The sequence below is a fragment of the Streptosporangium sp. NPDC020072 genome (assembly GCF_040631445.1).
In the GTDB taxonomy this organism is placed as follows: domain Bacteria; phylum Actinomycetota; class Actinomycetes; order Streptosporangiales; family Streptosporangiaceae; genus Streptosporangium.
On the sequence record NZ_JBEYAB010000005.1, the window covers coordinates 457,001 to 514,671 of the forward strand.

Genomic DNA, 57,671 nt, shown 5'->3' on the forward strand with positions numbered 1-57,671 from the left:
GGACATCTTCTTGCGGTCGGGGTCGAGGATCCATCCGGAGATCGCGATGTCGCGCCAGGGCAGGGTGCCCTCCTCCAGGTGCGCCCTGACCACGGTCGAGAACAGCCAGGTGCGGATGATCTCGTGGGCCTGCGGGCGCAGGTCCATCGGGAAGACCCGCGCGAACAGGTCCTCGTCGCGCTCCCAGCCGCCCGCGATCTGCGGGGTGAGTGAGGAGGTCGCCCAGGTGTCCATGACGTCCGGGTCGCCGGCGAAGCCGCCCGGCCTGCCACGCTGCTCCTCGGTGTATCCGGGCGGCGCGTCGGAGGCGGGGTCCATCGGCAGCGCCGACTCCGGCGGCACGATCGGCGAGGAGAGGTCGGGCTCCCCCGTCTCGTCCAGCGGGTACCACAGCGGGATCGGCACGCCGAAGAAGCGCTGCCTGGAGATCAGCCAGTCACCGGACAGGCCCTCGACCCAGTTGTCGTAGCGGACCTTCATGTGCGGCGGATGCCAGGACAGCTCCTCGCCACGGGCCAGCAGCGCCTTCCTGAGGGTCTGGTCCCGCCCGCCGTTGCGGATGTACCACTGCCGGGTGGTGACGATCTCCAGCGGCCGGTCACCCTTCTCGTAGAACTTCACCGGGCGGTTGACCGGCCTGGGCTCGCCCTCCATGTCGCCCCGGGCGCGCAGCAGCTCGACGATCCGCTCGCGGGCGCCGTGCACGGTCCTGCCCGCCAGCTCGCCGTACGGCTCGGCGGGCACGCCGGGAGGTGCCTCGGGCAGCATCCTGCCGTCCCTGCCGACGACGGCCCGGGTCGGCAGGTCCAGCTCGCGCCACCAGACGACGTCGGTGACGTCGCCGAAGGTGCAGATCATGGCGATGCCCGAACCCTTGTCCGGTTCGGCAAGGCGGTGGGCGAGCACCGGCACCTCGACACCGAACAGCGGCGTGGTGACCGTGGTCCCGAACAGCGGACGGTAGCGCTCGTCGTCGGGGTGGGCGACCAGCGCGACGCAGGCGGGCAGCAGCTCGGGCCGGGTCGTCTCGACCCAGACCCGCTCCCCCGCCCCTCCGGCCGGGGTGAAGGCGACACGGTGGAAGGCCCCGGGCCACGGCCTGTCCTCAAGCTCGGCCTGGGCGACGGCCGTACGGAAGGTCACATCCCACAGGGTGGGGGCCTGGGACAGGTAGGCCTCGCCGCGGGCGAGGTTGCGCAGGAAGGCGCGCTGGGAGGCGGCGCGCGCCAGGCCGTCGACGGTCGCGTAGGTCAGCGACCAGTCGACCGAGAGGCCGAGCCTGCGCCAGAGCTCCTCGAAGACCTTCTCGTCCTCGATGGTGAGCCGTTCGCACAGCTCGATGAAGTTGCCGCGGGAGACGGGGATCTGGCGTTTGGCGTCCGGCTTGGCCGGGGGCTGGAAGGCGGGGTCGTAGGGGACGGACGGGTCGCAGCGCACACCGAAGTGGTTCTGCACCCTGCGCTCGGTCGGCAGGCCGTTGTCGTCCCACCCCATGGGATAGAAGACCTCCCGCCCGCGCATGCGCTGGAAGCGGGCGATCGTGTCGGTGTGGGTGTAGGAGAAGACGTGTCCGACGTGCAGGGACCCGGAGACGGTCGGCGGCGGGGTGTCGATGGAGTAGATCTCCGGCCGGGTACGCGTCCTGTCGAAGCGATAGGTGCCCTCGGCCTCCCAGCGGGCCGACCATACGGCTTCCAGCCCGTCGAGAGAAGGCTTCTCGGGCATGGGCGCATGGCGCGGTCGCTGTGGTGTCATGCCTCCCTATGGTATGGCGTCTGGTATGGCGTCGTGTGCCCTCGTGACGGAGGAGACTAGTGTTCTCGTGCGAAGCGAAAACAGCGGGGAGGGGGCCACATGGCCGACAAGTCCGAGAAGCAGGATCTGGCGTGGCGGGTCATCGGCGGCCTCGCGGGGCTGGCGACCGCCTGGGCCGCGCGGAAGGTCATCGGGTTCGCCTGGGAGAAGACCACCGGCAAGAAGCCGCCCGCGGACAACGAGTCGCTGGACATCAGCATGGGTGAGGCGATCGGTTACGCCGTGGTGATGGGGGTCGGCATGCAGGTGGCGCAGATCGTGGTCGCCCGCACCGCCAGGAAGCGCTACGACGCGTGGAAGTCCCTGCGGGGGGCGGCCAAGGAGATCTCGCTCTGACCCGGCCGTGCCCCGCCGCCCGCCGGTCAGGCGGGGACGGGGCGCGGCGCCGTGCGTTCCGGGTCAGGATTCGAGCGAGGCGAGGAACTCCTTGGCCCAGCGATCCACGTCGTAGGTCGCGACCCTCCTGCGCAGTGAGCGCATCCGGCGTGACAGGTCGTGCGGCGTGGCCCGCATCGCGGCGAGCATCGTCCGTTTGAGGCCGTCCACGTCGTAGGGGTTGACCATGAACGCCTGCCGCAGTTCGTCGGCCGCCCCGGCGAACTCGCTGAGCACCAGGGCCCCGCGCAGGTCGTTGCGGCAGGCGATGTACTCCTTGGCGACGAGGTTCATGCCGTCGCGCAGCGGGGTGACCACCATCACGTCGGCCGCCAGGTAGAGCGCGGCCAGCTCCTCCCGGCCGTAGGACTGGTGCATGTACTGCACCGGCTGCTGGCCGAGTTCGCCCTGCTCTCCGTTGATCCGGCCGACCTGGAGCTCGATCGAGTCGCGCAGGCGCATGTACTCCTCGACCCGCTCCCGGCTGGGGGTCGCGATCTGCACGAAGGCCGCCTCCCCCGGTTTGATCGAACCCTCGGACAGGAGTTCGCCGAAGGCCTTCAGGCGCTGGCCGATGCCCTTGGTGTAGTCGAGCCGGTCGACGCCGAGCAGCAGGCACTCGGGGTCGCCGAGCTCGGCGCGGATCTCCTTGGCCCGCTCGGTGATGTGCGGTTCGCGCACCAGCGAGTCGAGCTCCCCGAAGTCGACCGAGATGGGGAAGGCCGCGGCCCGCACCACCCGGTCCTCGACGTAGATCTCGTTCTTGTGGTGCTGGAGGCCGAGCAGCCGGCGGCACAGCCGGATGAAGTTCGACGCGCCGCCGGGGCGCTGGAAGCCGACCATGTCGGCGCCGAGGAGCCCCTCGACGATCTCCCTTCGCCAGGGCAGCTGGGAGAACAACTCGACCGGTGGGAACGGGATGTGCAGGAAGAACCCGATGCGCAGGTCTGGACGGAGTCTGCGGAGCAGGGCCGGGACCAGCTGCAGCTGGTAGTCCTGGATCCACACGACCGCGTTCTCGGCCGCCTCCTCCGCGGCGGCCCTGGCGAAACGCTCGTTGACCGTCCGGTAGGCCTCCCACATGACGCGGGAGTAGACCGGGGGTGCCACCACGTCGTGGTAGAGGGGCCACAGGGTGGTGTTAGAGAAGCCCTCGTAGTAGAGCTCGACCTCCGACTCCGACAGCGGCACGGGGATGAGGTGCATGCCGTCGTGTTCGAAGGGGTCGAGATACTCACCGGGGGCGCCGTGCCAGCCGATCCACGCGCCCTCACGTCGCTGAAGGACGGGAGCGATCGCGGTGACCAGGCCGCCGGGGCTGCGCCGCCACATGTCGTCACCCACACGGTCGACGGGGAGGCGGTTTGCGACGATCAGAAACGAGCTGCGGCCCTGCACAAAATCCTCCAGGTAGTCGGACTACTCCTAACAACTACCCAATTCAGGCGTTTCTATGACTTACCGGGTGGAAGCGCCCCACTAATTCTTAGATCACTCCTGACCGCCTCCGCGAGCCTTCTTGTGGCGGCGCGGTTGAGGGCCCCACCTGCGACGGCGCCCGTGAGGAAGGGGCCGAGGGTGGTCAGATGGCGGCCGAGGGTGCGCAGCAGCCTGTTGCGCAGCGCCGCCTTGGCCGCCGCGCCGAGCGCGATGCCGACCGTGGCGGGCGACAGCGGATCGACGCCGCGCTGCCTGGACCAGGCGGCCACGAAGACCATCGCACGCTGGGCCCCTGTTCCCGGCACCCGTACCCCGTAAACCTCGTGGAGCTCGGCGAGCAGCTTGACCTCGATCGCGGCGACCACCAGGGTCTCGGCGACGAGCTGGGCGGGGGCGGACAGCAGCAGGGGCGGGGTGACGAACTCGGCCGCGGCCAGCGCGCCGCCGATGGCGCCGACCGTCATGGTCGCCTTGGCGGCCGTCCGCACGAGATCGTCGGCGAGGGCCTCGGAGGTCAGGCCGTGGTGGTGCTCGGAGAGGGTGGCCAGATCTCGGATGGGAATGCGAGGGGCGACGGCGGTGAACACCTCGGCCAGCCAGCGGCCCCGGCCGACCCCCGTCGCCTTGGCCCTCCTCGACCCTCTGGCCAGAAGTGTGGTCAGGCGGCCGAGCAGCCGTCGCCGCTCGGTGCCCGCGAGCCCTTCCGGCTCGATGAGTTTTCCGACGAGCTCGGCCATCTCCTGGTCGTTCGCCCCGTCGGCCGTTCTCTCGACCGTGCTCCCGGCGCCCCCGGCGCCCTCGGCCGGGCCCGGCCGGTGCTCCCGCGTGCCCGCGGGCTCGGTTCGCCCGTTCGCCGCGCGGTCCTCGTTCGCGGGTGCGCCGGCCGACTCCCCGGCGATGGAGTCGCCCGGCTTCGCACCGGTCTGTTTGTTCTCTGACGTCATGTCGCGGAACCTCCTCAGGGCTGTCCCGGCGTCCTTCCCGTCGTCGGGAGGACGACCTCGGACGGCCGTCGGAATATCGTCAGGCCGCGCACTCCTTGCAGATCTGCTGGCCGTTCCTCTCGGTGGCGAGCTGACTGCGGTGGTGCACGAGGAAGCACCGCGCGCAGGTGAACTCGTCGGCCTGGCGAGGAATCACCCTGAGCGAGAGCTCCTCGTTGGACAAGTCCGCGCCCGGCAGTTCAAGCGACTCGGCGAGGTCCGTCTCGTCGATGTCGATACTGCCCGAGGACTTGTCGGTACGGCGGGCCTGCAGTTCCTGAAGACTGTCCTCGCCGAGGTCGTCGTCAGTCTTGCGTGGGCTGTCGTAGTCGGTAGCCATCGGTCTGCTCCATCCCCCTCATCTATCTATCTGCGCTTGTGATCCGTTTGCGCTCGTTCGCGCGTGTGTAACGCTTGAGAGGCCCAACTTGTGCCCGATCCGCCAGATAGATTCCTGCTTCGGTACCCCGTCGGAATGGCCGATGAACCTCCCCACACGTGAGGGACCTCCCACCAATGGGCGTGGTTAGCCAAATATGGCGTAAACCACAACATTGGCGGCATGCACCACCGTGTTCGACGGCACATCCAACCACATGTACGGCGTGAACGAGACGCCCCCCGCCGGATCAGCGCGACTGAAGTCTCACCGTCACCACGAGGCCTCCTCCGTCCCTGGGAACGGCGGCCACGTTGCCCCCGTGAGCACGCACGACCGCGCGAACGATGGACAGCCCGAGCCCGGCCCCCTTTGAGGAGTCGATCCGTTCGGCGTTGAGCCTCCGGAACGGCTCGAACAGACTGTTCACCTCGTAGGCGGGCACGTGCGGTCCCGTGTTGGCCACCTGAACGACGAGGGCCCCCTCAACAATTCCCGTGCGCACCCACACGCGTCCCTCTTCGGGGAGATTGTGCTTGATGGCGTTCTCGACCAGGTTGGAGACGCAGCGTTCCAGGAGCACCGGATCGCCGACCGTCTCGGCGCTCTGCAGCTCGGTGGTCACGACGACCCCGGCCTCCTTGGCGCGCGGGACGAGCTGCTCGACCGCGGTCTCCGCGACGTCCTTCACGTCCACCGGCTTGCGCACGCTCAGCTCCCGCTCGCTGCGCGCCAGCAGCAGCAGCCCCTCGATGAGCCGCTCGTTGCGCGCGTTGACCTCAAGCAGCGTACGGCCGAGCGCCTTGAGGTCCTCCGAGGCCTGCGGGTCGCCCAGCGCGATCTCCAGGACGGTCCGGTTGATGGTCAGGGGGGTGCGCAGCTCGTGCGAGGCGTTGGCCACGAACCTCCGCTGGGTGTCGAAGGCCACGTTGAGCCTGGTCAGCATCGCGTCGAAGGTGTCGGCCAGCTCCTTGAGCTCGTCGTCGGGGCCTTCGAGGTCGATCCGCTCGTGGGCGAGGGTGCTGTCGGAGAGCCTGCGCGCGGTCGTGGTCATCTGCTGGATCGGTCTGAGCGCCCGGTCGGCGACGAGATAGCCGATGATGATCGCCAGGATGCCGACCCCGGCCAGCGCGGGAACCGACCTGGTCAGCAGGGCCTTGCGCGCCCCGGTGACCGCCAGGTGCAGGTTGGAGTTCCACCACTGCTGGACCTGGACCGCGAGGTCCTGGGGCATGTCGTCGGTGACCGCCCTCGGCCACGCCGACTCGATCGCCCAGCCGACCATCATGTAGATGACGAACAGCAGCAGAACCCCGGCGATGAAGAACAGCACGCCGTAGGTGATGGTCAGGCGCCAGCGGATGCTGATCCTGCTGACCGTCGTGTGCAGCCGTTCCAGCGGGGTCGGCGAGAGCGAGGTGTCACCGGGCGGGGGCGGCCCGTCCCAGGCGGGCGGCCCGGTCGGCGGGGGCGCCTGGACGCGGACCGGCGTCACGGTGGCCTGGCGCCCGCCGTTCCTCGCGCTCCGCTCGGAGTGCGGACTGATCATGGGGTGGGTCGGCACCCCCTGCCCCGCCTCCTCGGCGGGGCCGTCCGCGAAGCGGCCCTTCCCTGCGCCCTCGCCCGCGCTCACAGCTTGTATCCCACCCCGGGCACCGTCTCGATCACCTGAGGCTCACCCAGTTTCTTCCTCAGGGTCATCATCGTGACGCGCACCACGTTGGTGAAGGGGTCGATGTTCTCGTCCCACGCCTTGTCGAGCAGGTCCTCCTGGCTGACGACCGCGCCCTCGGCGCGCATCAGCTCCTCAAGGACCGCGAACTCCTTCTTGGTGAGGGCGATCTCCTCGCCGTCCCTGGTGACCAGCCGCTTGCCCGGGTCGAGACGGACCCCGGAGCGCTCCAAAACGGGAGGCAGCGCCGGGGCGGAGCGGCGGCCGAGCGCCCGCACCCGCGCGACGAGCTCGACGAAGGCGAACGGCTTGGCGAGGTAGTCGTCGGCGCCGAGCCCCAGCCCCTCCACCCTGTCGTCGACGTCGCCTGAGGCGGTGAGCATCAGGATCCGCGACGCGGTCCTGTCGGCGACCAGGCGGCGGCAGACCTCGTCGCCGTGGACCTTGGGCAGGTCCCGGTCCAGGACGATCACGTCGTAGTCGACGTAGCCGGTCCGTTCGAGCGCGCCGGCGCCGTCGTAGGCGACGTCGACGGCCATGGCCTCGCGCCGGAGCCCGGTGGCGATCGCGTCGGCGAGCACCCGCTCGTCCTCAACCACAAGCACGCGCACGACCTCTGCTACCTCCCGTGAAAGATCCGCGAAACCCGCGGCAGCGACTTTTCATTGTCGCCATACCCCGCGTAAGACGGGGGTAAGGCCGGTCTCACCATACGAACAATCCGTGATGTAAGACACATATAGGTTTAGCCATCCCATCGGCGTGGGTAGAGCTCAAAACCCAGTCCCCCGCCAGCCCAATCCTTCAGCCCCCGTGAGAAAGAAGGTGAGATGGGCGAGTTCACCACCACGATCGAACACCGCCTCGACCAGGCTTACAAAAACCTGCAGGAAGCCAGGTCCGCGGGCGACCACTACCTCGCCGACACCTTCACCGCCGAGATCGAGGATCTCCGCCGTCTGGCAACGGACAACGGCGTCGTCCCCGTCCAGCGCTGAGCGAACAGGCCCCCCGACGCCCTGCCCGGGGGGCCTGTTCGTGCTCCGGAGGTGTCCCGGGCCCGTCAATCGTCGCGTTCCGGGTCCAGCGGTGCCAGCAGATCGTGCAGTTCCTCGAAGAGACCGGGCGCCGCGCAGATCGTCAGGTCCGGGTTGGGCCGTCTGCCCCCCAGACCGCCGATCCTGGCCCCCGCCTCCGCCGCGATGAGGCCGCCCGCCGCGTGGTCCCAGTACTGCGGGCCGCGCTCGTAGTAGCCGTCGACCCGCCCGGCGGCGACCGAGCACAGGTCCGAGGCGGCCGAGCCGCCCCTGCGGATGTCGCGCACCCGCGGCAGCACGTGGGCGAGTACCCGCGCCTGGACCGCGCGCCGTCCGGCCCCGTAGCCGAACCCGGTGGCGATCAGGGCCCGGTCGAGTGACACGCCCGTGGTGCAGCGCAGCCGTTCCCCGGCCAGCCAGGCTCCCTCGCCTTTGACCGCGGTGAACACCTCTCCCCTGGGCACGACGTTGACCACCCCGGCGACGACCTCACCGTCCACCTCGACGCCGACGCTCACCGCCCACTCGGGCAGGCCGTACATGAAGTTGACGGTTCCGTCGATCGGGTCGACGATCCAGCGGACCCGGCCCTCGCCGGTCGAGCCGCCCTCCTCACCGAGGATCGCGTCGCCCGGCCTGGTCCGCCTGATCCGGTCGCGGATCAACTCCTCGGCGGCCTGGTCGAGCGCGGTCACCACGTCCGTCGGACTGGACTTGGTCGCCAGGACCTCGGGCCTGGCGGGCCGCTTGGCCAGGAGCATCTCCCCCGCCTCCCTGGAGATCTCCTCGGCCAGCCGGGCGAGAAGCCGCGCGTCCTCCCCGGCCGGCGGCCCGCCGCGCGTCACGACAGCGACTCCGGTCGCTTCCACTCCCTGCCGAGGACGTGCTGGGCGAGGAAGGCGAGCACGGTCTCGTACCAGACCACGGCGTTGCCCGGTTTGAGCACCCAGTGGTTCTCGTCGGGGAAGTACAGGAACTTCGACTCGACCTCCGAGCGCCGCAGGTCCCACCACAGGCGCAGGGCCTCACCGATCGGCACCCGGTAGTCCTTGTCGCCGTGGACGACCAGCATGGGCGTGGAGATCCGCTCCAGCGACAGGTGCGGCGACAGGTCCCGGTACGGCTGCCCGCCCGGGGGCCCGAACTCGCGCTGGAAGTAGACGGCGGCGTCGGTCGTGCCGATGAACTGCTCCAGGTTCCACAGCGAGGCGTGGGTGACGATCGCCTTGAACCGGTCGGTGTGCCCGGCGATCCAGTTGGCCATGTAACCGCCGAACGAACCGCCCATCGCGGCGGTCCGCGAGGCGTCGAGTTCGGGCAGTTCGAGCGCGGCGTCGGTGATCGCCATCAGGTCGGCGTACGTGCGCGGCCCCCAGTCGGCCCAGCCCCGCCGGATCGCCTCAAGGCCGTAACCGGTGGACAGGCACGGGTCGGGCAGCAGCACCGCGTAGCCGTTCTGCGCCATGATCCACGGGTTCCACCGCCACGACCAGTCGTTCCAGCTCGACAGCGGGCCGCCGTGTATCCACAGCAGGAGGGGCGCCGGGCTCTGCGCCGAGGCGCCCTCGGGCAGCACCAGCCAGGCCCTGACGGTCTCGCCGTCGTCGGTGGTCGCGCTGACCTCGGTCAGGGTCCCGGGAAGTTCGAGACGGGGGGCCGGGGAGGGCAGCGTCCCGACCGTGCCGTCCACGGTGACGTGGACCGGGACGGCCGGGCTGTCCACGGCGCCGCGCAGCGCGTAGACCGAGCCGTCGGGCGCGGCCTGGAGCGACAGGTAGGCGCCGTCGTCGGCGGTGAGCCGTACCGCCTCGGAGCCGTCGGCGGGGACGCGGAAGATCGGGCGGCGCCCCTGATGGTCGGCGGCCAGGTACAGCGTCCGGGAGTCGGGCGCCCACACGAAGTCGACCGGCCACAGAAGGTGGCTCTCGAAGCGGCCCGCGACGTGCCCCTCCCCGGTGGCCATGTCCACGATCCACAGGACGCACTCCACGGGCACGTCCGCCGAGCCCCGTACCTCGCGCACGCACGCGACCAGGCGCCCGTCCGGCGAGACGACGGGTTCCGCGAGGTCGTGGCCGTCCTGCTCGGCCAGGACCCTGCGGGTGCCGTCCGCCACGTCGATCGCCACCAGATGGGAGCCGAGTTCTCCGCCGGGCAGGGGGACCGTCCAGCTCGTCACGACGGTCGCGCCGTCCGGGGTGAGGTCCCACGAGGCGAGGGCCAGGCTCTTGCCCGGCTGCGGGGTGAGGTCCATGGTCCCGGTCAGCCGCTCCTGCCCGAGCGCCCCGGCGAACAGCCTGACCTCACCCGGCCCGAGGTCGTGGTCCCAGTGGCGCACCAGCAGGTCCTCGTGCAGGATCGCGCTCACCCCGTTGTCCTTGCGCGCCTTGCGCCGCTCCGCCTCGGTCGCCTCGTCTCCGGGCAGCACGTCGGAGCCGAAGACCACGTTCCCGCCCGCGGTGGCGAACCCCGCCACACCGCCGGGCCGCGAGGCGACCTGCCTCGCCTCTCCTCCCGCGCGCGGCAGCAGCCAGAGCGCGGGGACCCCCTCCTCGGTCTCCTTGACCGTCGGGTCGGGGCGGCGGGAGCAGAAGAGCAGATCGCCGCCGGCCGTGAACTCCGCTCCTGTCTCGCCTTTCACCGACCGGGTCAACCGGTACGGCTCACGCCCGTCGAGAGGGATCTCCCACAGGGACGTGCCGTAGGACTTTCCGTCGGGGTTGAGTGCCTGGACCACGCTCACCAGGCGAGTCCCGTCGGGGGAAAGCCGCAGGGAAGTCACCCGGGGTACACCGACATAATCGCGGATGTCGCTAAATGGGGTCACGCTTGGAACCTACCCTGCGCCTCTTCTTCGATCACTCCCGCCGGGAGGCCACTTTCCATACCACTCGGCTCCCCCCGGCGCGATGATGCGCGGCGATGCGGGAGGATTCCCCGCCATGCGGTTTGATGAGAGTCATGGGGACTTACGACGCGCTGCTCGTCGTCTCGTTCGGAGGGCCTGAGAAGCCCGGCGACGTCATGCCGTTCCTGGAGAACGTGGTGCGGGGCCGGGGAGTCCCGCGTGAGCGGCTGCTGGAGGTCGAGGCGCACTACCAGCGCTTCGGGGGGCGCAGCCCGATCAACCAGCAGTGCCGCGACCTGATCGCCGCCGTCGAGCCGACCGTCGACGTGCCGGTCTACTGGGGCAACCGCAACTGGCATCCCTACCTTGAGGACACGCTGCGGCGGATGGCCGCCGACGGTGTGCGCAGGGCCGCCGCCTTCGTCACCTCGGCCTACGCCTCCTACTCCGCGTGCAGGCAGTACCTCGACGACATCGCCCTGGCCAGGGCGGCGGTCGAGGGCGCCCCCGAGGTCGTCAAGCTCAGGCACTACTTCGACCACCCGGGGTTCGTCGCGGCGATGGTCGACCACACCCGCCAGGCCCTCGATCGACTGCCCGCCGAGCACCGGGACGCCGCGCGCCTGGTCTTCACCGCGCACAGCGTCCCCGTCTCGATGGCCAGGACGGCCGGGCCCGGCGGCGGGCAGTACGAGGCACAGCTACGCCGGGCCGCCGCCGCGGTCGTCGCCGGGCTGGGCGGCGAGCGGGAGTGGGACCTGGTCTGGCAGAGCCGCAGCGGCCCCGCGCACGTGCCGTGGCTGGAGCCCGACGTCTGCGACCACCTGCAGAAGGTCGACGCCCAGGCGGTCGTCCTGGTGCCGATCGGTTTCGTCTCCGACCACATGGAGGTCGTCTACGACCTCGACGTCGAGGCCGCCCAGACGGCCGCCGGGCTCGGTCTCCCGCTGGCCAGGGCGGCGACCGCGGGCACCCATGCCCGGTTCGTCGCGATGGTCGGCGAACTGCTCGCCGAGCCCGAGCCCGTCCCGTGCGCGGCCACCTGCTGCCCGGCCCCGCCCCGCCGTCACGGGTAGGCGCGGGCGTAGGCCTGGGCCACGGACAGGACCTTGTTGACGTAGGCCGTGGAGTGGTTGTAGAACCACACGGCCTTGGCCAGCTTCTTGCCGCCCTGTCCTGCGCCGTTCGCGCACAGGTAGTTGGCCGCGCCGGGCACGGCGTCGTAGGGACTCCAGATGTCGGCTACGCCGTCGCCGTCCCCGTCCACGCCGTAGGCCTTCCAGGTGGCGGGCATGAACTGCATCGGGCCGAGGGCTCCGGCCGAGGAGGGGCCGTTGTTGCGCCCGTGTGAGCTCTCCACCTGGCCGATGGCCGCCAGCACCGTCCACGAGAGACCGGGGCAGACGGTGGCCGCCTTGCGGTACAGCTCCAGATAGCTGCCCGGCCGCCCGACCGTGGCCCTGTTGCCGGTAGGCGCCCGTTCCCGCACCTGCTCGGCCTTCACCTCTGTCTTCCTGGCCGTACGGCTCCCGCCGACGACGACCACCTGGGCGCCGGAGCCGAGGAGCTTGCGCACCCCGGCGTCCATCGCGGCGACAGCCTTCTCCGGGCCGTTGACCAGCAGCGCCACCCCGGGCAGCAGGCCGAGCCGCCGTCCCGTCTCGGCGCCGACCAGGCCGTCGACCCCGGGCAGGCCGAAGGACGCCGAGGCGGCGACCCGCAGCGCCGGTCCGGAGTCCACCTGGTACCTGGCGCCGAGGACCAGCCCGAGCCGCCGGACCGCGGCGCTGTCGGCGATGAGCTCCCCTCTGTTCAGCGCCTCCCAGACCCTCGGCTGGTCGGCCACGGCCTTGGGCGCCCAGGCGCGGAAACGGGCCGGTTCGACCGCGAGCAGGTTGAGCGCGGTGCCGGAGACCCGTACCGCTCCCCCGTCGAAGGAGTCGACCTTCTGGACGTGCCCGAGCCGGGCGATGTCCTGTTTGGTGCGTTCGGGAAGCGTCGACTGGGAGACCACGAACAGCCGGGGCGGGGTGAGGGTGATCCCCGGCCCGCCGGTCGCCGCGACCACCGGGGCCGGGGTGGCGGGGGGCGGGCTCGCCTGGGTGAGGTCGGCCTGCGGGGCGAGCCTGGCCAGGTCCCGCACGGTCGTGTCCCGCCGGAGGTCGGGGGACGCCTTACGGACCTGTGCCGGGGAGTCGGCCGGGCTCAGGACGAGGAAGATCGCGCCTGTGGTGACCGCGAGGGCGGTCACGGCGAGTATCGCGACCAATACCCCCAACCTGGGATGATGTGACACTGCCCTCACGTTAGCCCAAGCACCACCGGTTCGCTCTGTTGCGCGAAAAATGAGTTGCCGTGTGATGGTTTGGTTAGAAATGGTCGATACGATCGACGACGAAAATGGGGAAAGGGGCAGTCCGTGGTCGGGCCGTACCGGAGATTGTTCAACAGGCCCGGCGTGAAGGGGTTCGTCATCGCGGGCTTCTTCGGACGGATGCCCATGTCGATGCTGGGCATCGGCATCGTGCTCCTCGTCGAGGCCCTCACCGACTCCTACGCCATGGCGGGAGCGGTCGCGGCCACCGTCAGCGTCACCTTCGCCGTCGCCGCACCCCTGTCGGGCCGCCTGGTCGACAGGTACGGCCAGGCGAGGATAGCCGTCCCCCTGGTGCTGACCCACGGCGTCTCACTGAGCGGCCTGATGCTCTGCGGCGGGCTGGGCGCGCCCGCGTGGACCCTGTTCGTCACCGGCGCCCTGGCGGGCGCCAGCGCCCTGTCCCTCGGCTCACTGGTACGGGCCCGCTGGTCCCACCTGCTGGGCCGCTCGGACGAGCTGCACGTGGCCTTCTCCTTCGAGTCGATCGCGGACGAGGTCATCTTCGTGGCCGGTCCCGCGCTGGTGACCGCGCTGGCCACCTCGGTCAGCCCGTACGCCGGACTGATCGTCGCCCTGGTCTCCACGGTGATCGGCACCGTCGCCTTCGCCATGCAGCGCGGCACCGAACCCCCGATCATCCCCAAGGGGGAGAGTTCGAGGAGCCCGATCACCATTCCCGGCGTCGCGCTGCTCTCGTGCGTCTTCCTGGCGGTCGGCTCGGTCTTCGGCTCGGTCGACCTGATCACCGTGGCCTTCGCCGAGGAGCACGGCGCCAAGGCCGCGGCCGGGCTGCTGCTGTCGGTCATCGCCACGGGAAGCCTGCTGTCCGGCCTCTGGTACGGCGCGCGGCGCTGGAAGTCCTCGATGCGCAGCCGGTTCGTCACCACCCTCGGGATCTTCGCCCTGGGCGTCTCCCCCTTCGCCCTGATCGAGCACGTCGGGGTGATGGCGCCGTTCATGTTCCTGGCCGGGCTGGCCGTCTCCCCGACGCTCATCACGGGATACTCGCTGATCGAGCGGCTGGTCCCGGCCCGCCTGCTCACCGAGGGCATGGCGTGGCTGTCCACCGCGGTCGGCTTCGGCGTGGCGCTCGGCTCGTGGGCCGCCGGACGGCTGACCGACCTCTACGGCTCCTCCAGCGCCTACATCTTCCCGCTCGGCTGCGCCCTGCTGGCCGTGGCCGTCGGCGTGGGCGGCTTCGCCTGGCTGCGGCCCCCTGTTCTCCAGGAGCAATCGTGAGTATGGTTCATGTCTCCTGGCGGGACGGAGCCGTGCCCGCGGCGTGAGCCGGGCACGCCACGCGACATCCCCGGCCGAGGAGCGACCATGAGCCGGACCCCCGCCGCCTTCCGCAACTGGGCGGGCAACCAGTCCGCCGTCCCCGCCGAGGTCCACGCGCCCTCCTCAGCCGAGGAGGTCGCCCTGGCCGTACGGCGGGCGGCCGAGACGGGGCGGCGGGTGCGCATGGTCGGCACCGGGCACTCCTTCACCGGCGTCGCGCTGACCGACGGCCTGCTCCTTCGGCCCGAACGGCTGACCGGCGTCCTGCAGACCGGCGAGGGCTGGGTGCGGGCGGCTGCGGGGACCCCGCTCAGCGTGTTCAACGAGGAACTCGCCCGCAGGGGCCTGGCGCTGGCGAACATGGGCGACATCACCGCCCAGACCCTGGCCGGAGCCGTACAGACCGGCACCCACGGCACCGGCGGCAGGATCGCCGGTCTGGCCGACCAGGTGATCGCACTGGACCTGGTGCTCGCCGACGGCGAGAGCGTCACCGTCTCCCGCGAGGGCACCGCCGAGATCCGTGACGGGGTCACCGAGCGGGACCTCTTCGACGCCGCCAGGGTCGGCCTGGGCGCACTCGGGGTGGTGACCGCGCTGACCTTCGCGGTCGAGCCCTCGTTCCTGTTGCACAGCGTCAGGCAGCCGATGCGGCTGAGCGAGATCCTCGGCTCGCTCGACAAGATCACCGCGGACAACGAGCACCTCGACTTCTTCTGGCTGCCGCACACCGACACCTGCCTGACCAAGCGCAACAACCGCCACCCCGGCCCGGCCAGGCCGCAGAGCGCCCTGAGGCACTGGCTGGACGACGTCTTCCTGGAGAACACGGTGTTCGGCGCGCTGTGCGGGCTCGGCGCGCGCCTGCCCGCCGCCATCCCCGGCATCAACGCGCTGTCGGCCTCGGCGCTGTCGGCCTCCGAGCGCGTGGACACCTCCTACGAGGTCTTCGCGACCGTACGGCGGGTGCGTTTCCTGGAGATGGAGTACGCCGTCCCGCGCGAGCACCTCGCCCAGGCCCTCAGGGAGACCCGTGACCTGATCGATCGCCGGGGCTGGCGGATCACCTTCCCGATCGAGGTTCGGGTCACCCCGCCGAGCGACGCCTGGCTGTCCACCGCCTACGGCCGCGACTCGGCCTACGTCGCCTGCCACGTCTACCGGCCGACCCCGAACCCGGACTACTTCGAGGGCGTCGAGGAGATCATGGTCCGGCTCGGCGGCCGACCGCACTGGGGCAAACTCCACACCCGCGACGCGGCCTACCTGTCCACGGTCTATCCGCGTTTCGCGGACTTCCTGCGGCTGCGGGACCTGCTCGATCCGGGACGGGTGTTCTCCAACGACTATCTGGACACCGTCCTGGGCTGACCGGCGCGTCCCGCGATCCAGGGAACTCCCCGGGCCGGCCTCCCTGCGTGCGACCTCCCCTGGAGGGTCACGTGCCGGCGTCCTGTCGCCTCGACGGCGGATGCCGGAGCGGATTCGCAGACGCCCACGTCGCCCGGCTCCGAGGGCGTCCGCCGGAGACGACCGTCACCCGGGCCGATCGCCCCGAACCGGGGGCTCTTGCACCAAGTTCGCGACGGCGCCCTGGGTTATTGGGGAGAATCCGTCGGGGACTCCGAATGCACTGCTCCACAACGGTGCCCGATAAGCAGGTAAATGGAGCAAATGTGACCGGCGTCACATCGCTGCGAGCCCCATCCAGGAAGGCGATGTTCGGACATGCCGGGTACGGTGCTGGCAGGCAACCGGCACACGCGAGAGACTCAAGGGTCCGGGGGAAGATTGAGCACGACGACGAAGGGACTCGCATGCAGGAGCTCCGTCTCGTCGCGGTGAGTGAGGACGGGACCTACCTTGTGCTGGCCACGGCCGGCCGGGGGACCCGGTTCACGCTGCCCGTCGACGACCGGCTCCGCGCTGCCGTCCGCGGCAACTTCTCCCGTCTCGGCCAGTACGAGATCGAAGTGGAGAGTCCGTTGCGCCCCAAGGAGATCCAGGCCCGGATACGCGCAGGAGAGACCGCCGAGGAGATCGCCGCCACGGCGGGCATCCCGGTCGAGCGCGTGCGGTGGTTCGAGGGCCCCGTGCTCCAGGAACGTGAGTACATGGCCCAGCAGGCGCAACGCTGCGCCGTACGGCTTCCTGGGGACTCCGCTCCCGGCCCCACCCTCGGTGAACTGGTCGCCGAACGGCTGACCCGTCGCGGCGTGCCCGCCGACGAGATCGACTGGGACTCCGCGAAGCGGGACGACAACCTGTGGCGGATCAAGCTCGGTTTCGTGTGGAACGGTCACAGCCGCAGGGCGGAATGGATCTTCGACCCGCGGCGGCGTCACATCACCCCGCACGACGACGAGGCCATGCGCCTGTCGTCGGGCGACCAGGCCGAGCCGGCCGAGGACAGCACGGTCACCCCGTTCGTGCCCCGGGTCGCCAAGCTCGCGCCGGTGCCCCCGCTGGCGCCCGAGCCGCTGGGCCAGCCTCCGGTCTCCTTCCCCTCGGTCCTGCGCCAGGAGCAGTCGCCCTCCGACGACTCGCCCCAGCCGCCGGAGGCGCCCGCGCCCCAGGAACGCTCCGCTCCGGCCGCCTACACACAGCCTCCGATGCCGCCGTTGCCCCCGGGCTACGATCCGCCGAGGCCCACGGTGCCTCCGCTGCGCGCGCCCGACTCCATGGCCCCGTTCGAGCAGCCGATCAGGACCCCCGAGGCCGCGCCCGTCGCCCGGATGCGGCCCCAGGAGTCCCCGGTGCTCGTGACCCCCAGGCCACTCGCCACACGGGAGCAGGTCATGGAGTCCGAACCGGCGGCCCCTGAGGTCGCCGAGACCGCCGAACCCGCCGAGGTCACGACGCCCGCCGAGCCGTCCCCCGAGGTCCTGGAGACCACAGAGACCACGGGGTCCACGGAGTCCGCGGAGACCGGCGTCCCCGCCGAACCCGCGGAGGAGGAGGCGGCCGCGGTGCCCGCCGCGCGTCTCAGCCTGGACGAGCGGGCCAGGAAGGAGGCCGCCGCGTCCCCCGATCCCGTCGTGGAGAAGGCCGCCGAGCAGGTCCCGGAGAAGGTCCCAGAGCAGGTCGCCGAGAAACCCGCTGAGAAGGTCCCGGAGAAGGTCGCGGAGAAACCCGTCGAGCCGCCGAAACCGGCCCCCGCACGGCCCGCGAAGCGAGCCAGGGGACGGCGCGCCTCGGTGCCCACCTGGGACGAGATCATGTTCGGCGCCAGACGTCAGGACTGACCACAGGACACGCGAAGGCGGGGGCGGCACGGGAGACCGGCCGCCCCCGCCTCGCCGTACGGAAGGTGTTCACTCCACCGGCTTGGGCCGCTCGGAGTTTCCGGTCAGGAGGAACGGCGCCAGCCAGGCGGGGGTGACCTCGGCGGCGAAGGCCACACCCTGGGCCTCGCCGACGTCGAAGGCCGAGTAGCCTCCGCTGCCCGCCCCGACCCCGGCGGTCACGGTCAGCACCCGGGCCTGGCGTTGGAAGGGTGTCTGGGTCAGCTTCCAGCCGACCACCGCGCGTTCCTCGATCACGACCTGGGAGCGGCGCAGGGAACCCGACCTGACGGACAGGCGGGCCCCGTCGTAGGCGTGGCCGAGCGAACGGTAGCGGTCGAGGCCCAGCGGGACGCCGAGTGCCGCCAGGAGCAGGGCGACGGCGGCGGGCCCCCACCACAGCGGCGACCACACGAGCCCGGCCGCTCCCGCGCAGACCGCGATCACGAGCCACGGGAAGACCGCCCTGAAGAGCCTGCGCCTGCGCGCCGCGGGCGGATGCGGCCGCAGCCGGGAGATCGTCGGGCCGACCGCCTCCCCGACCACGTCCAGCGCCTTGGACCTGGGCACCACGGGCAGCAGCTGACCCCGGGTCTGCGAGTCGCCGAGCCCGGTCACGACGGCCCATGCCCTGGCGACCCCCGCCCAGCGTTCGGCGACCCCCTCGACCAGCTCGAACCCGCGCACCCTGCGGCGTTCGAGCGAGACGCTCCTGCGGGTGAGCAGACCGCGCCCGGCGACGAGGTACCCCTCCCGCACGCGCAGGGTGAAGTCCCAGTTGAACACGGCGTACATGACGCCTCCCGCGACCGGCATGGCCAGTACGAGCAGCACCAGGGCCACGAGCAGCACCACGGGGTGGTCCCAGAGCCACTCCCCCGCGCCGACCAGGAACCGTCCGTCGACGCGCAGTTCGTTGCCCCACTGGAAGGCCAGGCCGACCGCGCCGGCCGCGAGCGCGAACGGGGTCAGCAGGTAGGCGCCGGACAACGGCCCGTAGGCCAGCCACCGGCGCGGCACCACGAAGAGCACCCGCTCGGCCTGCGGCCGGTCCACCGGCGTGGAGACCCCCTCCTGGTACGGCCCGGCGGGCACGGCCACCGGGTCACGGCCGCCCTCGCCCGTCTGCGCGCCGGCCCTCGCGTGCCGGAGCAGCACGGCCTTGAGGCGCTCCGCCTCCGCGACCGTCACCCCGTCGAGCTCGCCCTCCTGCTTGTCCTCGCCGCCCGCGCCCGTGTCGATCTTCAGAACGGCGATGCCGAGCAGCCGGTGCAGCGGCGGGTTGCTGACGTCGACGCCACGGACGCGCTCCAGCGGGATCGTCCGTACCGACCTGCTGACCAGGGCCCGGGTGAGTTCGAGCCTGTCCCCGGCGACCTGGTAGGTGAAGGTGGCCCAGCGGACCACGGCGTAGGCGACGGAACCGGCGACGCCGAGGGCCGCCCAGAGGAAGGAGCTCGGTGAGAAACCTCCGACGAACAGCACCCCGGCCAGCGGCAGGAAGAGCGAGGGGAGCATCCTGATCGGCTCGGTCAGCAGCACCTTGGGACTCAGCCGCTGCGGCGGACCAGGGAGCGGGGCCCCCGGCCCCTGGTGGATGCCGGGGCTCGGAGCCGCCTCGTCCTGACCGGTCACGTCGCGTCGTCCCTCAGCTCCTCGGCCCGCCGTGCGAGCTCCTCGGCCAGGGTCGCGGCGACCTCGTAGTCGAGGCCCTTGATCGTGGAGGACCCGGCGTGGGAGGCCGTCCGGATCTCGACCGTGGCCAGTCCCAGGACCCGCTCGAACCAGCCCTGCGCCTTGTCGACCGTCTGGATCCTGCTGACCGGGACGAACGCCCACTCCCTGCTGATCCAGCCGGAGCGGGCGTAGACCACGTCCCCGCTGAGCTCCCAGCGGTGCACGGCGTAGCGCCAGAACGGCTCGGCGATCGCGGCGGGCAGGGTGGCGAGCGTCACCAGCGCGGGCAGCCACCAGATGTTGCCGAGCACCCATCCGGGCAGCCAGGACCAGCGGTCGCCGTCGATCCAGCGCGTGAGGAGGAACGACCCCCCGATCAGGACGACGGACCAGAACAGCCCCTCGAACAGCCACAGCGCGATCGCCTTGCGGGAGACCGCGTTCGCCGGGGCCCGCAGGGGAACCCTCAGGAGGTCGCGTGAGGGACCATGACCACCCGTGCCGGGCAGGGCCGTGGCCGCCCTCTCGGGTTCGGCGTGCTCTTCGGCGTGGTCTCTCACGGTGCCAGCCTAAAGGGTTCCGTCCCAGGGGGCTGACCGTCATGCCCGCGTTGTACGGCTTGGCCGTACGGTGCCCTCTGGCGTCACCCCAGAGGCCCGTGGGGGGACCGGGGGAGCCCGGGCGCGGGGGAACGGCCCCGAGAGGTTTCCCGAGCGTTCACGACACTCCCGCATCGCAACTCCACAGGATTCACAACCGGGCCGGGCCGCCCGTCCGTAAGGCGGCCGTCCCGCCCGCGGCGAGGCCGCGCCCATACCTTGATCGTCGATCATCGGCTCCGGATATCGGCAGGTCGGGATGGATGCGAGGGCCCCGGGGCATGGGCGCCTCCTCCCGCCGGGGCGGCGGCCCCCGGACCGGGAAGCGCTCTCTCCGCCCCGGGTTCGTGTCCGATTCCCGGGTTTTTCCGCGCCATGGAACCTCGCGATCCGGTCTGCGCATCTGCCAGATCCGCGTAGCATCATCGGGCATGGGGCAGCCGCACACGTCTACACGCCGCCCGCGACCTGCCGTGGGGACGGCACTGGCCGCGGCGTTCGTCGTCGTTGCCTCGGGCTGTGGCCTGACGGGCGGCTCCGCGTCCGCCGACCGGCTGCAGCTGGAGCCGATCAGTGTCTCCAGCCCCCAGTTGCGGGACGGCACGGCTCTGCCCTCCGACTACTCGTGCAAGGGGTCGGCGGGCAACCCGCCACTGCGGTGGTCGGGGATTCCGAACGACACCAAGTCGGTCGCGATCGTGGTCGACAACAACTCACGCACCGGTGGAGAGGTGAACTGGGTCGTGTTCGACATCGACCCGCGCACCAACGAACTGGCCGATGACAGCGTCCCGGTCGGCGCCGTGGAGGGAAGCACCACCAGCGGTAAGACGGGCTACAGCCCGCCCTGCCGCGACAAGGAGAGCTACCGCTTCACCGTCTACGCGCTCAACGACCGGATCGAGCTTCCCAAGGGCGCCTCCCTTGAGAAGACCCTGAAGAGCATCGCCTCCAGGACGATCGCCTGGGGCCGGCTCACCACGACGCACATCGAGTGACAGGTCAAACACCGGAGGTAGTAATGGTTACCGATTCTTCACTTAGGGTGTGACAACGCTCATAGTGGTCCGACACAATCAGATCCAATGTCCGTGCGCAGGTGATGCAAGGGGGCAGGTCGCGTCGATGGCCGCGCGACCTCACCGGCGCCGCTGGAAGGCCATGGCCTTGAGGGTGGTGCAATGATCGCGGTCGTAGCAGGTCTGGTCGCCGTCGTGCTCCTCGTGCTCGTCGTCGTGGCACTGGGCATGCGGTCGATGAACCGCAGGGAGAGTGCGCTCCCCGCGGAACGCCTTCGCGAGTTGGAGGAGAAGGAGGCGCAGACGCCTGCCTTGTCCATCGACGACTTCGCGACCCGGGAACCGAAGATGAAGCACTTCAGTCCCGACCTGACCCCGTTCGACGAGCCGAAGCCGCCCCGTCCGCCCCGTCCCGCGGGTTCGCGGGGGAAACGCGGCGTGAACGAGTTCGGCCAGGCCGACGACTACGACGACGACTACTGGACGCGGCTCCAGGCTGACGAGGGCGGTTTCGGAGGGTCCTTGGCAGCCAAGATGGGCGCGAGCCGTCCCGCGTCGGAGACGCCGGGCCAGCCGCCCGCGGCCCCGGTTCCGCCGGTCCCCCCTGTCGTCCCGATCGCGGCCTCGGCCGCCGACGCGGTGACCGTGCAGGCGCCGCTGCCGAACAGGCCGCAGGCCCCCAGGCCCGCCCAGGTTCCCGTGCCGCCGCCCGCCCCCGCCGTCGCCTCGGCCTCGCTGCCGTCCGGCCTCGCCGACCTGATCGAACCGGTCCAGCCGAACCCGGCCCCCACCGCCGCCGCGCTCGCCGAGCAGAAGACGGTGACCTTCGCGGCCCCGACGCCCGGCGCGTTCGGTGAGCCCCGCACACCACGTTCCCGCAGGAGCGGGCGCGCCGCCGCCGCGAACGCCGCGGCCGGTGGCAACACGGGCCCCGGCCCCCTGCCGGGCGCGCCCGCGCGACCCGACCCGCTCAACGAGCCGCTCGCGCCCCGCCCGCGCGGCGCCGCCCCCGCTCCCGCCTCCGGTGCCGCCGGACGCGGTGTGGGCGGGGCCCCCGTACGGGACCCCGGGGCCGGGCAGGTTCCGCCGCCGATGCCTCCGATGGGCCCGACCACCAGCGGTGGGTTCCCCGCCGCCTTCCCGGCGGGCGCCTCCCCGAACACCGCGCCGGGTGCCGCTCCGGCCCCGTCGCCCGCGCCGTACGGCTCCGGCGGTGTGCCCGAGCCGTCCAGGCCCGTCGCGGACAACCCGTGGGCGCGGGCCACCTCGCCCACCTCGGGCGGCTGGCCCGCGGCCGGCAGCCCGGACATCCTCGACGATCCCGGACCGTCGTACGCCTCCTACCAGAACCCGGTGTACAACGCCCCCTCCGCGGCCCCCTCGGCCACCTCCTACGAGGTGAGCACGGGCTGGGCCACCATCGACGACGACGCGCTCACCGGGCCGACCCCGGCGATCTCCACCCCGACCGCGCCCTCCAAGGCGGTCGGTTCCTACGACGAGCAGCCGCGCACGGCGGGCAGGCCCTCCGGCGGGCAGGGCCACGAACCGGTACCCTCCACCGCCTGGCCGGAGCCCACCCCCGCCCCCGGTGGCGGCGCGGGCACGGTGTGGCCGAGCTACGGCGACCTGTACGGCACCGGTGTCCCCGAGGTCGCGACGACCCCCGACGGGCAGGCGGGGCCCTCTCCCCGTGGCAGCCGTCACCGGGCCCAGGAGCCCGACTACCCCGACTACTACCGCTGACCGATCCGTCCCGGCGTCCGTAACAGGCCACGCCGGGCCACTGAACCGCGAGGCGTCGGCAGCGTAGTGTCTGCCCATGGGGACGAACACGAAGAGTGACATCGCGCTCACCGGACGCACCCTCGCCTCCGTAGTACGTCATGATCTGCCCGCCTCCCTGGTGGTCTTCCTTCTCGCGGTGCCCCTGTCCCTGGGCGTCGCGGTCGCCTCCGGGGCGCCGCCCGCCGCCGGGCTGGTCGCCGCGGTGACGGGCGGGGTGGTCGCGGGCCTCCTCGGTGGCTCCGCCGTCCAGATCAGCGGGCCCGCCGCCGGGCTGTCACTGGTGGTCGCCGAACTGATCGCCGTGTACGGCTGGCGGGCCACCTGCCTGATCACCCTGCTGGCGGGCGGTCTGCAACTGCTGCTCGGCACCTTCAAGGTGGCCCGCGCGGTGCTGGTGGTCTCCCCCGCCGTGGTGCACGGCATGCTCGCCGGGGTGGGTGTGGTGATCGCCCTGGGCCAGGTGCACGTGGTGCTCGGCGGCGCCCCGCAGCGCTCCGCCGTGGAGAACCTCGCCGAGCTGCCCGGCCAGCTCGCCGCCGTCCATGGTCACGCGGTCCTCGTCGGCCTGCTCACCGTCGGCGTCATGTTCGGCTGGAACCGGTTGCCCCGGCGGTCACGGATCGTGCCCGCGCCGCTGGCCGCCCTGGCCGTCTCCTCGGCGACCGCCCTGCTGGCCGGCTGGGATGTCACCCAGCTCGATCTGTCGGCCGGCCTGGTCGGCTGGGTGGCCCCGGTGTGGCCGGAGGGAGACTGGCACGGGATCGTCGCAGCGGTGCTGCTGGTGGCGCTGCTGGCCGGGGTCGAGTCGCTGTTGTGCGCGGTCTCCGTCGACAAGCAGCGTGACGGCGGGCGCAGCGACCTGGACAGGGAGCTCGCCGCGCAGGGCGTGGCCAACATCGTCAGCGGCGCGCTGGGCGGGCTGCCCGTCGCCGGAGTGATCGTACGCAGTACGGCCAACCTGCGCGCCGGGGCGCGCAGCCGCTGGTCGGCGGTCCTGCACGGCCTGTGGATCCTGCTGTTCGCCGTCTGCCTGTGGCGGACGATCACGCTGATCCCCGCTGAGGCGCTGGCCGCCCTGCTGATCTTCATCGGCGTCCGGATGGCCGATCTGCGACGTCTGCGTGGCCTGCACGGGCACGGGGAGATCCCGATCTACTTCGCCACCATGGCCGGGGTCGTGCTGCTCGGTCTTCCCGAGGGGGTGCTGCTCGGTCTCGGTCTGGCCGCGCTGTCCGCGCTGCGCCGCCTCACCGGGGTGACGGTCCGGGCCAGGCCCGAGCCCGACGGCCGCTGGCACGTGCTGATCGGCGGTTCGCTGACCTTCCTCGGCGTGCCCAGGATCGTCGCGGAGCTGCACACCGTTCCCCCCGGCGTGGCGGTCGACCTCGACCTGAACATCGACTTCATGGACAACGCGGCCTTCGAGGCCGTGCACGCCTGGCGTCAGGAGCACGAGCGCGGGGGCGGCAGCGTGGACGTCGACGAGCTTCACGACGAGTGGTACGCCATGGCCGCCGGCGGCGCCAGGATGTTCCCGGCGAAGTCGCCGCCCCGCGACCCTGAGCGCTGGTGGCTGCCCTGGGCGCACCGGCGCGGTCCCACGCTCCTGCCGGCCGGGCCCTCCCCGGCTGGGCCTCCGCCGGAGCGGGCCGGACCGGCCCCGGCCCCCGACCACCTGCTCGCCGGGGCGCGGGAGTTCCACCGCCGTACAGCGCCGCTGGTCAGGCCGTTCCTGCACGCGATGGCCCGTGGGCAGGACCCCTCCCATCTCTTCATCACCTGTGCCGACTCCAGGGTCGTGCCCAACCTGATCACGGCCAGCGGGCCGGGTGATCTGTTCACCGTCCGTAACATCGGCAACCTGGTCCCCCGCTGGGGCGCGGTGCCGCGCGACGACTCGGTCATGGCCGCGATCGAGTACGCGACCGGCGCGCTGGGCGTCAGGACGATCACGGTCTGCGGCCACTCGGGCTGCGGGGCGATGGCCGCGTTGCTCGACGGCGGCGAGAAGGCCGCGGGGCTGCCCTCACTCGGCCGCTGGCTGCGTCACGGCGACCACAGCCTGGCGCGTTTCCTCTCCGGCCCGGACGCGGGAGCCGACGAGGGGGCGCTCGACCGGCTGTGCCGTACGAACGTGGTCCAGCAGCTGGAGAACCTGCTGACCGTTCCCCGGGTGGCCGAGCTGGTCGGGCGGGGGCGGCTGGAGCTGGTCGGCCTCTACTTCGACATCCCCACGGCCCGCGTCCACGTGCTCGGGCCGGCACCTGGCCTTGTGGATAGACATCCGTAACCCCGATTCGGCCACCATGCTTTTCCCGGTTGGTGTGTGGGTCATTAACCTTCCCGTCTCCGTCTGATTCCTCCGCGCTCATCGAACCGAGTCCTTGGCGGCCTAGCGTCCGTGCTTGCCTCCCACAACCCTCCGTGCATGAGGAGTGACGCATGTTCCGACTGCTCCGACCGTCTCGACCCTCCCGACGCAGGGCGCTCACGGCGGCGTCCGCGGCCGTCGCCGTCGGCGGCGCGACCGTGTTCGCGGCCGTCTCCCTGTCCGCGGGGGTGGCCAACGCCGCCTCCACCACCTTCACCCCGGTGGCCGACACCTATGTGGACAACAGCCACACCGGCACCAACTACGGCACCTCCGGACAGCTCGGCGTCGACGGCTCCCCGGTCAAGCGGTTCTTCCTGCGGTTCACCGTCACCGGCGTCACCGGCACGGTCGGCAACGTCAAGCTGCGCGTCCACACCGACGACGTGAGCGGCTCGGAGAGCGGCAGCGGCGGCACCTTCAAGGCCGTCGGCAGCACCACCTGGTCCGAGACCGGCACCACCTGGAACAACCAGCCGTCCATCGACGGGGCCACGCTGGGCACGCTCGGCCCGGTGGCCCGCAACTCCTGGTACGAGCTGGACGTCACGCCGTACGTGACCGGCAACGGCACCTACAGCATCGGCGTCACCTCCTCCAGCTCGGACGGCGCCGACTACGACGCGCGGGAGAGCGGGTCCTCGACCGCGCCCCAGCTGGTGGTGACCACCGACACCGGTTCGACCCCGACGCCCACGCCGACCTCGACGGCCTCCGGCGATCCGGTGCTCGTCGGGGCGGGCGACATCTCCAACTCCGGCTCCGGCGACAGCGCGACCGCCGCGCTGCTCGACTCCATCCCCGGCACGGTCTTCACGCTGGGCGACAACGTCTACAACAACGGCACCACCTCGGAGTTCAACACCTACTACGACCCGACCTGGGGACGGCACAAGGCGCGGACCAGGCCGGTGCCGGGCAACCACGACTACAACACCTCCGGGGCCTCGGGCTACTACGGCTACTTCGGCGCGTCGGCGGGCGACCCGTCCAAGGGCTACTACTCCTACGACCTCGGGGCGAACTGGCACGTCGTGGTGGTCAACTCCAACTGCTCGGCCGTCGGCGGCTGCAACGCCGGGTCCGCGCAGGAGCGGTGGCTGCGCGCCGACCTGGCCGCGAGCACCAAGCCGTGCACGGTCGCGATGTGGCACCACCCGCGTTACACCTCCGGCGCCAACCACTCGCCGGACACCTCGGTCGCCCCGATCGTGCAGGCGCTGTACGACAACGACGCCGACCTGATCCTGACCGGCCACAACCACCAGTACGAGCGGTTCGCGCCGATCAACCCGGCCAACCAGCTCGACAACGCCCGGGGCATCCGGCACTTCGTCGTCGGCTCCGGCGGCGCCAGCCACTACTCGTTCGGGACGATCCTGCCCAACAGTGAGGTCCGCAACAGCGACACCTACGGCGTCCTGAAGGTGACCCTGCACGCCAACAGCTACAGCTGGCAGTTCGTGCCCGAGGCGGGCAAGACCTTCACCGACAGCGGCACCACCGCCTGCCACTGACGACGTGTACCTCTCCACTCTCGACAGGAACCGGACCGCCGGCGGCCCCGTCAGGGCCGTCGGCGGCACGGTGCTCGCGCTCGGCGCCGTCAGTCTCGTCACGGACGTCTCGGCGGAGATGGTGACCGCGATCCTGCCGCTGTACCTGGTCGTCGGGCTGCAGTTCAGCCCGGCGGCCTACGGCGTCATCGACGGCCTGTACACCGGCGCGACCGTGCTGCTGCGGCTGGTCGGCGGATACGTCGGCGACCGGGTCAACCGGCACAAGACCGTCGCCGGACTCGGCTACGGGATGTCGGCGTTCGCCAAACTCGGGCTGCTCGCCGCCGGTGCCTCGGGACCGCTCATCGGGCTGATGATCACGGCGGACCGGGCGGGCAAGGGCCTGCGCACGGCCCCCAGGGACGCGCTGATCACTCTCGCCACCCCGCAGGACCGGCTCGGCAGGGCCTTCGGGGTGCACCGGACGATGGACGCGACCGGCGCCTTCCTCGGGCCGATCGCCACGCTCGCCGTGCTCGCGCTGGGGAACGGGGCGTTCGGGCCCGTCTTCGTGACGAGTTTCTGCGTCGCGCTGCTCGCCGTACTGATCCTGGTGCTGTTCGTGCCCGCGGCGGCCGGTCCCCGTCCTCGCCCGGCCGAGGTCTCGTGGCGGGCCGTCGCCCGGCTCGGACGTGGCCGTCTGCTGTCCGCCGCGTGCCTGCTCGGCCTGGTCACGATCGGCGACGGGTTCGTCTATCTCGTCCTGCAGCGGCGTGTCGAGCTGGGGATCGGCTGGTTCCCGATCCTCGCGGTCGGTACGAGCCTGGTCTATCTGCTGCTGGCCGCGCCGCTGGGCAGGCTGGCCGACCGGATCGGACGGCTGTGGGTGTTCGCCGGCGGGAACGCCCTGCTCGCCGCCGTCTACCTGCTGCTGTACGGCCCGCTCGGCGGCCTGCCGCTGGTCGTCACGGTGCTGGTCCTCTACGGGACGTTCTACGCGGCCACCGACGGCGTCCTCATGGCGCTGGCCGGTTCGGTGTTCCCGCCCGAGCTGCGCGCCACCGGGATGGCCCTGGTGCAGAGCGGCCAGGCCCTGGCCTACTCGGTCTCCTCGGTGCTCTTCGGCCTGGCCTGGCAGACCTGGGGCGCGGGTGCCGCCTGTCTCGCCGCGGCCGTGGCGGCCCTGCTCGCCCTGCCCCTGACCGTCTTCCTGCTCACCAAGGAGTCACGATCACTCTCAGCCCGCGCGCACGTGTCCTCGTGACGGTCCTGGCGGCCCTGTTGCTCGCCGGGGTCGCCGTCACCTACACGGCACTGGCCGGGGACCGGCCCGTGTCCGCTCCTTCCTCTGGTTCGTCCGCCTCCTCCGGAGCTCCGGGCGCGGGGCCACGGTTGCAGGTGCTGACCAACGGCCTGTTGTCGACGGTCTCCCGTGCCGATCCCGGCGGTCCGCGCGAGGTCACCGAGCTGCGCTGCGACCGCGCCTACGTCGCGGGGGGAACCCTCGCCTGCCTCAAACCCGTCGGCCCGCTCAGCTCGTCCGGGCTGATCGTTCTCGACCCCTCTCTCAAGGAGCGCAGGAGCCTGCCGCTGACCGGCTTCCCGAACCGGCTGCGTGTCTCGGCCAGCGGCCGGATGGTCGCCTGGACGCTGTTCATCGACGGGCACTCCTACGCGACGACCGGTTTCTCCACCCGGGCGGGCATCCTCGACACCCGCACGGGACGGCTGGTCTCCTCGCTTGAGGACTTCTCGATCACGCTGGACGGCAGGCCGTACCGGAACTCCGACGTCAACTTCTGGGGCGTCACGTTCGCCTCGGACGACAACCGCTTCTACGCGACGTTGTCCACGAACGGCCGTCGTCACCTGGTCGAGGGCGACTTCGCCGCGGGGACCGTCAGGACGCTGCGGGACAACGTCGAGTGCCCGTCCCTGTCCCCCGACGGAACCCGGATCGCCTACAAGTCCGCCGTCGACGCCGATCCGAAGAAGGGCTGGCGGCTCTCGGTCCTGGACCTGGCGACCCGGCGCGTCACCCCGCTGGCCGAGACGCGCAGCGTGGACGACCAGGCCGCCTGGCTCGACGACCGGACCGTCGCCTACGCGCTGCAGACCGGTGACGGCACCAACAACGTCTGGTCCGTCCCCGCGGACGGCACCGGGACTCCTCGGCTGCTCGTCCCCGGCGCCGGCTCCCCCGCCCCGGCCTGACCTCACGGAAAACACCGGCGCGTCCCGCCTCCGGGCGGGACGCGCCGTTCCGTGCGAATTCCTTTTTCTCGTTCCGCATGGAGGAATGCCGACGCTTTCGCGCCGTCCAGGCGTTTGTTTGCGTTTCTGTGTAACACGGAGGGCGATCACTTCGTCACGAACGACCGGCCGCTCCCCTGCCATTCAGTGACGCATCTTCCCCACCGGCAAACGGAGATCGATCCGGTAAACATCCGCAGGTCTGTGACGTTCCTTACCCTCTCAGGAAAACGAGGTTCATCGTCCATACGTCGCGCATCCTCCCCTGTCAACCACGGAGAGGGAGCTTCTTTCCGTTCCATGAATCACCGAAAATCACTTCACGCGCCCGCTCGGAAACTGACCGTGCAATCCATTTTCACAGTTGATTTTCACACGGGTTCTCGGTCATGCTGACTCGTCGGATCAGTTGTTTTCATGATGTACGGCGAAGCGCGGCATACGGAAAGGCCTTGGTCCGAGGCGGCAGGACAGGCGTTCCATCGATTTCCGCATTCTTGGAGTCACGGCTTGTAATGCTCCGTGCCCGCACGCCGAGAACGACGCCAGAGGAGAATTTGTTGTCACTTCGCTCTGATTCCCGGGGCCGCGGAGGACCACGGTCACGGCGGCTCGCCGCGGCCCTGCTCTCCGTGGCCGTCGGCGCGCTGTCCGGCGTGGTCGCCGCGGGCCCCGCCTCGGCCGAGCCCGCCCCGGCCTACGACCACAGCAAGGACAAGGGCACCGCCCCGGGAACCCACGGGCCTCTGCCCAAGGGCTTCTCCACGACCGAGCTCTCGGTGAAGTTCAAGCCCGGCCTCGCCGTACGGCTGCGCGGGCAGGGCCTGGTCGCCAAGGACTCCGAGGACGCGACCGAGATCCAGCGGGTCCTGGCCAGGTACAAGGACGCCTCCATCAGGCCCCTGTCCTCGGCCTCCGAGACGAAGATCACCGAACGACGGCTCCAGCTGGAGAGGAAGACCGGCAGGCAGCTGCCCGACCTGAACTCCTGGTTCGTCGTCACCGCCCCCAAGAGCGGCGTCGAGGGCCTGCTGAAGGACCTCAACGCCCTGCCCTCGGTGGAGATCGCCCAGGCCAGGATGACCCCCGTCGCCACCTCCGAACCGCTGGCCTCCTACCAGAGGTACCGCAACGCCGCCACCTCCTCGCTGGGCGCGGGAGTGGACGCCGACTACGCCAACGCCCAGACCGGTGGCAAGGGCGACGGCATCACCGTCACCGACATCGAAGAGCAGTCCACCTACATCCCCTACTTCGGCCCGCAGACGATCGCCGCGGGTCAGGACCACTCGCTGCTGATCACGCGGACTCCGGCGCTCGGGCAGGTGTGGGCCTGGGGCGACAACGGCCAGGGCCAGCTCGGCCTGGGCAACACCACGGCCAAGAAGGTCCCCTCCCAGGTCCCCGGCCTGACCGGCGTCACCTCCGTCTCCGCGGGAGACGACTACTCTCTGGCGCTCAAGAGCGACGGCACCATCTGGGCCTGGGGCGACAACAGCCAGGGCCAGCTCGGCAACGGCACCACCACCGACAGCACCGTCCCGGTGCAGGTCACCGGGATCTCCAACGCGGTGGCGATCAGCGCCGGTCTCGGCCATGCCCTGGCCGTCCTGTCCGACGGCACCGTACGCGCCTGGGGCGACAACAGCCTGGGACAACTCGGCTACGTCGGCCCCGACTCCCCGGCCGCCGTCGCCGTCGCCGGCCTCACCGGCGTCCGCACCGCGCCGGACTCGGTCGCCGCGGGCGGCGCCCACTCCCTGGCGCTGATGGCCGACGGCACCGTCAAGGGCTGGGGCGCCAACAGCATCGGCCAGCTCGGCGACGGGACCACCACCGACCGTGCCACCCCCGCCGCCGTCACCGGCCTGACCGGCGTCACCCAGATCAGCAGCCGGGGCGACCACGCTCTGGCGCTCCTGTCCGACGGCACCGTCAAGGCCTGGGGCGACAACAGCGAGGGACAGCTCGGCGACGGGACCACCACCGGCCGGACCGCCCCGATCTCCGTCCCCGGCCTGGCCAACGTCAACAGCATCGCCGCCGGAAGCAGGCACAGCGTCGCGACGGCCGAATCGGTCTCCTGGGCCACCTACGCCTGGGGTGACAACAACCAGGGACAGCTCGGCGACGCAACCACCGTCGACAGGTACTCCCCTACCGTGATCCCGGCGACCAGCGACATCGCCGCGGCGGGCCTGGCCCACACCATCACCAAGCTCGCCCAGACGTTCCACGTCTGGGGCCTCAACAGCAGCGGCCAGCTCGGTGACGGAACCACCACCAACCGGCACGGCCCCGTCGAACTGGTCGCGTACACCAACCGGTGGAACCTCTGCCACGAGGACCTCGCCGGACGCGTCGCGACCGGTCAGATCGTCCAGGTGCCGTCCGCGTTCGGCGACCCCTGCACCAACGACCTCTCGATCCGTCACGGCACCGCGGTGGCCGGGATCATCGGCGCCCAGGACGACAACGGTGTCGGCATGGCCGGCATCGCGCCCCACGCCACCCTGCACCTGTCCGGCACCGCCGTGTTCGACACCGTCGCCTACGCCACCGCGCACTCCCAGCCGGGTGACGTCATCCTGTTCGAGATCGCCGTCAAGCCCAGCACCCGGCAGTACCCCTGGGAGTACCAGAGCAACGTCTACGACCAGGTCGTCCTGGCCACCGCCGCCGGAATCACCGTGGTGGAGCCCGCGGGCAACAGCGGCATCGACCTCGACGACTCCACCGACCCCTACGTCGCCGTCATCATGGGCCGTCCCGACTCCGGCGCCATCATGGTCGGGGCGGGGACCCCGCCCAGCCCCAGCTGTGTCGGCACGCCTCCCTCCGCCGACCGCACCGCGCTGCCGCTGTCGTCGTACGGCGTCCGCGTGGACGTCCAGGCCTACGGCGAGTGCGTGGCGTCGACGACCGCTCCTGGCTGGCAGGACCTGACCCCCTTGGAGACCGACCCCAACAAGACCTACGCCGGTGGCTTCGGCGGCACCTCCGGCGCCGGCGCCATCGTGGCCGGAACCGTCGCCTCCCTGCAGGGCGTCGCCAAGGCCAACGGCGGAGTGCTCACCCCCGCCCAGGTCCGCGACACCCTCAAGCTCACCGGTACGGCCCAGCCCGCCGGTGACCCTCACCGCATCGGCCCGCTGCCCAACCTGCGTGCCGCCATCGACGACATCCTGGCCCCGTAGGACGTCGGCTCGCGCGGGGACGGGACGCCCTCCCGGGCGCCTCGTCCCCGTGACCGGTCCTCCCGCTTTTGGTTACCCTTGTCCCAGGGTTGGCCCGGCCCTGTGGAACGCGGGAGGGGCGGGCCTTTCGCGGCCGTCCGGGAGGACGGCCGCTTCGCACGACGAAGAATCCGTGAACGCCGGGTTGTAGGACCGGTCATCGCCCGACAGCCACGGCGACGACTCCACGACGTGGGATTCCGCACCGGCGCAGAACCGTACGACAGGGTGGTGGATTGAGCCAGGAAGCCGACGGGCCGTTACGCGGTTGCGACCGCCCGCTCGTGAAGCACTACGGCACGGGAATCTTCGACCTGGACGGGGTCGTCTATCTCGGCGGACGCCCCGTGCCGCACGCCGCCACCGTCCTGGCCGGCGTGGAACGCGACGGCGTTCGCCGGCTTTTCCTGACCAACAACTCCTCGCGCACGCCGGGTGAGGTGGCCGCCGTTCTCCTCGGCCTCGGGATCGCCGCCGACGAGGAGCAAGTCGTCACCTCGGCGGAGACCTCGGCGCGGATGGCGGCGGAGCTCCTGCCTCCGGGCTCCCGCGTGTTGGTCGTCGGCGGGGCGGCGGTCGAAACGGCTCTGCGGCATCAGGGGCTGACACCCGTCAGGTCGCTGGACGCCGGCCCTGCCGCGGTCGTTCAGGGCTTCGCCCCCGAGGTCGACTGGCGGCAGCTCGCCGAGGCCAGTTACGTGATCGCCAGGGGCGTTCCCTGGATAGCCTCCGACGTGGATCTTCGAATCGCCAGGGAGCACGGGATCGCGCCGGGTAACGGCGCCCTGGTGAACGCGATCCGAGTGGCCACGGGACGTGATCCGCTGGTCGCGGGAAAGCCCGAGGACGCCATCTTCACCGAGGCGGCACGCCGAAGCAGCGGAGCTTGCCTGGTGGTCGGTGACGGCCTGGACACCGACGTCGCGGGAGCCCGCCGTAACGGACTCGACAGCGCGCTGGTGCTGACCGGGGTGAGCACGGTCGGCGCGCTGCTGAAGGCGCCGCCGTCGGCGCGGCCCAGCTATCTCATCGCGGATCTGCGAGGACTCTTCTCGTCCTGGCCCGCGGTCCGCGGACAGCGCGACGGGTTCGCCTGCGGAGGCTGGACCGCCCGCTGGGAGGCTGGGAAGGTGGCCGTGGCGGACGACGACGGCGTTCCCGTCAGGGACGGAACCGTCCCGGTCGACAGCGTCGTCAACGCCGTACGGGCGTTGTGTCACGCGGTGTGGGCCGCGCAGGACGCGGGCCGGAGGGCCGAGGCCGACCAGGACGTGAGGTGGCTTCTGGAGTGGCCCGGCCAGGAGGATCTCCGGTGACCCCACGGGATCGCGAGGCGTCCGCAGGACCCCGCTCCGGAAGGGACGACCGGCTCGCCGGGACCTCCCGTGCGGGATGGAGGCCTCGCGGAAACCGGCTGCCGATGCGCACGGCCCTTCCTGGGGCCGTGCGGTCGGGGTGACGGTCAGGCCGTCTGGAGGACGAGCCTGTTGTCCCTGCGGTGCGAGTAGACGGCGACGACGAGGCCGGTCAGGGTGAGCAGGGCACCGACGAGATAGAGCGACGCCAGTCCGAGGCTGCTGTCGATCAGCCTTCCGCCCAGCCAGCCGGCGAAGGCGGCGGCGAGCTGGAATCCGGAGGCGTTGACCGCCACGGCCAGCGTGGGTGCCGTGCTCGCGGTGGATATAACCCGTGTCTGCATGCCGGGGATGATGGCGAACGCGAGCATGCCGATGACGAAGATGAGCACCGCCACCAGCGCCTGGACACCGCTGGCGGCCCAGAACAGCGCCAGCGCGCCCGCCAGGACGACCAGCAGTCCGATCAGCGACGGCATCAGTGCCCGGTCCGACAGCCATCCCCCGAGGAAGTTCCCGACGACGGCGCCGCCGCCGTACACCAGCAGCAGGACCGGCACCGAGGTGGCCGAGAACTTGCTGACGTCGGTGAGCAGCGGGGCGATGTAGCTGAAGACCATCACGACGCCCACATTGCCCAGCGCGGTCAGCGCGATCGCCAGCTGGACACCGCGGTTGCCGAGAACGCGCAGCTCGGACAGGACCGAACCGGTCGCGGCGGTGGGCTGGGTGGGGACGAAGCGCAGCACCAGCAGCATGGCCAGGGTGGTGAACGCGGCGACCACCGCGAACGTCACTCGCCAGCCGAAGTTCTGACCGATGAACGTGCCCGCCGGGGTGCCGAGGATGATGCCGAGGTTCATCCCCAGTGCCACCTTCGCGACCGCGGACGCCTGCTTGCCGGGGGGCGCCATCGACACGGTGGTCGCGATGGCGACGGCGAAGAACGTGGCGACCACGAGACCCGCGCCGAAGCGCATGGCCAGGAGGATCGCGTAGTTCGGTGCCACCGTCGAACCGAGGTTCGCGGCGATCGACACCAGGAGAAGGCCGACGATGAGCGGTTTGCGGGGCAGTCTGGCCGTCAGAACGGTGATCACCGGACCGCCGACGATCATGCCCACCGCGTAGGCGGTCACCAGCAGGCCTGCGGCCGCGATCGTCACCGACAAGTCCGAGGCCACCTCCGGCAGGATGCCGGCGATCACGAACTCACCGGTCGTGAGGCTGAAGACGACCAGCATGAGAGAGAAGACAGGTAACGGCACCGAGCCCTCCTATACATCTAGTTCGTATAATACGAGTTAGAATTATCACAGCTCGAAGCAGTCAGGCTACACTGATGCTCAGGACAACGAGGTTGGAGCCGTCGGTGGACATTCAGATCGATCGTGACGTGTGCAAGCTCGTCCACCAGTTCACTCACCGGCTCGACGTCCATGTCCGGCGCGTCGCGGAGGAGCTGGGCATCACCGCGTCCCAGGTCATCGCGCTCCGCGAGCTGTCCGAGCCGATCACCGCCCGCGAACTGGCCTCGCGGATGTCATGTGAGCCCTCGAACGCCACCTTCGTCCTTGATCGGCTTGAGCAGCAGGGCTTGATCCGGCGGGAGCCGCACCCGACCGACCGCCGGGCGAAACAGATCGTGCTCACCGCGTCCGGCCAACGGTGCCGGACTGGCGTGCTCGATCGCCTCAGCGCCGGGTCGCCGCTGACCCGGCTCACCGCCGGCCAGCAGGAGTCACTACGGAACCTGCTCCAGGCCCTCGTCGACCCGGCCTGACCCTCGCCTCCCGGAGTGGGGAGATCCCTGAAGCGCGTCAGACGCGCGGCGAACCGGCGGTGCGCTGTCCTCGCCGCACATTCCGGCGAACCACGTGCTGCGGGACGCCGGGGCTTTGTATGGTCCCGGTGGGAACGCCACGCTGACGCAGCCGGTGGCACATGTCCTCAAGCATGGCGATCTGCGGTTTCTCTCTGGCCGAGGCGGGCCAGGCGAGGCCGAAGGTGCAGGGCGGTACGTCCTGAACGGGCAGATAGCGGATGTTCGGCCGAGGGTAGAGCTCCGCCGTGACGGCGGGGACGAAGGCGATCGCCCTGTCGAACGAGACCGCGGACAGCAACGCCTCGCATTTCGTGACCTGATGGGTGGTGTACGAGACAGCCGATCCGTCGAGCCGGGGATCGACGGCCCAGAAGTTTCGCTCGGCCTGCGAGATCTCGGGCGTCAGCCCGACCACCGGGTGACTGGCGAGTTCGTGCAGCCTGACCGAGTGCCGATCCGCCAGCGGGTCCGAGCTGGACACGCACACCACACGCGGCTCCGTGGTGAGCGGCTGCGAGCACATGTCTCCGGAGACCGGAAGGTAGACGAAGGCCGCGTCGATCTCACCTTTCTCCAGCATGGTCGTCCGCTCGACGAAGTCCACGACCTTAATGCTGATGTTCAGCGTCGGGTGCAGCTCTCTGAGCATTGACAGCGCGCTATTGGTCGCCGCCAGTACCGTGACGTTTTCAGATAACCCGAACGTTAATTCTTCACTACTGAGCGTAGAACGGTGCGCCGCGTTTCGCAGGCCGGTCATGGCGTCGACGACCTTCCTCGCGAACGGCAACAGCGTCCGCCCCTCGGCGGTCAGTTCGACCCGCCGACTGGACCTCTCGAAAAGCTGGACACCCAGCCTGTTCTCCAGTGACCTGATCTGCTGGCTAAGGGCGGGTTGCGTGAGATGAAGCCTTGTTGCGGCATGTCCGAAGTGCAATTCATCGGCCAGCGTAAGCAGTAAACGCAGTTGACGAGCCGTCGGGTCCTCGTCACCGACCATGACACCCCCCTTTTTTCGATCGATACGCCTGAGCGTATCGATGCCCCGCACATACTAATCGATAAAAGCTTGCACAGCCACATAGCGCATGGCAACCTTTAACAATAACGGCACAAGTTGCGACTCCGAAAACGGAGCGACCAGAATTACGTGCCGGCGATAGCGCTGACCCGCACGACGCATAAGCGCGCCCAGTCACACACCCCCAAGAGACTCCAAACGACGCCAAATCGTACAGAGCCCCCGGACCGACACCTTGGAGGCAATTCCAGGTAGGGAAACAGGGTTTTCCGGCGACCGGGCGGCCGCCTGAGCGGCCGATATGTCCACCGCCAAACAGGTGCTTGGTTCGCCCGAGGTCGCCCCTCGCCCTCGCATCACGAACACGGCGACCGCACGGGAACGTCCGAATCAATTTTCCTGGGCATTCGCCATGCCCAGACCAGCCGTAAACGGATGACTCCCCACCAGGAGAAAAATTGAACGGGAACCTGACGAGCGCATCGAATTCAATAGAGACATCTCGTAAACTCCTGGAAATTCTCTATCGCTACCAACGCGTCGACAGCGCGCCGGACGACGTCGGCGAAACCACCGGCGGCGAGTTATGCGCGGCATGCTGTGAGGCACGGAAGGAGAAACTCGCCTACTTCATCGAGAACGGGGAACCGATTCATTTCGTCATTCCCGCGTTCCCTGCGAAGTCGCCGAACCTGACCAAGGTGATCGGCGCGCTTCCGGACCTCGGCGAGCACATGGCGCTCGCTCTTCTTCAGTCGATCTGCGACTACACGAGCTACTTCTATCCCCCAGGGGCGCGAATCACGATCTGCTCGGACGGGCACGTCTTCGGGGACGTGGTCGGGGTCTCCGACAACACGGTCAGCGCATACCGGGCGAGCCTGACGAATATGATCCGGATGTCCAACTGGAAATCCCTGGAAATGTTCGGGCTCGACGACGCCTTCGGCGGAACGGATTACCCCAAGCTCAGGCAGACACTTGAGTACGGTTATACGACGTCCCTTGAGGAGCTGAAGGAGAGCGTCCGCACGGACCGCAACTCGCTGTCGTTGTTCAACGGCATCCATCGCTTCATGTTCGAGGATGCACTGGCCAGAAACAAAGGCGAGACGTCCAAGACGAAGCTCCGCAAGGAGTCGAAGGATGCCGCCTACCAGACCATACGCCGCAGCAACGCCTGGAGCAGGGTGGTCGCGGAGAACTTTCCCAGGGCGATGCGCCTGTCCATTCACCCCCAGCCTCCGCACTCGGAGAAGTTCGGGTTGCGGCTCATGCGGACCCAGGACAGCTGGCTGACTCCGTGGCACGGCGTGGTGCTCGACGACGGCGTCAAACTCTCCCTGGTCAAGCGATGGGAGGCGGAGGACCTGAAGGCCTCGGTCGTACTACGCAACGGACGTCCGAGTCATTTCGTCGGCCCGCATCTCACCATCGCCTCCTAGAAAGGCCAAAAGTCATGAGAACAGGTGTGCTCAGGCACATTCCACTGAGTCCGTTCGGACGTATCGTCGAGGCCGCCGGCGCGCGGATCACCGACATTCCAGCGGACACACTGCTCAGGTGGACCGAGGAATCCCGCGTTCTCGTCCTGCGCGGATTCCCCCTGCTGGAGAAGCAGGAGTTCGCCGACTACTGCCGGACCTGGGGTGAGGTCCTGAAGTGGGACGCCGGTGAGGTGATCGACCTGGTCGTCGAGGAGAACCCCAAGAATTACCTCTTCGCCAGCGGTGACGTCCCCTTCCACTGGGACGGCGCCTTCGTCGAGGCCGATCCGCGGTTCTTCTTCTTCCAGTGCCTGGACGCGACCCCGCAGGCCGGGGGCGAGACGGTTTTCTCCGACACGACCGCCGCCTACCGGGACGCGGATCCGGAGACCCGGCGGCGGTGGGCGGATATCAGCATCACCTACACCACCGACAAGGTCACCCACTACGGCGGCGAGGTCACCGAGAAAATGGTGGCCCAGCACCCCGGTACCGGCGTCCCCGTGTTGCGTTTCGCCGAACCGCTGGACCCGGCAAAGTACAAGAATCCGGTGTACGCCACCGTTCATGGCATTGATCCATCCGAAGTGGATGAATTCCTCACCACCATGGCCGGAATTCTGCACCGTCCTGAGTACTGCTACGTACACGCCTGGGAGCGAGGCGATATCGTCATCGCCGACAATTTCGCGCTGGTGCACGGCCGCAACGCGTTCAGCGGACCGACGACCCGCCACCTGCAGCGCGTCGAGGTCATCTGAGAACCACCGCACAGCGGTAACCGAGCGACGCATCTCATCAGCAGTGGAGCACGCATGAGCATTGGCATCGTCGGGGCCGGGATATCCGGTCTGCACCTGGCGCTTCGGCTACAGCAGTTCGGCGTCGACACCACCCTGTACACCCCCCAGCGACCCGAGGACATCCGTGACGGGCCACCGCTGAACTTCGTCACCCGTTTCCACTCCACCAGAGAGCGAGAAAAGGCGCTCGGCGTCACTCATTGGACCTCCGGCGAATTCGACAATCCCTCGATGCACATGTACCTCGAAGGATCCGGAGGATTGTCGTTCCAGTCCCGGTTACCGCATCCGGCGAGTTCGGTGGACTTCCGGATGTACCTTGCGGCCCTGCTTGAGGAATACCAGGCCCGCGGCGGCGGAGTGGAACCCCGGGAAACGACCGGCCGATCCGATCTGGCCGATCTGGCGGGGAATCACGACCTCGTGGTCGTCGCTGCGGGCCGCGGCGCACTCACCGGCACCTTCCCCCGCGATCCCGCCCGTTCTCCGTACGACACCGCGCGCAGGCGTCTCGCCGGAGGCCTGTTCCACGGGGTCCTGCCGGCGGACCCCGTGGGAATGACCATGCACATGGTCCCGGGGGCCGGCGAGATCCACGCGCCGACCTACCACACCTTCGGCGGCCAGGTGACCGTCGTGCTGGTCGAGGCGGTGCCGGGAGGACCGTTCGAATCCGTGACGGGCCGCGACCACCGCGACGATCCCGACGGGTTCGCCGGACACATTCTGCGGCTGGTCGGTGACCACGCGCCCACCCTGCGCGAACGGATCGACGAGCAGGAGTTCGCCCTGGTACGGCCGGTGGACATGCTCCAGGGAGCGGTCGTGCCGACCGTGCGCCACGGATGGGCGAAGGTGGGCGACGACAGGTTCGCCCTGGCCGTCGGTGACGCCTGGATCGCCAACGACCCGCTGACCGCGCAGGGCGCGAACCTGGGGTCGGCCCAGGCGTTCCTGCTCGCCGAGGCGTTAAGGACCGCCGCCGGCCCCTACGACGAGCGGTTCTGCCGGACGGTCTCCGAGCGCATGTGGGCGGACGCCCAGCCCGTCGTCGACTGGACGAACATGTTCATCGGAGACCCTCCTCCGCAGGTGACGGCGCTCTTCGCCGCCGCGGCCGCGGACCAGCGCGTCGCCGACGCGTTTGTGGAAAACCTCGATCGTCCCCACGAGATGTGGCACAGCGTTCGCACCCCGGAGAACACCGAGGAGTTCATCTCGGGGGCACGGCTGGTGAGGAGCGGAACATGAACGTGAAGGTCGGCCTCGTCTGGGACGCGGTCGGGTCGGTGGATGCCGGGCGTAGTCTGCTCGACCTCGCCCGTACCGCCGGATTCGACACCTTCCTGGTATTCGATCATCTGATCAACATCTTCCCCAGGCAGGTCTGGGACACCGACTTCACCTATCTGGCGTCCGAGCTGTCCACGCCGGACAGGTGCCTCGACTACGCCACGCTGCTCGGCCACTTCGCCACGCGGGCAGGCCAGGTCCAGCTCGCCATCGGGGTCACCGATCCCAACCGCAGGCACCCCGCGGTGCTTGCCCAGAGCGCCCTGACCCTCGCCCAGATCACCGAGCAGGCCCCCATCCTGGGGATCGGCGCGGGAGCGCTGGAGAACCTCAAGCCGTACGGCGTGCCGTACGACCGTCAGGTGGAGCGGGTCGAGGACGCGCTGCGGATGCTGCGAATGTTCTTCGACAGCGAGGGACCGCACGACTTCCAGGGGAAGGTGTTCACCCTCGACAAGGCGCTCATGGGGCTGCGCGCCCCCGAGGGCAGGACTCCGCGGATCTGGGTCGGCGGTAACCGCCCTCGGATGCTGGAGCTCGCCGGACGTTACGCCGACGGCTGGCTGCCATCGGAGCTCGTGGCGCCGGATGAGTACGCGCGGCGGCTGGCCGTGGTCCGCTCCGCCGCGGCCGACGCGGGCCGGGACCCGGCGAGCGTCGTCGCGGCCGGTGGGGTGCCCATCGTGGTCGCCGAGACCGACGAGGCGGCGCGGAAACTGCTGCAGGCCAAGCCGATCCGCTTCCTCGCCCTGCACGCGAGCGCCGCCGGCTGGCGCAGGCACGGCGTCACGCATCCCTTCGGGGAGCGCTACCGAGGGCTGACCGAACTGCTGCCGCACCTGCTGACCCGGGACGAGGTCGAACGGGCGATGGCCGAGATACCCGACGAGCTGGTGAGCGAACAGGCGATCGTGGGAAGCCCGCAGACCGTTCTGGACGGGATCAGGAAGCTGGTCGACGCCGGCCTCCGGCATCCGATGCTGATCCCGGTCTCGGCGCTGGCCGACCCCGAGGCGGCCGGTTTCACCATGGAGACGGCGGTGTGGCTGAGTTCCCAGCTGCGGTCGGCGTCCCCCGACGGGAGCGCGGCATGACCGACATCGGCATCGTCGGTTCCGGCATCTCCGGCCTGCAGCTCGCCCTGCGCCTGCAACAGCTCGGCGTGGCCGCGACCGTCTACTCCGCGCAGGACGTCGACCAGCTCAGATCTGGCAGGCCGCGGAACTTCCCCGCCAGGTTCGGGCGGACCCAGCAGCGCGAGCACATGCTCGGGGTCTTCGATTGGGACTTCGCCGACGCGCAGGTGAGGAACTGGGCGGTCACGGTGCGGACCCCGGAGTTCTCCATGGAGTTCCTCGCCGACCTCAAGCCTCCGTCGAGCGTCGTCGACTTCAGGATCTATCTGCCCCACCTGCTGAACGAGTTCGCCGACCGTGGCGGTGACGTCGTCTTCGACGTTCCTCCGATCGACCGGATCGCGCGCCGTCACGACCTCGTCGTGGTGGCCAACGGCGACCGGTCGATGCGGGGCCTCTTCCCGGTGGACGAGACCCGCTCGCCGTACGGCACACCGCAGCGAATCCTGTGCAGTGGGCTTTACCACGGCTTCGTGGAGGACGTGCCGCACTCCCTCGACATCCACTTCCTGCCCGGTGTCGGGGAGATTCTGCGGCTGCCGTTCTTCTCCCCCCTCGGCCGGGCCGACGTGCTGGCGTTCGAGGCGATTCCCGGCGGGCCGCTGGAGGCGGTCAGCCGCATCGACGCCGACGCCGACCCAGCGGCGTTCTACCGCGAGGTGGTGCGCCTGGTCACCGAGTACGCGCCCGCGTTGCGGGAGCGCATGAACACGCGCGACCTCACCCTCATCGGGCCCGGCGAGGTGGCCCAGGGAGGGGTACGGCCGGTGGTCCGCCGGGGATGGGCGCACGTGGCCGACGGCGCCTGTGCCCTGGCCATCGGTGACGCGTGGATCACCAACGACCCGCTCACCGCCCAGGGCGCCAACCTCGGATCCCGTACGGCCTTCGCCCTGGCCGAGCTCATCGCGACGAGCGCGCCTCCCTTCGACGCCGAGTTCTGCAGGCGTGCCTCGGAGAGGCTGTGGGAGTACTCCCGGTACGTGGTGGAGTGGAGCAACGCCTTCCTCGCGCCGCCTCCCCCGCACGTGGTCGGGCTTCTCCGGGAGGCCGCTGCGGACAAGCGGGTCGCCGACGCCTTTGTCGGCCGTTTCAACGACCCGGTCGCCATGTGGTCCGCCCTGTCCAGCGAGGAGGGCGTGGCGGCGTTCGTCGCCCACACCCGGCGTGAGGGCCGGATCCCGGTGATGGCGGGAAAGGGTCGTCCGACGAACAGCGCGATCTTGGAGGAGAACAGTGTCTGAGCCGAAGACCGGCGGCGCGGAAAGCGGCCGCTTCATTCCGGAGTCCGAGCAGACGGCGGTCTGGCTCCTGGGGGGGCTGGCCCAGATCCGGGTACCCGGCGAGGCGACCAGGAACAGCTTCACCGTGGTACAGCACACCGGCACCCGCGGCTACAACACCCCGCTGCACATCCACCACTTCGAGGACGAGGTCTTCATCGTCCTCGAAGGCACGCTTCGCATGGTGTGCGACGGCCGGGAGCAGGTCGCCGAGGCGGGATCGACGATGATCATCCCTCGGGAGATTCCACACGGGTTCGTGACGACCTCGGAGAACGCCCGCTTCCTCACCATCCATTCGACGCCCGGCGAGGCTCACCGGCCGCAGTTCGACCTGTTCCTCGCCGCAGAGATCCCGCCGGCCAAGGCCCTCACCCTGCCGTCGGCCGACATGGAGATGAGCCAGGACCTCGACTTCCTGATCGAGCTGGGCAAGAAGTACGCCTACAGCTACGCGGGCCCCGCTCCCCTGCCGTAACACCGGCACCACCGTGACGGGGGCCGCGTCCCGGGACACGGCCCTCGTGGACGCCCCTGAAAGGCTCACGACGCAGCACAGGAGGAACAGTGGAGCGCGAATCCGTTCTCGTCAGTGCGGAATGGGCGCAGAACCACCTCGAAACGCCGGGTGTGGTCTTCGTCGACACCGGAAACGACGACGTCCGGTACCTGAAGAGCCACGTGCCCGGTGCCGTATGGGTGGGATGGGATGAATTCCAGGACGACCTGCGGCTGGGGGTCGTCGGCCAGGAAAGGTTCGAGGAGCTGATGTCCGCCAAGGGCATAGGCGACGACGACACCGTGGTCGTCTACTCCTCGAACGCCAACCTGCTCGCCGCGCTCACCTACTGGTACTTCAAGCTCTACGGGCACCGGGACGTGAGAATGCTCGACGGCGGGTTCGACAAATGGGAGCGGGACGGGCGCCGCCTCGGTTCGGCGGCGCCGGTCCGCCCGGCCACCTCCTACCGGGCCCAGCCGCCCGACATGTCCGTCCGCGCCACGCGTGACGACGTCATCGCGGCGATCGGGAGGAAGAACATCGTCGACGTGCGGACTCCCGAGGAGTACTCCGGCGAGATCTTCGCCCCCGGTTTCGCCGGAGAGGCCTTCGCGCCGGGGAACAACCCCCACGAGGTGGCGCAGCGCTCCGGCCATGTGCCCGGCGCGGTGAACATCCCCTGGGAGACGGTCACCACCGCGGACGGCTCGTTCAGGCCCGCCGCGGAACTCGCGGACCTGTACGGCGGGCTGGATCCGGACGCCGGAGCCATCACCTACTGCTGGGTCGGCGCGCGGTCGGCGCACACCTGGTTCGTGCTCAGCGAACTGCTCGGCATGACGGACGTCAAGAACTACGACGGGTCGTGGGCCGAGTACGGCTCGCTGATCGGAGTACCGGTCGAACGCGGCCCCGGCATCGAATGACGACACCCACCGGCACGACTTCGAAAGGGGTGCCCGCCTTCAGCGGGTGACAGTGACGCCGATGAACGAGAGCAATCAGGAACAGCCATCGGTCCGCGCGGCGAACGCCGGCCGGCTACGCGGCAAGACCGCCCTGGTCACCGGAGCGAGTTCGGGAATCGGAGAGGCCACGGCGAAGGCGCTGGCCGCCCAGGGAGCCGCCGTTGTCCTGGCGGCCCGCCGCCTGGACGAGCTCGACCGGGTGGCCGGTGAGATCACCGCCTCCGGAGGTACCGCCGTCGCGGTGCGTACCGACGTCCTCGTCGACGACGATGTCGAGAACGCGGTGCGTACGGCGGAGACACGTTTCGGCGGCCTCGACATAGCGTTCAACAACGCCGGCTCGCTCGGCTCCATGGGGTTCGTGGCCGACAAGACCCCGAAGGAGTGGGACAGCGACATCGGTCACGTGCTGGGCACCGTGTTCCTGTCGATGCGGCACGAGATTCCGGCCATGTTGCGGCGCGGTGGCGGGGTGATCGTCAACAACGCCTCACAGCTCGGCCTGGTCGGCCTGGGCGCCGGCATCAGCTCGTACGTGGCCGGTAAGCACGGTGTGATCGGCCTGACGAAGGCCGCGGCGCTTGAGTACGCCCCGCGGAACATCCGCGTCAACGCGATCGCGCTGGCTTCGGTGGACACTCCGATGTACCGTTCCTCCGTCGGCGCGAGCGAGGAGATGACGGCTCGCTTCACCGCTCTGCACCCGCTGGGGCGGATAGCGAGCGCTGAGGAGGCCGCGTCCTGCGTCGCCTACCTCGCCGGTGACGAGGCGGGTTTCTTCACCGGCTCCGTGCTGGTGATGGACGGCGGCTGGACCGCTCAGTGAGGTCCGGCCGTATCCCTTGACAGACGGCCCTGCGGCAGAGGCCGGCGCCGGGAGGACCGATCCCGGAGCGGCGCACAACCGATCCACGGCGATCGATCGCACGACCGGCGGGGAGCGAGCCCACCCGCCGGTCGTGACTCGCGAAGCCGTGGAAGACCAAGGAGAACATTGAGATGGTGTCTCGGCCAGACCTGATCACCGATCAGGCGGTACGGCGACAGCCCACCCCCGGTGAAGGCCCGCCCAGACGGCGGTTCGGGGTCATGGTCTACCCCGACCAGCCCTTCCCGGTGCTGGTCGAACGGTTCGGACTGCTGGAAGGCCTCGGTTTCGACCAGATCTTTCTCCCCGACCACAGCGGGGACCTCAGGAACCTGCGCGGCATGTGGTTCGACAGCTGGGCGGTACTCGCCGTGGCCGCCACCCACACCAGGCGGATCAGCCTGGGAACGTTGGTCGCGAACCAGATCCTGCGCCCGCCGTCACAGCTCGCCAAGCAGGCGGTCACTCTGGACCATCTGTCCGGCGGCCGGTTCGAGCTGGGGATCGGCGCGGGCATCTTCGCGTGGGACCACTACAGCGTCGGTGAACATCCGTGGGCGCCGAAGGAACGAATGCGGCGTTTCCTCGACTACGTGGCGATCGTCGACGGCATCCTGCGTGCGGAAGACGTGACGTTCAGCCACACCGGTTCACGTCTTTGGGCCGGTGACGTGCCTACGGCACCTGGTTGCCTGCAGTCGCCACGGCTTCCCATCATCGTCGGCGGGCAGTCTCCCTCCATGCTCCGCGCCGCCGCCCACTACGCGGACGTCTGGAACACCCACGGCCCGCCCGGAGCCTCCGCCGAGGGAGTCCTGAGGGCGACCGCCGAGCAAAACCGGACTCTCGACCGGCTCGCCGCCGAGGCGGGCCGTACTCCGTCGGCCGTCCGCCGTTCGTTCACCATCTTCGGCCCGTGGGATCCGCGCGCCGGACGGCACAGCTACGAGGAGATCTTCGAGCGCTTCGGAGAGGTCGGCGTGACCGACTTCGTCCTCGACTGGCCGGGGGAAGCCCATCTGGAGGAGTTCATCCGGGTCGCTGAGAAGGTGATCCCCGCTCTGCGCACGTCCTGACGATCGAAGCCGGCTCTTGGCGCGAACGCGGTGAAGCGGTCGCGTGCGTTTCCTCTTCCTGAAGGACGCGTACCCCGGCGGGCCACGAGACGGCCACGCCGGGATCGCCTACTGTATGGTCCTCGACGGCGGAGAGGTGATCTCCGGCCCGCACGCCGACTCGGGGCTCTCGTACCTGGAGGAGGTCCGGCCCAACTGATGAGATCCACTCAGATCCGCACGGAACCGGCGGTCACGGTCGAACAGGTGCGCAGGCTGGCCCTGTCCCTGCCCCGCACGCATGAGGCCCTGGTCAGAGACCGGATCAAGTTCCGGGTCGGGAAGATCGTCTACCTCTCCTTCTCCAGGGACGAGGAGCTGATGGGCTTCGCCTTCCCCAAGGAGGAGCGCGCGGCGCTCGTCGCCTCCGAGCCGGAGAAGTTCCTGATGCCGGTGCCGTCGGACGAGCGCTTCAACTGGGTCCGGGTCCGGGTGGACGCCGTCACCCCGGCGGAGATGCGGGAGATCGTCGTCGAGGCGTGGCGCATGGTCGTGCCGAAGCGCGTGGCGGCCGCCTACCTCCAGGGCACCGGCCCGTCCGTTGTCTCCACCGCGCCTGTCGCGGACGCTCCCACGCTGGACGGGCTGCGGGCGGCTGCCCGGGTCTTCAACGGGTTCTCCAACGTCGACGCCGGCTGGCTGAGGTTCCTGGAGACCACGGGCCCGGCGGCCGACCTGTCGCGTGCCGGGCACCGGGCCGCGCTGCTGCGCTGGCTGAACTCCTGGGGCTGCCGCATCCGCTACCCCCGCGAGGGCGAGCCCGACCTCCTCGACTCCGGCCTCGCCGAATGGTGGCGGAACCGGGCCGCCGACCTGCCGTCGGTGAGCCTGGCGGTGCTCTCCGACGGGGAGATCGACGTTCTCTCCCGGGCGTACGCGGAGCTCGCCGCCCTTCCCGTCGCCACCGGCCGGGCGGCCCGCTCGCTGGGCCCGACCGCCGCGGCCAAGGCGCTGTACGGCCTGCGGCCACGCGCCGTGATGCCCTGGGACGCCGCCATCGCCGTACGGTTGCACGGCTCGCGCGACGGTGCGGCGTTCGGCGCCCACCTGCGGATGGGCCGGGCCTGGGCGCGGGCCGTACTCCAGGCGGCCGGGACGGACGAGGACACGCTGCCCCTCCTCGCCGGACGACCCTCGGTGTCACTCGCCAAGGTCCTGGACGAGTACCTGTACGTCACGATCACCATGGCCTCCCAGGAGTAGGGACCCGCCGTACGCGGACGTCCCGGCGCGTACGGCGGACCCGAGGTCTTCGCTCCACCGGGCCGGGTTCCGGTTCCGCCTGCCCCTGAAACGCGACTCGGTGGCCTGTTCTCCACCGCCATGCGGCCTCAGACGCGCGCCTCGTCCTTCCCCACCGCCGGGTGAACCGACTGCCGCCACTCCAGCGCCTCGGGAACGTCCCGGTACTCCAGCAGGTGCTGACCCGCGATCTGCTGGAGCAGGTCCCTGACCTCCGCGGGTGTGGCACGGAAGAACTCCCTGCGCGGGTTGACCCGGTTGACCCGCCGATCGTTCAGCGCGGCGTGCAGCCGCCCCTCCAGCCCGACCGCGTCGTCACTGAAGATCAACGCGTGCGTGTCGAACCGGAACGGCACCGAGGCATCCCCCAGTTCCCGAACCCGGTCCTCCGGCTCCAGGCGGCGGGTCATGCCGATCTTGACGACGTCCTCACCGAACGCCCCGATGTTGGAGATCACGTACACGTACCCGGCCCGGACGTTGGCCTCGCGCGCCTCCACATCGCTGACCGCCGCGCCGATCTCCTCCAGCTTCGCCTTCAGCTCCTCCGCCCCGGCCTCGTCGCCCTTGGCGATCAGCTTGGACAGCGCCGACCTGTAGTGGGCCTCCTCCTTGCGCAGCCGGGCTTTCTCCCGCTCGAACTCCCGGCGCGCGGCCTCCTCCTCGCGCTGCTGCTCCCGCTGGGCGCGGGTGCGCTCCTTCTCCTCCTCCTGCTTGGCCAGGTGGTCGGCGGTCAGCTCCAGTTCGTAGACCCTCAGCCGGTGGTAGTCGCCGCTGACGTGGATGTCCATCGTCTTACCGAGCTTGACGATCATCTCCACGGCCTTCTCCAGCCGGTCGACGGCCGACTGCAGCTTGTACGGACGCATCGTGCGCACGCAGTTGTCGGCCTCGGCGTTGTAGGCGCGCAGCATCAGCTTGGAGAAGTCACGCACCATCCGGCGCCCCTCGGCCGCCGACCCGTTGACCTGCCAGCCCGTGGAGCCCAGCACCGCCTTGTTCTCCCTGGCCATCGCCTTGATCCGGGCCTTGACCTCCGCCAGCCGCTCCTTGTACGCCACCGCGTCACTCAGCGGATGCCGGTAGTCGTAGACCCCGGCCTCCTGCAACAGCACGGTCTCCTCGGTCCGCACGACCTGACGCTCGACCTCGCGCAACCGCCTCGTGGCGTCCGCCACGGCCGCCCGCAGCCGCCCGTGCTCGGCCCGTAGCTCCTCGGTCAGCGCGGAGACGCCCATGGCGTCCATCCCGCCAAGCCGCTCGACCCACGCCCGAAGCTCGGCGTTCTCCGCCTCCAGCTTCTTCTTCCCGCCGAACAGCCCTCCGCTGCTTCGCTCCGGCAGCACGGGTGCCGGAGCCGGGGCGGGGGCGGGCTGCGGCGCCTGTACGGCCACCCAGAACTGCCAGCCGGGCGGCGCCGGGGGCCATGACGGATCCGGCTGCCACCCCTGTGGAGGCTGCCAGCCCACGGGCGGAACCGGCCATCCGGGAGGCGAGTTGAACCGGTACTCCATCATGAACACCCTCCTCGGCCGTGTGTTCCACACAACACATGCCACAGGAGGACAGCCGTCCGGTCTGATCGGTTTACATCTGAGGGAGCGCACCCGGGCGGCCAGGCCTTGTTCCCTCCTGCGGGCCTGAGTGATCTACACGGCCGACGGCGAAAAACTCGATCGCCCGCCTGGCCGGGTTACGCCTACGCGTTTTCCGTCGGAACTTCAAGAAAGCGATCGCCATTCGGTGCTGCCGCCGCCCCACCTGGCGGTACGGCGGGCGGAGCGATCAACGTCTCCTGCTCGTTCCGCGCATGCTCCGGAAGAACGGGAATCCGGCACTTCACAAGGAGCCGACGTCGGGGGCGAGGCCGTACCCGCCATCGCACGTCCGCCGCGAATTCCCCGGACCGTCAATCCTCATCCGGTAGGTCGTCTTCGTCGAAGATGTTGATCAGTTCGAATTCTGGCGGATCCTCCGCCGGCCAGAAGCGGACCAACACCACCAAGCTGTCCCGAGGCCGGAACGCCCTGACGGGGAGAACGGGTTGATCATTTGCCAGATCCTCGGGCGGATGCCACCTGCTGCGCCAGGTCCCGTCGGCGATCGTTCGCAGAACCTCGCAGACAAGCTGCTGATCACCCTCCTTGGGCTTGGCCGATTCCCACCACCGCGCAAGTATTTCTTCGCTTCCCGCTTGGAGCCGGAGCTCCGCCATGGTCACTCCATGAGTCGGTTCAGCACCTCTTCGACGTCCAGCGCCTCGCCCGATCCGCGAGGACCCCTGGGGGCGTTTTCCAGCGCTTCCGCATAGGCGGGGATGCCGCGCAAATGAACGGTCGCGAGCAGATTCTTTGCGAAATCCGTCAGATGGTCAATGTTCATGGTCCGCTCAAAGGCCAGTGCCGCCCGGCAGGAACTGCGCAGAAGTTCTCTCTGTTCGGAGGGCCGAAGCACATCAATCGTCTCCATGGCCCGTTCGACCGCAGGGTCATCATGGGAAACAGAACCGGGCGGGAAGAATTCGTCTTTCATGACCCACTGCTCCATTTTCCGACTTTCTTCTGAGGTTCAAGGGAAAGCAGCGCCAACCGGCGCCTTCCGAAAAAGCGGATGGCCGGAAGAGGACAGTTTCCCCGGCAGAGTCCACCAAGACCGAAGCACGTCGACCTCATCGAACCCGCATTCGATCCCGGCAGCGGCCGACGCCGGCCGTTCCAGGCCACCCTGACGTGACGGGACGGCTCCCGGTCCCGTTTCGACCAAACTGGTTGGTCTCGTGAACCAAGCGGGACGGACGGGCGTCTCCATGATCTCCGGACCCTGCCCTGCGGACGCCCCATACCGGACCAGGCCGGAAAGGCGGACAAGAGGGATTACGATTGCGGGCGTCTCACGACACTTCCCGCTGTTTTCGGTGCTCCCACGCAACAGCGACGGAACAGGGCAGAAGCTTGGAGGCGCCCGTGACGATGCCCAGGAAGGGCTCACGGCTCATCGGCGTCGACGGCACCGCCTTCCGTTGGCGGATCCGGCACAAGCCCACCTACCACCAGGGCAACGGCTGGAGTCCCCTCACCGTCACCGTTGAGCGGGCCGCGGAGCCGGGATGTGTTCTTGTGGTGTCGCTTCCCTGCGCTCGGCCGGACAACTGGCTCGGAGAACGGACGATCGCGGTCCGCCCCGCCCTCGTCGCCGGATGCGTCCGGCGAGCCATCGAACAGGGATGGAACCCCGGGCGACCAGGCTCGGCGTTCACCCTCACCATCGCCGAGGACGAACTGGCCGCACTTCTAGGCGAACCGCCTCAGTACCTGATCCCCTTCCTGTGGGGCATGATCCCCGAAGGCGGAGGCATCGAGGACCTCCCTCGGTGCACCGAAATCCGGAGCCGGGACGAACAGCACACCAGCCGGGCACCTTCCGATCCGTAGGGAAGGGCGGACGCCTCGGGTTGCGCGACCGGCTCCAGGTGGTCATCTGTGCCTGCGAGTCGGGCCTCATCCAGCCGGGTCCCTGGCGCCGCTGACCCCACCTGCTGTTCTCGGCCCGTACGTGCTGTCGCCTCCGCTCCCGCCGACCGGGACTCCGGTGAAACCTCAGGCCGCGACCTCGGTACGGATTACGGTGGCGATTATGAAATCGATCATCGTTCAGATCGAAGGGGACGACCGGAGCTGGGAGCTGGAACCGGGGGAATCGCTCGTCTTCGGCAGGGCCGACACCTCCGACATCGTCCTCGGCGATCCGGCCGTCTCACGCCGGGCCGGGCAGCTGCGTGCCACCGGCGACCACTGGGTCCTCACGAACCTGAGCGGCCGGGTGACATACGTCGTCGAGAACCCCGAGGGGGGCGGAGAGTTCATCAAGGTCCCCCCGGGCCGGATGGACGCCCCGGTGTGCTTCGAGTTCGCCAGAATTCTGGTGCCCGGAGCTCAGGAGGCGCTGCTGGTGTTCGCGCCCTGCCAGGCCTTCACCGATCCCGACCTCGTCGAGACGGGCGCGGAGACCCTTCTGGCGTACCCGCTCGACCGTACCGCCAAGTACTTCCTGGTGCTCGTCGCCCTCTGTGAGCCGCGTCTGCTCGACCCCGCCTCCACGGTCACCCCCAGCACGCCGCAGATCCAGGAACGGCTCAAGAAGTACGGACTGAGCCGCAAGGCCATCGCCTTCCAGATCGAGTACCTGGCCTCGCGCAAGCTCCGGATCAAGGACAGCTCCGGCGAAGGGCGAGCCGACTGGCAGCGGGCCGCCCTGATCGCGACCGCCCTGCGCTACGACCTGGTCAACGCCAAGCACCTGGAACTGCTCGGGTGACCCTGGCAGCTGCCGGATAGTCCGGGCGTCCCGTCCGGGCGGATGCTGTGACAGTCACAGCGACCACCCGAAAGGAATGACATGTTCAAGATCGGTACAGTCACCGTCATGGCGGCCGTCGCACTGGCCGCGTTCAGCACCTCCGCCAGCGCCGACACCGGTCCTGCCAGGGACGGGGCCGTGCGGACCAGCAGCGTCTCGGTCCAGCAGGGGCCCTGGGCCGGCTGTCCGGTCGGCGCGGTCTGCCTCTACAAGGGGTCGACCTGGGAGAGCGGCGTCGACAAGATGTTCTGGAGCTACGGCGCGCACAACCTTTCCAACGTCTACGGTAGCCGCATCCTGTTCAACAACCAGGTCGCCGACGGGGGCCGGCCGGCGCTGGCCACGGAGTGCTACCAGTACAACGGGGGCAACTGCGTCAGCGATCCCATCGACATGTACACCTACAGGACTCGCAACTTCGACCAGATCAACTCGGTGAAGCTGTACCTGGGTTAAGCCTCGCGGGAGCTGGCCGACTGCCGTTCCGATCAGGACCCGTAGTCGGCCAAGAAGGCACGTACTCTGTCGGTGTAGGGCCTCAAGGAGGGTTTTATCCCGCCGGCTTCCCGCACTGAATCTGAGCTCGTCCGGTAGACGGCGGCGAGTTTCAGTGCGGGATCGCCGGGCACGTCGGCCACCTGGGGCCCGTACCGGCACATCAGTTCGCCCATCTTCGGGATCGCGATCTTCGGGTCGAGAGCCGCCTGCTTGGCGTCCATGCCCGGGGACAGGTACCACTGCAGGACTCGGGGGGTCCAGCGGGCGATGCCGTACTCGTCCTTCGGGGTGTCCACCAGCTTGGGGTCGAATCCGCTCTCCGCTTTCAGCATGGCGGCGATCAGTGCGGGGCTCAGGCCCTCCAGATTGCACCACGTCCCGGCCTCGACGATCAGCCCACGGTACTCGGCGGGGACGTCGGTGCCCTCCAGCTTCGGGGAGTCGGGGATGAGCAGCGCCGCCGCGACGCCGGTGCCGGCGCAGAGCCCGGCCATGCCGTACACCCACACCCGGGGCAGTCGTCGGAGCAGCCGCCGAAGACGCCACACACGTCCGGCTCCGCCACCGGCGGCAGCGGCGACCAGTGCCCGCTCGAACGCCTCCACCGAATCCCAGCGACGCTCACGTACCGGGTCGAGCGCGCGGACGACCACCTCGTCGACGGCCGCCGGCACCTCCGGCCTGAGTCGGCGCGGCGAATGCGCGTCGGGTGCCGGCACCTGGCCGGTGAGCAGGTGGAAGACGATCGCGCCGAGCGCGTGCACGTCGGTGCGCTCATCGATGGAGCCGCCGGGCTGCCGCTGCTCGGGAGCCATGTAGCCGGGTGTGCCCGCGATGGTCAGCCCGGTCGGATCGGCGGCGGCCTTGGCCAGGCCGAGATCGGCGACGAGCAGTCGCCGTCCGCCTTCCGGGGTGCCGCAGATCAGGATGTTGGCCGGTTTCAGATCCCGGTGGATCACGCCGAGCCGATGCAGATCGGCGACGCCCGCGCAGATCTGTCGCATCAGGTCGATCGCCTCGGACAGTGGAGGTGGCCCCTGATCCAGCAGGTCCTGCAAGGTTCCCTGGTCGGCGAAGGCCATCACGAAGTACGGCCGGCCGTCCGCCTCGCCGAGGTCGTACACCTGCACGACGTGCGGCGAGGCTGCCTGGCGCAGCAGGCGCGCTTCTTGCAGGAAACGTTCCCGGACGCCCGGACGCCGCGCCCAGTGCTCGGCGAGCACCTTGATCGCGACCGGCGCGGCCAACTGATCATCGTATGCTCGCCAGACCGAAGCGAAAGCCCCAGTACCTACTAGGTCACTCGCCCGGTATCTGCTGAAGGCAATCACGACCGACTATTACCGGAGAGCCGGAGAGCAACGCAAGAACCATTTCTGCCTTTGTGTACTTTTCGCTACGCTTCTCCGCCTGTCCCCCTAGCAAGGCAATTACCGCCATTCTCGCAATTGAGGGCATTTCAGAATTAGTCGCTTGAACCGGACATCGGCTGCTGATCAGTGCGGGCGAATCCACGGGCCAGGTTCGACACGCTGGGCACCGATTTCGCCGAGGAACGCCCCGAGTCGGTCGAGACGCTGACCTACCGCGACATGACCACCGGCCCGGACGGCCTGCCGGTCGATTACCAAGGACACGCCGTGCATCGTCGCGGCCGTGGACGCCGTACAGGCCGCGCTGGGGCACAGCGGTCAGTAGCCGCGGCTCTCGGCCTTCCTGCGGATCTTCGCGCTGCCGTACTCTCCACGTTCCAGACAGCACGGGCACGGGAACCTGCCGTGGGCGTTGGGCATGTACCGCCAGCCGGTGACCCGGTTGACCCCGCGTACCTGGTGAATTTCCTTGGCGCCGATCGCGCGGGGAACGAACACCTCATACCCCCGGGCGTCCTCGCATCCGGCGATCAGGGCGGCGGCCTCGGCGCCGGTGCGTTCGACGTGCCGGTGGTCGTAGCGGCCGACCAGGACCGGTTCGTCGTCGGGCAGCCGGAAGTCCACGGCGACCATCGTGCGCCGCCCGCCGCGGCGGTGCAGTTCCCGGCCCCACTGGTGGGTGAGCTGGTAGGAGGGCATGACCGGCAGGCAGAACACCCCGGCCCGGCCGTCGTGGTCGCGGCTGCGGGCGCGAATACCGGCCCGCCGGATCGAACGGATGTCATCGGCTGGGGAAAGGTGCGTGAACAGGGTCATCGAGCGCACCTTATGGACACCGGCCAGGCCCGGCCAACCGGTTTTCCTACCCGATGTACGGCCCGGCGCCGTCGAGGAGGTGAGCGAGCCGCAGCCGCATCGACCGGTCCGTGATCAGGAAGCCGATCTCCCCACGCGGCAGGGACTCCCCCAGGCCCAGTTTCCGTTGCCGGTACGGCGGGGCATCAGGATGTCGCCCACGCCGTTGACGACTGGGGACGGGGCCGTCATGGGTCACGATCCTACGGGGGTGGCTCCGGCCCAGACGGCTTCGAAGCTGTCGGTATAGGTCGAGACCATGTCCCCGCCCGCTACCTTGCGCAGGTGCATGACCGGGGCGTCGGTGGCGAACTTGCCGTAGACATGGGTGTTGACGAGAAGCTGATCGTCCCCGCGGTAGATGGAGTTGTACAGGATGGTGTGATGCAACCGGATCTCGATGCCCTCGACCTGCTGTAACGGCCGGTAGAGCGTCAGGGCCATCCGGGTCTGCGCGGCCATGCCGTCACCGAGGCCTTCGTCCGCGCCATGCGGGGCGGCTTCGAGCGCGTCCGGGTTGCCCAGCAGGATGCGGACACGCACACCGGCCTCGGCCTTCTTGGCGAAGGTGCGCATGATGCCGGTGTCCTGGGCGATGAAGATCCCGCTGTAGACCAGTACGCCGATCTCCCTCTGGGCCGCGGAGAACAGGCGTTCCCAGGTCTCCTTTGGTACGGCCCAGCGGTGCGGGTAGACGGTGACGAGTTCGCTTCCGGAGACCGCGGCGGCCTGTTTGGGAGTCAGCGCGTCCGGCCACAGATAGGCCTCCTCGACCCCGAGGAGTTTGGCGAGCGCGAATCTGTGCTTTCGGTACGGTACACGGCCCTGGGTGATCCATCGTTCCACGGTCTTGGCGTCGACCTCGATGGCCTCGGCCACCTCCACGATGGTGGTTCCCCGTTCGAGTAACGCCGTGCGCAACCGCTCGTTCGCCATCTCACCTGCCTGTCAGCGGGGACGTCCAGGGACGGGGCAATCGTAGACCGGACGTCCTGTACATGTCCCGTCCTGTAGTGATCACGTCCTCCCTCCTCGTCGCACCCTCGATACCGCACGGCAGCACCGGTGGCGACGAGAGGAGAGACAACAGTGATCAACCACATCCGGCCGATCGACGAGACGCCCGCCTGCGGATGCGGCGCGGTTCTGGAGGAGGGACGGTTCGTCTGCCGTAAGTGCCTGGCGCGGGAGCGGTGGACCCGCCGTCAGACGGACCGGCGCAGGACGGCCGACCGGCGGCGCGGTCAGGTGCGGCGCACCCGTACGGCACCGCCGAGGCGGGGGGTGATCTGGACGTGACCGCGACCATGATCCCGCTGATCATCGGCCTGGTACTGAGCGCGGCGGTGTTCGTCGGCTACGTCGTCGTCCTGGTCGGCATGCGCCAGGAAGACCGGCGCATGCGACTCGGCGAGGCGCCTCCGAGCCGGGCGGCGGCCCTGGCCCGCCGGGTCACCGGCTGCCACGTGCGCGGGCGAGCGCGCTGTTTCCCCTCGTCCTGGTCACGGTGAGCCTCGACCCGAGAAGCATCGAGCACCGCCTGAGCCAGGCGGCTTCACCGCAGGTCAGAGGCAGAGAAGGCGGACGAGTCGGCCTGTAGGCCGGGTTTTGTCCTTCACTGGGTGAAGGGGCGACCATCCATCTAGGACCGGCGTTGCCGTCGGCCTCAAGCGGTCTACCCGCGCGGCTCGGGCGGGCAGCCCTCAGACGTCGCGCGCGGAACGCTCCGGAGAGCGTCCCTTCTTGACCTTGCTCCGGGTGGGGTTTACCTAGCCGCCCACGTCACCGTGGGCGCTGGTGGTCTCTTACACCACCGTTTCACCCTTACCCCCGCGAAGGGGGCGGTTTGTTTTCTGTGGCACTGTCCCGCGGGTCACCCCGGGTCGGCGTTACCGACCACCCTGCCCTGTGGAGCCCGGACCTTCCTCGGCGGGTCCTCACAGACCCGACGCGGCCGCCCGGCCGGCTCGTCCGCCGTACTTCAAAGCCTATCGGTGTCCCGGAGCCCATCGTTCCCAAGTGGTCTCCAACCGGGCGACAAGTGGGAGCGGGTGAGATGTGACCAGGCAACCGGGCGACCGGAGGCCGCCGACGGGGCCGCCCGGCCGTACCGCCCGGGGAGGGGCGTGGTCAGCGCAGGTGCGAGGTGTCGTTGAACGCCTTCACCACGGCGGGCCCGTCGGCGTAGTACTCGATCAGGGACAGTGCGGCCAGGTCGAGGTGCATGCGGTACAGCGCGGCGAGGGGAGCGAGCAGCGCGGACCGTACCAGCATCTTGATCGGCGTGACGTGGGAGACGGCCAGGACCGTCCTTCCCTCGTAGCGTTCGACCAGCCGGTCCCCGATCACCTGGACCCGCCGCGCCGCATCCCCAAAACTCTCCCCACCCGGCGGCGCGGCGGACGGGTCCGCCAGCCATGTGGCCAGTTCGTCCGGCCAGTGCCGCTGGATCTCGGTGAACGTGTGGCCCTCCCAGGCGCCGAAGTCGGTCTCCCTGAGGTCGGGTTCGACGACGACGTCGAGGCCGAGCCTGGCGGCCACGGCCTCGGCGGTGACGAGAGCTCGCCTGAGCGGGGAGCTGACGACCACCTGCACGTCGTACGGCTCCCGCGTCAGCCTGGCCGCGGCGGCCTCCGCCTGGGCGAGGCCGTTCGGGGTGAGCTCGGGGTCGCCGAGTCCGGAGAACCTGCGTTCGACGGACATGGGGGTCTCACCGTGCCTGAGCAGCAGCAGCGTGGTCGCCGTGGTGGTAGGCGGACGCCAGCCGGTGCCCACGGTCGCGGGGGTGGTCGGTACGGCCACCGCCTCCACGACCGGGGCTGGGGCAGGGTCGGCGGTGTCGAAGAGGGAGCCCTGTGCCGAGGAGGAGGCGGAGGAGGCGGCGGGGGCCGAGACGGACGAGCGCCAGGGGACCCCCTTGGCGGCGGCGTCCATGGCCTCGTTGGCGAGGCGGTCGGCGTCCTTGTTCCTCTCCCGGGGAATCCACCGCCAGGTGACCCTGAGGCGGCGGGCCAGGGAGGCGGCCTCCGTCGCGAGGGGACGCAGCCCCTCGTTCTTGATCTTCCAGCGGCCCGCCATCTGCTCGATGACCAGCTTGGAGTCCATCCGCACCTCGACGGAGGCGCCGTCGCCCGCGAGGTCGAGCAGCGCCTTCAGCCCCGCGATCAGCCCGCGGTACTCGGCGACGTTGTTGGTCTGGGTGCCGATGGGGTCGGCGACCTCGACCAGGATCTGGCCGTCGGCGGCGTCCTTGACGACGGCGCCGTAGCCCGCCGGTCCCGGGTTACCCCGCGACCCGCCGTCCGCCTCGACGACGAAAGAGGTCACAGGCCCGACTCCGGGGTACGGACGAGGATCCTGCGGCACTCCTCACAGCGGACGACCTCGTCGTGGGAGGTGGCCTTGATCCGGTTGATCTCGGCGATGGACAGGCTGGTGCGGCAGCCGAGGCAGCGGGTGCCCTGCAGCATCGCGGCGCCGATCCCGAACTGCTCGCGGAGCTTGTCGTAGAGGGCGAGCAGGTCGGCCGGGATGTCGGAGGCGACCGCGGTGCGCTTGCCCCTGACCTCCGCGGCCTCCTTGTCGATCTCGGCGAAGGCCGCGTCCCTGCGGTCCTGGGCGCCGTCGCGTGCGGCGGCGAGCTCGTCGCGCTCGGCGGAGAGCTTCGTGACCTGGGCGTCGGCCGCCTCGCGGCGCTCCATGATCTCCAGGACGACCTCCTCAAGGTCGCTCTGGCGGCGGTGCAGGGAGGCGATCTC

52 protein-coding genes and 1 other RNA gene (2 of these 53 running past the window's edge) are annotated in these 57,671 nt (G+C 69.9%); 31 read left to right on the plus strand and 22 right to left on the minus strand.

Annotated elements, in window-relative coordinates; translation table 11 throughout:
* A protein-coding gene (gene valS, locus ABZ470_RS14520; protein WP_362911624.1) for a valine--tRNA ligase crosses the window boundary here: on the minus strand, window positions 1-1,725 show its 5' portion. Its footprint begins 777 nt before the window's first position; the window shows 1,725 of its 2,502 coding nt (coding positions 1-1,725); the start codon lies at window positions 1,723-1,725; its stop codon lies beyond the left edge, outside the window.
* A gap of 129 nt (window positions 1,726-1,854) precedes the next feature.
* Here valS and ABZ470_RS14525 point away from each other — a divergent pair, with 129 nt between their 5' ends.
* Window positions 1,855-2,151, plus strand: coding sequence for a DUF4235 domain-containing protein (locus ABZ470_RS14525; RefSeq protein ID WP_352016173.1), 297 nt, complete (start codon window positions 1,855-1,857; stop codon window positions 2,149-2,151).
* Window positions 2,152-2,214: 63 nt separating this feature from the next.
* Here the strand turns inward: ABZ470_RS14525 and ABZ470_RS14530 are convergent, their stop codons facing one another.
* The 5 genes from ABZ470_RS14530 to ABZ470_RS14550 all read right to left on the minus strand — a co-directional run bounded on the left by ABZ470_RS14530 (window position 2,215) and on the right by ABZ470_RS14550 (window position 7,275).
* Window positions 2,215-3,588, minus strand: coding sequence for a trehalose-6-phosphate synthase (locus ABZ470_RS14530; RefSeq protein WP_352016174.1), 1,374 nt, complete (start codon window positions 3,586-3,588; stop codon window positions 2,215-2,217).
* A 53-nt stretch (window positions 3,589-3,641) separates the two neighbouring features.
* Entirely contained in the window at window positions 3,642-4,574 is a 933-nt protein-coding gene (locus tag ABZ470_RS14535; protein ID WP_362911625.1) for a hypothetical protein, read from the minus strand.
* Between the two features lie 79 nt (window positions 4,575-4,653).
* The gene (locus tag ABZ470_RS14540; RefSeq protein ID WP_184715811.1) at window positions 4,654-4,953 is read right to left on the minus strand and encodes a DUF4193 domain-containing protein; all 300 of its coding nucleotides are present in this window, start codon (window positions 4,951-4,953) and stop codon (window positions 4,654-4,656) included.
* A gap of 289 nt (window positions 4,954-5,242) precedes the next feature.
* Window positions 5,243-6,625, minus strand: a complete 1,383-nt coding sequence (locus ABZ470_RS14545; RefSeq protein ID WP_352016176.1) for a HAMP domain-containing sensor histidine kinase — start codon at window positions 6,623-6,625, stop codon at window positions 5,243-5,245.
* Window positions 6,622-7,275, minus strand: coding sequence for a response regulator transcription factor (locus tag ABZ470_RS14550; RefSeq protein WP_184715809.1), 654 nt, complete (start codon window positions 7,273-7,275; stop codon window positions 6,622-6,624). Before ABZ470_RS14550 ends, ABZ470_RS14545 begins: the two co-directional genes overlap by 4 nt.
* Window positions 7,276-7,494: 219 nt before the next feature.
* On the opposite strand from ABZ470_RS14550, the gene ABZ470_RS14555 reads away from it, so the two are divergent.
* Window positions 7,495-7,662 carry a hypothetical protein gene (locus ABZ470_RS14555; RefSeq protein WP_184715807.1) on the plus strand — a complete coding sequence of 56 codons (168 nt, stop codon included), beginning with the start codon at window positions 7,495-7,497 and terminating at the stop codon, window positions 7,660-7,662.
* Between the two features lie 65 nt (window positions 7,663-7,727).
* Here the strand turns inward: ABZ470_RS14555 and ABZ470_RS14560 are convergent, their stop codons facing one another.
* A complete protein-coding gene (locus ABZ470_RS14560; RefSeq protein WP_362911626.1) occupies window positions 7,728-8,546 on the minus strand; it encodes an inositol monophosphatase family protein in 819 nt (272 codons plus the stop codon).
* Window positions 8,543-10,528: a prolyl oligopeptidase family serine peptidase gene (locus tag ABZ470_RS14565; RefSeq protein WP_362911627.1), complete on the minus strand. Its 1,986-nt coding sequence runs from the start codon at window positions 10,526-10,528 to the stop codon at window positions 8,543-8,545. The genes ABZ470_RS14560 and ABZ470_RS14565 overlap by 4 nt, the downstream gene beginning before the upstream one ends.
* A 134-nt stretch (window positions 10,529-10,662) precedes the next feature.
* Here ABZ470_RS14565 and ABZ470_RS14570 point away from each other — a divergent pair, with 134 nt between their 5' ends.
* Window positions 10,663-11,625: a ferrochelatase gene (locus ABZ470_RS14570; RefSeq protein ID WP_362911629.1), complete on the plus strand. Its 963-nt coding sequence runs from the start codon at window positions 10,663-10,665 to the stop codon at window positions 11,623-11,625.
* Here ABZ470_RS14570 and ABZ470_RS14575 read toward each other — a convergent pair.
* On the minus strand, window positions 11,616-12,818 hold the full coding sequence (locus ABZ470_RS14575; protein WP_362911631.1) for a lytic transglycosylase domain-containing protein: 1,203 nt from the start codon (window positions 12,816-12,818) through the stop codon (window positions 11,616-11,618). The two genes, ABZ470_RS14570 and ABZ470_RS14575, sit on opposite strands and share 10 nt — an antisense overlap.
* A 189-nt stretch (window positions 12,819-13,007) precedes the next feature.
* On the opposite strand from ABZ470_RS14575, the gene ABZ470_RS14580 reads away from it, so the two are divergent.
* The 3 genes from ABZ470_RS14580 to sepH all read left to right on the plus strand — a co-directional run bounded on the left by ABZ470_RS14580 (window position 13,008) and on the right by sepH (window position 17,452).
* Window positions 13,008-14,165: an MFS transporter gene (locus tag ABZ470_RS14580; protein ID WP_362911632.1), complete on the plus strand. Its 1,158-nt coding sequence runs from the start codon at window positions 13,008-13,010 to the stop codon at window positions 14,163-14,165.
* Between the two features lie 87 nt (window positions 14,166-14,252).
* Window positions 14,253-15,578 (plus strand): D-arabinono-1,4-lactone oxidase, encoded by a 1,326-nt coding sequence (locus ABZ470_RS14585; protein ID WP_362911633.1) that lies wholly within the window; start codon window positions 14,253-14,255, stop codon window positions 15,576-15,578.
* 446 nt (window positions 15,579-16,024) lie between these two features.
* Entirely contained in the window at window positions 16,025-17,452 is a 1,428-nt protein-coding gene (sepH, locus tag ABZ470_RS14590; protein ID WP_362911634.1) for a septation protein SepH, read from the plus strand.
* A 69-nt stretch (window positions 17,453-17,521) separates the two neighbouring features.
* On the opposite strand, the gene ABZ470_RS14595 is transcribed toward sepH, so the two are convergent.
* Window positions 17,522-19,126, minus strand: a complete 1,605-nt coding sequence (locus ABZ470_RS14595) for a PH domain-containing protein (RefSeq protein ID WP_362911635.1) — start codon at window positions 19,124-19,126, stop codon at window positions 17,522-17,524.
* On the minus strand, window positions 19,123-19,626 hold the full coding sequence (locus ABZ470_RS14600; protein WP_352016210.1) for a PH domain-containing protein: 504 nt from the start codon (window positions 19,624-19,626) through the stop codon (window positions 19,123-19,125). The genes ABZ470_RS14595 and ABZ470_RS14600 overlap by 4 nt, the downstream gene beginning before the upstream one ends.
* A 614-nt stretch (window positions 19,627-20,240) precedes the next feature.
* Between ABZ470_RS14600 and ABZ470_RS14605 the strand changes: the two genes are divergently transcribed.
* The 8 genes from ABZ470_RS14605 (at window position 20,241) to ABZ470_RS14640 (ending at window position 33,249) form a co-directional block, all read left to right on the plus strand.
* Entirely contained in the window at window positions 20,241-20,765 is a 525-nt protein-coding gene (locus ABZ470_RS14605) for a YbhB/YbcL family Raf kinase inhibitor-like protein (protein WP_352016185.1), read from the plus strand.
* Window positions 20,766-20,948: 183 nt separating this feature from the next.
* The gene (locus ABZ470_RS14610) at window positions 20,949-22,532 is read left to right on the plus strand and encodes a hypothetical protein (RefSeq protein WP_362911636.1); all 1,584 of its coding nucleotides are present in this window, start codon (window positions 20,949-20,951) and stop codon (window positions 22,530-22,532) included.
* Window positions 22,533-22,608: 76 nt separating this feature from the next.
* Window positions 22,609-24,864 carry a SulP family inorganic anion transporter gene (locus ABZ470_RS14615; RefSeq protein ID WP_362911637.1) on the plus strand — a complete coding sequence of 752 codons (2,256 nt, stop codon included), beginning with the start codon at window positions 22,609-22,611 and terminating at the stop codon, window positions 24,862-24,864.
* A gap of 152 nt (window positions 24,865-25,016) precedes the next feature.
* Window positions 25,017-26,462, plus strand: coding sequence for a DNRLRE domain-containing protein (locus ABZ470_RS14620; protein WP_362911638.1), 1,446 nt, complete (start codon window positions 25,017-25,019; stop codon window positions 26,460-26,462).
* A 4-nt stretch (window positions 26,463-26,466) separates the two neighbouring features.
* Complete coding sequence (locus ABZ470_RS14625) at window positions 26,467-27,708, plus strand: MFS transporter (protein WP_362911639.1); 1,242 nt, start codon at window positions 26,467-26,469, stop codon at window positions 27,706-27,708.
* The gene (locus ABZ470_RS14630) at window positions 27,705-28,658 is read left to right on the plus strand and encodes a hypothetical protein (RefSeq protein WP_362911640.1); all 954 of its coding nucleotides are present in this window, start codon (window positions 27,705-27,707) and stop codon (window positions 28,656-28,658) included. The genes ABZ470_RS14625 and ABZ470_RS14630 overlap by 4 nt, the downstream gene beginning before the upstream one ends.
* 599 nt (window positions 28,659-29,257) lie before the next feature.
* A complete protein-coding gene (locus tag ABZ470_RS14635) occupies window positions 29,258-31,894 on the plus strand; it encodes a S8 family serine peptidase (protein WP_362911641.1) in 2,637 nt (878 codons plus the stop codon).
* 275 nt (window positions 31,895-32,169) lie between these two features.
* Window positions 32,170-33,249, plus strand: a complete 1,080-nt coding sequence (locus ABZ470_RS14640; RefSeq protein WP_362911642.1) for an HAD-IIA family hydrolase — start codon at window positions 32,170-32,172, stop codon at window positions 33,247-33,249.
* 146 nt (window positions 33,250-33,395) lie between these two features.
* Here the strand turns inward: ABZ470_RS14640 and ABZ470_RS14645 are convergent, their stop codons facing one another.
* Window positions 33,396-34,556: an MFS transporter gene (locus ABZ470_RS14645; RefSeq protein ID WP_362911643.1), complete on the minus strand. Its 1,161-nt coding sequence runs from the start codon at window positions 34,554-34,556 to the stop codon at window positions 33,396-33,398.
* A 104-nt stretch (window positions 34,557-34,660) separates the two neighbouring features.
* Between ABZ470_RS14645 and ABZ470_RS14650 the strand changes: the two genes are divergently transcribed.
* Entirely contained in the window at window positions 34,661-35,071 is a 411-nt protein-coding gene (locus tag ABZ470_RS14650; RefSeq protein WP_362911644.1) for a MarR family transcriptional regulator, read from the plus strand.
* A gap of 37 nt (window positions 35,072-35,108) precedes the next feature.
* On the opposite strand, the gene ABZ470_RS14655 is transcribed toward ABZ470_RS14650, so the two are convergent.
* The gene (locus ABZ470_RS14655) at window positions 35,109-36,113 is read right to left on the minus strand and encodes a LysR family transcriptional regulator (RefSeq protein ID WP_362911645.1); all 1,005 of its coding nucleotides are present in this window, start codon (window positions 36,111-36,113) and stop codon (window positions 35,109-35,111) included.
* Between the two features lie 479 nt (window positions 36,114-36,592).
* On the opposite strand from ABZ470_RS14655, the gene ABZ470_RS14660 reads away from it, so the two are divergent.
* From ABZ470_RS14660 to ABZ470_RS14710, 11 genes are all read left to right on the plus strand, one after another.
* Window positions 36,593-37,579, plus strand: a complete 987-nt coding sequence (locus ABZ470_RS14660) for an isocyanide synthase family protein (protein ID WP_362911646.1) — start codon at window positions 36,593-36,595, stop codon at window positions 37,577-37,579.
* A 14-nt stretch (window positions 37,580-37,593) separates the two neighbouring features.
* Window positions 37,594-38,382 (plus strand): TauD/TfdA family dioxygenase, encoded by a 789-nt coding sequence (locus tag ABZ470_RS14665; protein WP_362911647.1) that lies wholly within the window; start codon window positions 37,594-37,596, stop codon window positions 38,380-38,382.
* Between the two features lie 54 nt (window positions 38,383-38,436).
* Window positions 38,437-39,675, plus strand: coding sequence for a styrene monooxygenase/indole monooxygenase family protein (locus tag ABZ470_RS14670; protein ID WP_362911648.1), 1,239 nt, complete (start codon window positions 38,437-38,439; stop codon window positions 39,673-39,675).
* Window positions 39,672-40,811 carry an LLM class flavin-dependent oxidoreductase gene (locus tag ABZ470_RS14675; protein ID WP_362911649.1) on the plus strand — a complete coding sequence of 380 codons (1,140 nt, stop codon included), beginning with the start codon at window positions 39,672-39,674 and terminating at the stop codon, window positions 40,809-40,811. Before ABZ470_RS14670 ends, ABZ470_RS14675 begins: the two co-directional genes overlap by 4 nt.
* On the plus strand, window positions 40,808-42,097 hold the full coding sequence (locus tag ABZ470_RS14680; RefSeq protein ID WP_362911650.1) for a styrene monooxygenase/indole monooxygenase family protein: 1,290 nt from the start codon (window positions 40,808-40,810) through the stop codon (window positions 42,095-42,097). The genes ABZ470_RS14675 and ABZ470_RS14680 overlap by 4 nt, the downstream gene beginning before the upstream one ends.
* Window positions 42,090-42,614 (plus strand): cupin domain-containing protein, encoded by a 525-nt coding sequence (locus tag ABZ470_RS14685; protein WP_362911651.1) that lies wholly within the window; start codon window positions 42,090-42,092, stop codon window positions 42,612-42,614. Before ABZ470_RS14680 ends, ABZ470_RS14685 begins: the two co-directional genes overlap by 8 nt.
* A gap of 89 nt (window positions 42,615-42,703) precedes the next feature.
* The gene (locus ABZ470_RS14690) at window positions 42,704-43,564 is read left to right on the plus strand and encodes a sulfurtransferase (RefSeq protein WP_362911652.1); all 861 of its coding nucleotides are present in this window, start codon (window positions 42,704-42,706) and stop codon (window positions 43,562-43,564) included.
* Window positions 43,565-43,625: 61 nt separating this feature from the next.
* Entirely contained in the window at window positions 43,626-44,432 is an 807-nt protein-coding gene (locus ABZ470_RS14695; protein ID WP_362911653.1) for an SDR family oxidoreductase, read from the plus strand.
* A gap of 173 nt (window positions 44,433-44,605) precedes the next feature.
* A complete protein-coding gene (locus tag ABZ470_RS14700; protein ID WP_362911654.1) occupies window positions 44,606-45,550 on the plus strand; it encodes an LLM class flavin-dependent oxidoreductase in 945 nt (314 codons plus the stop codon).
* Between the two features lie 43 nt (window positions 45,551-45,593).
* Window positions 45,594-45,749: a hypothetical protein gene (locus tag ABZ470_RS14705; protein ID WP_362911655.1), complete on the plus strand. Its 156-nt coding sequence runs from the start codon at window positions 45,594-45,596 to the stop codon at window positions 45,747-45,749.
* Window positions 45,749-46,792, plus strand: a complete 1,044-nt coding sequence (locus ABZ470_RS14710) for an MmcQ/YjbR family DNA-binding protein (protein WP_362911656.1) — start codon at window positions 45,749-45,751, stop codon at window positions 46,790-46,792. The genes ABZ470_RS14705 and ABZ470_RS14710 overlap by 1 nt, the downstream gene beginning before the upstream one ends.
* Before the next feature lie 128 nt (window positions 46,793-46,920).
* Here ABZ470_RS14710 and ABZ470_RS14715 read toward each other — a convergent pair whose 3' ends face one another.
* The 3 genes from ABZ470_RS14715 to ABZ470_RS14725 form a co-directional block, all read right to left on the minus strand.
* Complete coding sequence (locus ABZ470_RS14715) at window positions 46,921-48,348, minus strand: DUF4041 domain-containing protein (protein WP_362911657.1); 1,428 nt, start codon at window positions 48,346-48,348, stop codon at window positions 46,921-46,923.
* Between the two features lie 392 nt (window positions 48,349-48,740).
* A complete protein-coding gene (locus ABZ470_RS14720; RefSeq protein ID WP_352016194.1) occupies window positions 48,741-49,046 on the minus strand; it encodes a hypothetical protein in 306 nt (101 codons plus the stop codon).
* Between the two features lie 2 nt (window positions 49,047-49,048).
* Window positions 49,049-49,378 carry a hypothetical protein gene (locus ABZ470_RS14725; protein ID WP_362911658.1) on the minus strand — a complete coding sequence of 110 codons (330 nt, stop codon included), beginning with the start codon at window positions 49,376-49,378 and terminating at the stop codon, window positions 49,049-49,051.
* 416 nt (window positions 49,379-49,794) lie between these two features.
* On the opposite strand from ABZ470_RS14725, the gene ABZ470_RS14730 reads away from it, so the two are divergent.
* The 3 genes from ABZ470_RS14730 to ABZ470_RS14740 all read left to right on the plus strand — a co-directional run bounded on the left by ABZ470_RS14730 (window position 49,795) and on the right by ABZ470_RS14740 (window position 51,643).
* A complete protein-coding gene (locus tag ABZ470_RS14730; protein WP_362911659.1) occupies window positions 49,795-50,262 on the plus strand; it encodes a hypothetical protein in 468 nt (155 codons plus the stop codon).
* 202 nt (window positions 50,263-50,464) lie between these two features.
* Window positions 50,465-51,145 carry an FHA domain-containing protein gene (locus tag ABZ470_RS14735; protein ID WP_362911660.1) on the plus strand — a complete coding sequence of 227 codons (681 nt, stop codon included), beginning with the start codon at window positions 50,465-50,467 and terminating at the stop codon, window positions 51,143-51,145.
* Window positions 51,146-51,226: 81 nt separating this feature from the next.
* Window positions 51,227-51,643, plus strand: coding sequence for a hypothetical protein (locus tag ABZ470_RS14740; protein ID WP_362911661.1), 417 nt, complete (start codon window positions 51,227-51,229; stop codon window positions 51,641-51,643).
* A gap of 32 nt (window positions 51,644-51,675) precedes the next feature.
* Here ABZ470_RS14740 and ABZ470_RS14745 read toward each other — a convergent pair whose 3' ends face one another.
* The 3 genes from ABZ470_RS14745 to ABZ470_RS14755 form a co-directional block, all read right to left on the minus strand.
* Window positions 51,676-53,016: a serine/threonine-protein kinase gene (locus ABZ470_RS14745; RefSeq protein WP_362911662.1), complete on the minus strand. Its 1,341-nt coding sequence runs from the start codon at window positions 53,014-53,016 to the stop codon at window positions 51,676-51,678.
* Window positions 53,017-53,376: 360 nt separating this feature from the next.
* Window positions 53,377-53,874: a hypothetical protein gene (locus ABZ470_RS14750; RefSeq protein WP_362911663.1), complete on the minus strand. Its 498-nt coding sequence runs from the start codon at window positions 53,872-53,874 to the stop codon at window positions 53,377-53,379.
* A gap of 234 nt (window positions 53,875-54,108) precedes the next feature.
* Entirely contained in the window at window positions 54,109-54,849 is a 741-nt protein-coding gene (locus tag ABZ470_RS14755; RefSeq protein WP_362911664.1) for an XRE family transcriptional regulator, read from the minus strand.
* 153 nt (window positions 54,850-55,002) lie between these two features.
* Between ABZ470_RS14755 and ABZ470_RS14760 the strand changes: the two genes are divergently transcribed.
* Window positions 55,003-55,212: a hypothetical protein gene (locus ABZ470_RS14760; protein ID WP_362911665.1), complete on the plus strand. Its 210-nt coding sequence runs from the start codon at window positions 55,003-55,005 to the stop codon at window positions 55,210-55,212.
* Window positions 55,209-55,424: a hypothetical protein gene (locus ABZ470_RS14765; RefSeq protein WP_362911666.1), complete on the plus strand. Its 216-nt coding sequence runs from the start codon at window positions 55,209-55,211 to the stop codon at window positions 55,422-55,424. Before ABZ470_RS14760 ends, ABZ470_RS14765 begins: the two co-directional genes overlap by 4 nt.
* A 70-nt stretch (window positions 55,425-55,494) precedes the next feature.
* Here the strand turns inward: ABZ470_RS14765 and rnpB are convergent.
* The 3 genes from rnpB to ABZ470_RS14780 all read right to left on the minus strand — a co-directional run.
* Window positions 55,495-55,883, minus strand: an RNA gene (gene rnpB / locus ABZ470_RS14770) — RNase P RNA component class A.
* Window positions 55,884-56,043: 160 nt separating this feature from the next.
* Window positions 56,044-57,240, minus strand: a complete 1,197-nt coding sequence (locus ABZ470_RS14775; protein ID WP_362911667.1) for a bifunctional RNase H/acid phosphatase — start codon at window positions 57,238-57,240, stop codon at window positions 56,044-56,046.
* A protein-coding gene (locus ABZ470_RS14780; RefSeq protein WP_352016206.1) for a C4-type zinc ribbon domain-containing protein crosses the window boundary here: on the minus strand, window positions 57,237-57,671 show its 3' portion. 306 nt of this gene lie beyond the right edge of the window; only the last 435 of its 741 coding nucleotides appear in the window; its start codon lies off the right edge, out of view — the gene reads right to left on this strand; its stop codon occupies window positions 57,237-57,239. The genes ABZ470_RS14775 and ABZ470_RS14780 overlap by 4 nt, the downstream gene beginning before the upstream one ends.

Coding starts and splice junctions, on each gene's coding strand:
- ABZ470_RS14525 (WP_352016173.1), top strand. CDS start 1,855: ATGGCCGACAAGTCCGAGAAGCAGGATCTGGCGTGGCGGGTCATCGGC.
- ABZ470_RS14535 (WP_362911625.1), bottom strand. CDS start 4,574: ATGACGTCAGAGAACAAACAGACCGGTGCGAAGCCGGGCGACTCCATC.
- ABZ470_RS14540 (WP_184715811.1), bottom strand. CDS start 4,953: ATGGCTACCGACTACGACAGCCCACGCAAGACTGACGACGACCTCGGC.
- ABZ470_RS14555 (WP_184715807.1), top strand. CDS start 7,495: ATGGGCGAGTTCACCACCACGATCGAACACCGCCTCGACCAGGCTTAC.
- ABZ470_RS14570 (WP_362911629.1), top strand. CDS start 10,663: ATGGGGACTTACGACGCGCTGCTCGTCGTCTCGTTCGGAGGGCCTGAG.
- ABZ470_RS14585 (WP_362911633.1), top strand. CDS start 14,253: ATGAGCCGGACCCCCGCCGCCTTCCGCAACTGGGCGGGCAACCAGTCC.
- sepH (WP_362911634.1), top strand. CDS start 16,025: ATGCAGGAGCTCCGTCTCGTCGCGGTGAGTGAGGACGGGACCTACCTT.
- ABZ470_RS14610 (WP_362911636.1), top strand. CDS start 20,949: ATGATCGCGGTCGTAGCAGGTCTGGTCGCCGTCGTGCTCCTCGTGCTC.
- ABZ470_RS14615 (WP_362911637.1), top strand. CDS start 22,609: ATGGGGACGAACACGAAGAGTGACATCGCGCTCACCGGACGCACCCTC.
- ABZ470_RS14620 (WP_362911638.1), top strand. CDS start 25,017: ATGTTCCGACTGCTCCGACCGTCTCGACCCTCCCGACGCAGGGCGCTC.
- ABZ470_RS14655 (WP_362911645.1), bottom strand. CDS start 36,113: ATGGTCGGTGACGAGGACCCGACGGCTCGTCAACTGCGTTTACTGCTT.
- ABZ470_RS14665 (WP_362911647.1), top strand. CDS start 37,594: ATGAGAACAGGTGTGCTCAGGCACATTCCACTGAGTCCGTTCGGACGT.
- ABZ470_RS14670 (WP_362911648.1), top strand. CDS start 38,437: ATGAGCATTGGCATCGTCGGGGCCGGGATATCCGGTCTGCACCTGGCG.
- ABZ470_RS14675 (WP_362911649.1), top strand. CDS start 39,672: ATGAACGTGAAGGTCGGCCTCGTCTGGGACGCGGTCGGGTCGGTGGAT.
- ABZ470_RS14680 (WP_362911650.1), top strand. CDS start 40,808: ATGACCGACATCGGCATCGTCGGTTCCGGCATCTCCGGCCTGCAGCTC.
- ABZ470_RS14695 (WP_362911653.1), top strand. CDS start 43,626: ATGAACGAGAGCAATCAGGAACAGCCATCGGTCCGCGCGGCGAACGCC.
- ABZ470_RS14700 (WP_362911654.1), top strand. CDS start 44,606: ATGGTGTCTCGGCCAGACCTGATCACCGATCAGGCGGTACGGCGACAG.
- ABZ470_RS14710 (WP_362911656.1), top strand. CDS start 45,749: ATGAGATCCACTCAGATCCGCACGGAACCGGCGGTCACGGTCGAACAG.
- ABZ470_RS14715 (WP_362911657.1), bottom strand. CDS start 48,348: ATGATGGAGTACCGGTTCAACTCGCCTCCCGGATGGCCGGTTCCGCCC.
- ABZ470_RS14720 (WP_352016194.1), bottom strand. CDS start 49,046: ATGGCGGAGCTCCGGCTCCAAGCGGGAAGCGAAGAAATACTTGCGCGG.
- ABZ470_RS14725 (WP_362911658.1), bottom strand. CDS start 49,378: ATGGAGCAGTGGGTCATGAAAGACGAATTCTTCCCGCCCGGTTCTGTT.
- ABZ470_RS14735 (WP_362911660.1), top strand. CDS start 50,465: ATGAAATCGATCATCGTTCAGATCGAAGGGGACGACCGGAGCTGGGAG.
- ABZ470_RS14740 (WP_362911661.1), top strand. CDS start 51,227: ATGTTCAAGATCGGTACAGTCACCGTCATGGCGGCCGTCGCACTGGCC.
- ABZ470_RS14750 (WP_362911663.1), bottom strand. CDS start 53,874: ATGACCCTGTTCACGCACCTTTCCCCAGCCGATGACATCCGTTCGATC.
- ABZ470_RS14755 (WP_362911664.1), bottom strand. CDS start 54,849: ATGGCGAACGAGCGGTTGCGCACGGCGTTACTCGAACGGGGAACCACC.